The organism is Micromonospora sp. DT63, from assembly GCF_049841615.1.
Taxonomy (GTDB): Bacteria; Actinomycetota; Actinomycetes; order Mycobacteriales; family Micromonosporaceae; genus Micromonospora.
In genome coordinates, this window is the sequence record NZ_JBNCKQ010000007.1 from 275,442 (window position 1) to 330,848 (window position 55,407).

Here is a 55,407-nt window from a genome sequence, read left to right on the forward strand (position 1 = left end):
CGACGTCAGCGCGTACCCGGTGATCCGCTTGGGTGCGGCCAGCTGGTACGCCACCCACGCGGTCGGGGTCCGGACCAGCCACTTGGTGTTGGCGTCGCCGTCGGTCAGCTTCTCCTTGGTCTCGCTCGGCGGGTTGTCACCGCTGGCGGTCACCCCGGCCACCGGCTCGGCGACCGGGATGGCGCCCGCCGGGCGGGCGCCGATCAGGCCGGTGAACCAGGTGGAGTCGACCTGCGCGCGGGCGGCGTCGGCGATGCCGACGAAGCCGCCGCCGGCCTTCATGTAGCTCTGGAGCGCCGCCTCCTGGTCGCGGTTGAGCGCGGCGCCCGTCGCGGAGAGAAAGACCACGCTGCGGTACGCCGACAGCCCCGTCGCGGTGAAGACCGCCGGGTCCGTGGTGGCCGTGACATCGATGTCATGACTGGCCGCAAGCTGTCGGATGGTGTCCACCGCGCGCGACACCGGGTCCTGTTGTTCGGCCACCGGCCCGTGGAACACGAGCACTGCCGTCCCGGGCGACTGTGCCGCCTGGGCGGCGGCCGCGGGTCGCGGCGCGGCGTTGGCCGCCGTGGCCGTGGCGGTGGCCGGAATGAGTGTGGCGAAGGCCGCTACCGCGGCGAGGGTTCGTCGTACGTCTCTGGTCATCCCCGTCCCCACTTTCGTCAGCTTCCGTGCGTGTGGGTGTGGCCCTGGAACCGGTGGATCGCCTCTTCGGCGCCGGGGGGCATGCTGCCGTCGGCGTTGCGCACCAGGAAGATCCCGGCCATGCCGCCGTCGGAGTGGTTCTGCACGTGGCAGTGGTACATCCACGCACCGGGTCCGACGCCCTCGCCGGCCAGCACCTGGAACCCGAACGAGCTGCCCGGGTTGAGGTCCTTGTTGTCGATGACCAGGCTCGGGTCGGCCGGCCCCTCCAGCATTCCGGTGCGGTTGTCCGCCCAGCGGTGCGCGTGCAGGTGGAAGGTGTGGAACAGGTTGCCGTGCCCGATGGCGAGCCACTCCACCCGCTGGCCCAGGTTCGCCTCGAACATCGGCGTGTCCGGGGCCATCCGGTTGTTGATCGTCATGTCGTGGAACACGACGGTGAACTGCTTGTCCGGCAGGATGTCGCCCCGGCGCCTGACGATCAGGGCGCCGTACAGGCCCTTCGCGACTCCGGCGGTGCCGTGGTCGGTGCCCATGGCGTGATCGTGGTAGTGCCAGTAGCCGGCGCTGCCCGGCATGTACCGGCGACCCGACGCGGCCACCATCTCGTGGGAGCGCCAGACGTACGTCCGGGTTTCGCCGGGGTTGTTGAACGAGGCGTTGAGCGGACTGCCGTCCGAGTCGGTGCTGTAGTCCACGCCGTGCGGGTGGATGGAGAGCCGCTGGTCGGTGGTGTTGACCAGGGTGATCTCCAGGGTGTCACCCTCGTAGATCTCCAGCACGGGCCCCGGCACGGTGGCCTGTCCGGGTGCGAGACCGTACCCGAACAGTCCGCCGGGCAACTGCTCGGCGTAGATGGTGACCTTCTTGGTCACTCCGGCGGCGGCCCGGGCCGGGCTGCCTCCGAACGCGTCGCCGAGCGTGGGCGCGGACGCGCCCAGCGCCCCGGCGGCGAGGGCCCCGGTGGCGATCAGTGATCGGCGGGACAGGTGGCGATGGGAGCCAACGGCGTGATCGTCCATGGGTCTCCGTTCCCGACCGGGCGAAGACGCGACGAGGGCAGGGTGCATCGACCGCCGAGCACAAGGCGGCAGCACGACTGAGGTGAGGATCGTCGCGGACTTCGCTCGGAAGACTCAGAACTTTCGATGGATGAACACAACTTATGTAATCCATCGACGAAAGTACAGGTCTGATTGCAGGAAGATTACCGCGAGATCACAACGTACGTCGATTGACCAGGCGATGTGGCGCGGTCAGACGGTGTGCCGGCCGTCCGTCGGCAGGCCGGGAACCTCCGGCGGCTCGGGCGACTCGGCGGGCTGACCGAGCCGCTCCACCCGGGTCGGGTCGAGGACCCGGGCGAGGAACGCGCGGGTCCGCTCGTGCTTCGGCGCCCCCAGCACCTCCTGCGGCGGCCCCTGCTCGACAACGACGCCGCCGTCCATGAACACGACCCGGTCCGCCACGTCCCGGGCGAACGCCATCTCGTGGGTGACCACCATCATCGTCATGCCGTCCTCGGCGAGCCCCCGCATGACGGTGAGCACGTCGCCGACCAGCTCCGGGTCGAGCGCCGACGTCGGCTCGTCGAAGAGCATCAGCTTCGGCTCCATCGACAACGACCGGGCGATCGCGGCCCGCTGCTGCTGCCCGCCCGAGAGCTGCGCCGGGAACGCGTCGGCCTTGTCGGTCAGACCGACCCGCTCCAGGTTGGCCCGTGCGATCCGCTCGGCCTCGGCACGACCACGCCGCAGCACCCGCCGCTGGGCGATGGTGAGGTTGTTCAGCACGGTCAGGTGCGGGAACAGGTTGAACGACTGGAACACCATCCCGATGCCCCGACGCACCGCGTCGATCTCGACGTCCGGGTCGGTCATCTCGACGCCGTTCACCCAGATCGTGCCGGCGGTCGGCTCCTCCAGCAGGTCGACGCAGCGCAGCAACGTCGACTTACCGGAGCCGGACGGCCCGATGACGCAGACCACCTCGCCCTGGCCGACCTCGAAGTCGATGCCCTTGAGCACCTCGAGCGAACCGAAGGACTTGTGCAGGTCGCGGATCTCGACGGCGGGACGGGACGGGGTGGTCGTCATGCGGGTCACCGGGCCTTGGCGTAGCGGAGTTCGAGGCGGCGCACCACCTGGGACAGGGGCAGGGTGATGACGAGGTAGGCGAGGCCGGCCACCAGCAGCGGCGTGGCGTTCACCCGGTCGTTGAGCATGTCCCGGCCGAACTTGGTGACCTCGATGGTCTGCGCCGTCACGCCCAGCACGTAGGCCAGCGACGAGTCCTTGGTGAGCAGGATGAGCTCGTTCGTCAGCGGCGGGATGACGATCCGGAACGCCTGCGGGATGACGATGGTGCGCATGGCGGTGAAGTGCGACATGCCGAGGGTGCGGGCCGCCTCCATCTGCCCCTTCGGCACGGCCTGGATGCCGGCCCGGATGGTCTCGGCCATGTACGCGGCGGCGGTCAGGCCGAGACCGATCGCGATCGAGCCGAACACCCCGCCGGGAATCTCCCGCTCCGGGAAGGCGATCGGGATGCCGTACCCGACGAGGAAGAGCACCAGCAGCGCCGGCAGACCCCGGAACAACTCGATGTACGCGGTCGCCAGCCAGCGGTACGGCGCCACCCGGGACAGCCGCATCAGCGCGAGGACGGTGCCGAACACGAGGCCGAAGGCGAACGCGCCAAGCGTGTAGAGGATCGTGTTGCGCAGCGCCACGGTGATGATCGTCGGGAACATCGACTCGATGATGTCGACGCGGAAGAACGCGTCCTTGAGCCTGCCCCAGTCCGCGGCGAAGAGCACCACGGCGATGATCGCGACGAAGACCAGGTACTGGATGCCGAGGGACAGTCGTTCCCGCTGGCGGCGTCGCAGCTTCACGTCGGCTCGTTGCCTTCCCGGAGTGTGTCGACGGGAAGGGCGCGCGAGACGCGCGCCCTTCCCCACTGAGCGTCGATCAGGCGCTGGGCCGCTTGCCGATCCACTTTTCGTAGATCGAGTCGTACGAGCCGTCCTGCTTGGCCTTGGCCAGCGTCTCGTTGATCTTCTTGAGCAGTTCCGGGTTGCCGTCCTTCTTCACCGAGAACCCGTACTGCTCGCCGGTGTCGAACTCGGCGGTCACCTCGAACCCACCCGGGTTCTTGCGGAGGTACTCGGTCCAGACCGGCAGGTCGTTGACGGCGGCCTCGACCTGGCCGTTGGCGACGGCCTGCTGCAGGGCGGCGAGATCCTCGAACTCGACCAGCTGCAGGCCCTTCTCCTTCTCGAACTTGCGGGCGTAGTCACGGCCGGTGGTGGCCGCTTGGACGCCGAGCTTCTTGCCCCGCAGGTCGTCGAGCGACTTGTACGGCTTGCCGGTCTTGACCAGCATCGCCTGCGTCGCGTCGAAGTACGGGTCGGAGAAGTTCATCACCTTCTGCCGTTCGGCGGTGATGGTCATGCCGGCGGCCGCCGCGTCGCACTTGCCGGTGTTCAGGTCCTGACCGGACTTGATCCCCTCGAACGGCGTGTCGATGATCGTCTGCTCGACGCCCAGCTCCTTGGCCACGAGGTCCATCACGTCGACGTCGAACCCGGTGACCTTGCCGCTGGCGTCCTTCGACTGGAACGGCGGGTACGGCAGGTGGGTGCAGACGGTCAGCTTGCCGGCCTCGACCAGCTTGACCCCGCTGGCCTGGACCTCGCTGTCATCCTTCTTGGCGCATCCCGCGCTCAACGCCAGAGCGGCGACCGCCGCGACGAGGCCAGCCTGACGGACTGCGCTACGGACTCTCACGAGTGTCCCTCCGGTTCGGCTCCCCTGTGACAGGAAGCCAGGTTGGTGCGAAGACGGTGTGACAGGGGACGGTACCTGATTCGACGAACGGTACCCAGATCACACGATGCAGCGGTCGTGCTGCGGTGACCGTCACAACCCGTGAACGGGACGGGCGGTCCCGAACGGGACGACCGGTCGCAGCGACCAGCGGCATTTGAGTATCCGACCCACCTCGAACGAGTAAGCAGCTGAGCCGGCCACCGCTGCGCCACCGCAGAAGCTGATAGACGATCAGTGCCACCGCCGCGTTGACCGATGAAAAAAACTGACCGTCGAGCCCGGCACACCCGAGGCGATCCCGGATGGGAGGGCACGGCTGAGGATGGACACCTATCCCACGACACCCCAGATGGCCTTCGCGCAGTTCGTGCGCCAGGCCGTCGACGACGCCCGCGAGGAGCACGGTTGGACCGTCGGCGACATCGCGCACCACACCGGTGTCAGCCGCTCGACGCTGTTCCGCTGGCTCGCCGGTGACTGGCAGCGCTACCCGGAGCTGGCGAAGGTCCGCAGCCTCTGCGCCACCCTCGGCCTCTCCATCGCCGCCGCGATCCGGCCGCTCGCGATGCCGAACGCCGTCGTGACGCCGCACGTGCTGGCGGAGGTCGAGGCGGACATGGGCACCATCCGGCGGCGGCTGCTCGACGACACGGTCTCCGCCGCCGACAAGCGCCGGATCCGGGAACTTCTGCGCCGCCTCGCCGGCCGCGATCTCCCGGTCGAGGGAGCGCCGCCGTCCACGACCGGCTCCGGGGCCGTCCCGCCCTCCCCCTCGCGGACGAGCGCGTCGCGGCGGTGACCCGACCGGCCGGGCAACCCCGGGCGGGCCTCAGCGGGCGGCGCGACCCGGTCGACCCGGGCCGGTGCCGGAGCGCCGGGAACCGATGCGGGGAGCCCGTACCACCGGGGTGCTGGCGGCTCCGGGCCGGAAGTCCCGCGCGGCGGCGGCCACCATGTCGTCGGTGTCGCCTTCGAGCCGCTGGCGGACGTCAGCCGGGATGATCTCGGACGTGGCCATCGCCAGCCGGACCTGCACCGAACGGTCGTCGACCAGGGCCTCCAGATCCGCCTCGTCCAGCTCCAGCGCGCGGACCAGCGCAACCCGCACGTCGACCGCCGGGTCCCTGGCCAGAGCGCCGCGTTGGGCGGCGGTGGTCCGCGGGTTGCGGGCGAGCCCCTTGCGGACGCGGACGGTGCGGTCGGCCAGCAGGGCGACGATGACATCCGGGTCCTGAGTGTGCGTCGCGAGCCGCTCCCGCACCTCGGGTGAGACATCGTCGACCAGCCGGGCGGCCAGCTCGGGCTCCAACTCGCGGGACTCGGCGAGCAGGCCCCGAAGCTCCTTGTCGGGCGCGGCGGCCATCACCCGGCGGACCGACTCGTCGCAGGCCGGGTTGCCGGCGACGGCCCAGCGGACCCACCGGTCCGCGTCCTTGACCAGGCGCAGGAGATTGCCGGCCGACGTCGCGGGATTGCGCGCCACGGCCTCCCGGACATGACGATCATGGTCGCGGGTCAGCGACCGTAGGGCCTGCGCGGGCGCGTCCGGCCGGGCCGCGACCGCCTTGCGGACCGCTGTCGACGCATCGGATGCCAGGTCGATGAGGGTCATCTGTGGCGTTGCGGGGTCGTTTGCGACGGCGAGCCGCGCGTCCGCCCCATCACCGGTTGGACGGTCGGCCGTGGCACCCGACCCGCTGTCCCGGTCGGCCCCGCCGACGTGCTGCTGCTTGCCCATGGGCGCAATCATGGCACGCGCAGGACCGGACCCCGCGCGGCAAGGCTGCGCGCAGCCGCTGGTACGCGGCGAGCCGCCGAGGGTCAGTCGTGGCGCGGGGCCACCAGACCTGACTCGTACGCGATGACCACGAGTTGGGCGCGGTCGCGGGCGTGCAGCTTGGCCATGGCCCGGTTGATGTGGGTCTTGGCGGTCAGGGGGCTGATCACCATGCGCGCGGCGATCTCGTCGTTCGACAGGCCCTGGGCGACCAGGACGACTGCTTCACGTTCGCGGCTGGTCAGCTCCCGCAGACCGGTCGGGGCTCGCAGGTGACGCGGCTCGGCGACGTACCTGTCGATGAGTCGGCGGGTGATCGAGGGCGCGAGCAGCGCGTCACCCCGCGCGGCGACGCGTACGGCGTGCAGGAAGTCCTCCGGCTCGATGTCCTTGACGAGGAAGCCGGCGGCGCCGGCGCGCAGCGCGTGGAAGACGTGTTCGTCGAGGCCGTAGTTGGTCAGGATCACGACGTGCACCCCGGTCAGGGCCGGGTCCGCGGCGATGAGCCGGGTCGCCTCGATGCCGTCCAGCACCGGCATCTGGATGTCGATGAGCGCGATGTCGGGCAGGTGACGCCGGGCGAGAGCGACCCCCTCGCGGCCGTCGGCGGCCTCGGCCACCACCTCGATGTCGTCCTCGATGTCCAGGAGGGCGCGGAAGCCACTGCGCAGCAGCGCCTGGTCGTCGACCAGCAGGACGCGGATCATCCGGGCGGGCCGACGGGGAGTTCGGCGTGGACGGTGAAGCCACCCTCGTCCCGGGGCGCCGCGTGGAGGCGACCGCCCAGGGCGGTGACCCGTTCGCGCATCCCGAGCAGCCCGACTCCGGGCGTCGGCACGGCGGCCAGCGTGGCATCGCCGTCGTCGTCGACGCGGATCGCGAGGGCGTCCGGACGGTAGTCGACCCGGACCGACGCCGTGGCCGCGGCGGCGTGCCGGGCGACGTTGGTGAGGGACTCCTGCACGATCCGGTAGGCCGTCCGGTCCACCGCCGCCGGCACGGCGTGTCGTTCGCCCTCGACAGTCAACGTCGCGTCCAGCCCGGCCATCCGGGCCCGCTGCACCAACTCCGGCAGGTGGTCCAGGCCGCGCGGCGGGTTCCTGCCGTCGTCCCGCAGGGCCTCCAGGGTCGCGCGCAACTCCCGGCTCGCCTCACGGCCGGCCTCCCGGATCGCCAGCAGCGCCTCCGGCACCGCCTCGCCGCGCCGGCGGGCCAGGTGCACGGCCACCTCGGCCTGCACCTTGATGATCGAGATCTGGTGGGTGAGGGAATCGTGCAGCTCCCGCGCGATGTGCAGGCGCTCCTCGTCGGCGCGGCGTCGCGCCGTCTCCTCCCGGGTGCGCTCGGCCTCGTCCGCCCGCCGCTCGGCCTGCCGCAACGCCTCACCCGCGGCGCCGGCGGCGATCAGCCACGCCAGTTCGAGCGCGCCCCGGGCCCGGGCGAAGGCCTCCCCCGGGGGCAGGTGCAGCGGCGGGGCTAGGGCGGTGAGGGGAAGAGCGACGAGCATCACCACGGCGGCGACGACCGTGACGACCCGGTGGCCCGCCCGCACGCCGGTGTAGACCGCGAAGAGGAAGGCGACCGCCGGCACGTCGAGACCGACCGCCTGGTAACCCACGGCACACAGCCCGGTGACGGCGAGGACGGCGACGGGCGCCCGACCACGCGCCGCAAGCGCCAGACCGCTGGCCACCAGCAGCGAGTAACCCAGCAGGTCGCTGTCGACTGTGGAGCGGTCCGCGGACCGCCCGGCGACCAGCAGCACCGCCGCCACACCGACGGCGATCGCCGAGTCCCGGAGAGCTGCACGCCCTGTGCTCATGCGCGCACCCTAGCCCGACCTGCGGCGTCAGCGACTCCTGCGCACGACCGAGAGGCGTCTACCGCGCCTGCGGTAGTCGGGCCGCAGGTGCGCCGTGCGCGGCAGCCGCCTGCGCCGGTGGCGGCAGCGCGGAATGCCTCCGGCTGCCGGACGACCCGCGGCCCAACCGGCGACAGGATCGAACGACAACCAACGAAACGTACGACGAAGGAGAAGCACATGCTCCCCTCAGGAAACCCGAAGCGGGCCCGACTGGTGTTCACCGCTGCCGCGTCCACGGTGGCCGGAGGGCTGGCCGCGCCGGCCGCCGCGTACGCCTCGTCCGTGCCGTTGGCGGCCAGCATCACCACCATGAGCGCCGGGCGACTCGGGGCGAGCGTGGGCGGTCTGCTGGGCCTGACCGGGGTGATCGTCGGTGCGTGGGCCCTGGCCCGGCCGACCAGTCGCGTCGGCACCGGCAGCGGGCTGCTCGGCGCGACGGTGGCCCTGGCGACCGGGCTGGTCGGCGTCGCCCTCGGCGCGCTGGTGGTGGCGACCTCCGACGGCGGCATCGGCACGGGCAACGGGCGCGGCGGGGCGTACGTGGCCCTCGTGGTGGGGTTGGCCGCGCTCGGCCTCGGTGGACTGGCGCTGAGCCGCACCCGCAGCTGAGGGCGGGTCAGCGGCCGAACGCGAGGTAGAGCCCCAAGCCGAAGTTGACGACCAGGATGACGGCCCCGACGACGGCGCCCCAGCGCTGCCACCTGGTCCACCGGCCCGTCCTGCGGGAATCGACGAGACCCGCCTCCTCTATCCGGACGGCCGCGATCTTGTCCCGCTCCACGGCGTCCCGACGCCCCGAGGCCACGTTGGCGCTCAGGAGGGCGGCGTTGGCGCGAAGCTCCTCGGTGAGAGCCTGCAACGCCCGGGTCATCGAGTCGATCGAACCGTTGATCCGGCGCAGATGCTCGTCGTGCCCCTGCAGGCGCTGCTCGATGCGCCCTGCCCCCACCCCGCGTTCGTAGGCGGCCGCGTTCTCGCTGCTCTCGGTCACGGTCGTCCCGCCGCTGGTGGTGGCGGGACGGCCGTCATCCGAGTTGACCGATACGGGGTTGTGGTGCCTGCGAGCTGCACGATCGGTACCTCCTGCTGGCCACCGCAGCGCCGACCGGATCGCCTGCCCCACCGGTCGGCGGTGGTGCGACGTCCCACCCCGCTGAGGCCCCTCGGGCCTCGAAACATCGCCTCCGTGCATCAGTCGTACCACCGGCGGGCCGAGAAATCACCTGCTGAGATCCGACAAAGCCGCAGGTCAGAGGCATCAACTAGACCCGCGGCAGACCGCTCGTCGTCAGACGCGTCGCGCACCTCTGCGGAAACCCAGGATGACGACAACACCCACCGCCAGGTGCATCAGCACGAGGGCGACCCTGGTGCCGGCCGAGGCGTCGACAAGCGATGCCGGCACGAGCGACAGCACGAGCACGGCGACGGCGATCGCGGTCCAGATCGTGGTGGCGCGACCCGAGAGGCGCTCGAGCACCGCCAGCAGGCCCCAGCCGAGCAGGGCGGCGAGTGCGGACGTCAGGAGCACGGCGAGCACTGTGACGTCCTTCGGGCCGGCGCCCTGGTCGACGGTGAGCTCAGCGCCGCCGACGGTGGCGATCAGCCACACGACCACGGCGGCGAGCACTGCGGCAAGGAGGGCGATGGACCGGTTGCGCACGCGCGACGCGCCGTCGGCGGCGCGGGGCATGGAGGCTTCCGCAGACATGACATGACTCCTTTGTGGAGGGGATCGACAGTCGGGATCGAACCGTATCAGAATGTTCTGTTCTTTACTATCTTGTTCTTAACTTCCTCGCGAACGAAGAGATGCTCCGCTCTGAGATAGTTCGAATCACGAACTAGTTGTTAGGCTGCCGTCATGACGACCGGCACCTCCGGGCCCGATGCCGCGGCGCCCGACCTGATGTTCCTGATGTCCTGGGCCACCCACGCGCTGGCTCAGGAGCACGCCGCCGCCCTCTCCGGCCTGGGCATCTCGACGCGGGCCTACTGCGTGCTCGATCGCGGCCGCACCGGCGAGTTCACCCAGAGCCAGCTCGGCGACATGTGCGGCATCGACAAGACGACGATGGTCGTCACCCTCGACGAGCTCGAACACGCCGGCCTGGTCGAACGCCGCACATCGACGACCGACCGACGTGCCCGCATCGTCACCGTCACGCCCGACGGCGAGCGACTGGTCGCCGAGGCGCGGCAGATCGTCGCGCGGCTACAGGGCGACATCCTTGACACGCTCCCGTCGCACGACCGGGGGATCTTCCTGGACGTGCTCGGTCGACTCGTCGACGGCCGGCTGTCGACGTTCGTGCAGACCGACCGTCCGGTCCGCCGACGGTCCTCCCGGGCAGCCTGACCACCGCTGCGCCGACCGCCCGGCGATCAACTGTGGCCGGTCGCAGACCAGCCGGTTCGGCACGCCGGCGCGACTAGACTCGCAACCGGCGTCGAACGGGGGAGCATGTCCAGGTGAGTTCGGACCAGCTCCTCGTCACGCTGGACCGCGACAGCTCCGTTCCGTTGCAGCAGCAACTCTGCGACCAGATCAGCGGATCCGTACGGGCCGGCCGGCTGCGCCCGGGCGACACGGTGCCGCCCAGCCGCGAGCTGGCACACCAGCTCGGCGTCTCCCGGACGGTGGTGACCCGGGCGTACGAGCTGCTGCGGGCCAACGGGGTGCTCACCGCACGCCGGGGCTCCGGCACCCGGGTCAGCACGGCCCTGACCGACGCGCTGCCACCCGCCCCCCGCGCCGCCCGCGCGCACCTGCGACCCGAGCCCCCACTGCCCACCGACGCCGGCAGCGCGCTGTGGAAGCCGTGGGAACCGGCGCCGATGCACCGGCCGGACGGGACGTACGACTTCCGGCACGGCACCCCGGCGCTGGCCAGCTTCCCGGTGACCCGGTGGCGGCAGTCGCTCGCCGACGCGGTGAGCCGGGCCGACGCGGTGGCCCTGGGCTACGGCCCGGCCGAGGGCGCGTTGTCGTTGCGCGCCCAGATCACCGCCCTGCTGCGGCGCAGCCGCGCGCTGGACGCCACCCGCGAGAACACGGTGGTGACCAGCGGCGCCACCCAGGCCATGGACATCCTGGTCCGACTGCTCGTCGGCCCCGACGACGTGGTGATCATCGAGGACCCGAGCCACACCGTGCTCCGACAGATCTTCGGCTACTCACGGGCCGCTGTGGTGCCGGTCGGTGTCGACGAGGAGGGCCTGCGGGTCGACGAGATCGACTGCCAGGTCCGCGCGCACGGCCTCGACCCGGCCCGCGTACGCCTGGTCTACGTCACCCCGTCGCACCAGTTCCCCACCGGGTTCATCATGTCCGAGCGGCGGCGGCGGGCGCTGCTGCGCTGGGCTCGCGAACACGGGGCCACGGTGCTGGAGGACGACTACCACAACGAGTTCACCTTCGCGCAGGAGCGGTTGCCGTCGCTGGCCGCCGACCCGCAGGACGCCGACGTGGTCTACGTCGGCAGCTTCAGCAAGACCCTCTTCCCCTCGCTGCGCATCGGGTACGCAGTGCTGCCGCCCCATCTCGTCCGGTCGTTCCTGGGCGTCAAGTGGATCACCGACCGGCTGACCCCGACGCTGACCCAGGAGGCGCTGGCGGAGTTCATCGCCTCCGGCGCGTACGCCCGGCACATCGGCCGGATGGACCGCCTCTACCGGCAGCGGCGTGCCCGGCTGCTGGAGGCGCTGTACGAACACTTCGGCGCGGGAGTGCGGATCTCCGGCACGGCCGCCGGGCTGCACGTGCTGGTGACCCTGGGCGGCGCGCGCGACGTCGGCGAGGCCGAGATCGTGCGCGCCGCCGCCGCGCGCGGCGTCCGGGTCTACCCGGCCTCGGGCTACTTCGTCACCCGACCGCCGAGCGAGCCGACCTTCCTGATCGGGTACGCGGCGCTGCCCACCGCGAAGATCACCGAGGGAGTGGCGCTGCTGGCCGCCGCGGTACGGGACGTGACGGCTCGGTGAAGCGGGGCCGGTGAAAGCGCGCGCTCTGGGCGTACGGGACGGTGCAGTCGAAGACCGCCTTCGCCGTGCGCCCGTCCGCCGACAGCGACGGGGAGTAGCCGGTGTGCTGACTCGGGTCGAGCGGAAAACCCTCCCGGTCCGGCAGCACGAGCAGGTCCTGGTCGGCCTGGAAGCGGGTGACCATCGCCCACCACAGGTCCTGATCGGACTCGATGTCGACGTCCTCGTCCACGCACAGCACCAGCTTGGCCATCCGGAACTGCTCCAGCACCGCCTCGGCGGCGGCGCGTACCGCGAGGTCGTCGGCCGGGCCGCGCTTGGCCGGCCACTGCAGCACCACCATGAGCTGACCGCCGCCCGCGGTGTGGCAGTGCGCCGCCCGGGCCGGTGTCCCCCGGCGGCGCAGCAGGTCCAGCACCGCGGCCTCCATCCCGAAGCCGAGCAGCACCGACTGCTCGTGGCCGGGCCCGGAGACCGCCTGCAGGATCGGGCTCTCCCGGGCGGTGATCGCGGTGATGCGGATCAGCGGCAACGAGGGATGCGCCCGACCCTGGTAGCCGAGGAACTCCGGCGTCGCCACCGTGCCGTGCGCGCTCTCCGGCACCCGGTCGGCCAGCAACTCGCCCTCGACGACGTACTCGGCGTGCGCGATGAACTCGGCGTCCACGGTGGCGCAGGGCAGCAGCTCCACCGGTTGACCGGCGAGCGCGCCGGCCACCGCCAGCTCGTCGAGGTCGGGCGGGACCAGCGAGGTCGGGCAGCAGGACGACAGCAGCACCGCCGGGCTCAGGCCGAGGTGGATCGCGACCGGCAACGGACGCCCCCGGCGCAGAGCGGCCTGGTGCGCGAGCTCCAGGTCCCGGCCCGGCACCATCCAGATGGTCAACGTGTCGGGCCCCTGCACGCACATCCGGTGCACGGACAGGTTGCGGACCCCGGTGTCCGGGTCGGTGGCGAGCACCGCGCCGAGGGTCAGGTACGGGCCGGCGTCCTCGTCGGTGAGGACCGGCACCGGCAGCGCGGTCAGATCCACCGGCAGCGTCTCGCGCGGCCAGCGGGACGCGTCGGGGGCGGCCACCGGCGGACGGGGTGCGGCCACCGCGGCGAGCAGCCGGTGCGGCAGCTCGGCCGGCGTGCAGCCGAGCAGACCGGAGGCACGCCGGCGGGTGCCGTAGAGGCCCATCAGCACCGCCCGGGTCGGGCCGTGGTCGGGGCGTACCCGGTCGAAGAGCACCGCCGGGCCGGCGCCGGTGGGCGGGGCGGCGGGAGCGCCCGCCCAGCGGGCGTAGTGGGCGGAGACACCGTAGCGGGCGGGCAGCTCCGTGGGGACGCGGACCAGCTCGCCCGGGAGCGGATCGAGGCTGGCCAGGGCGTGCCGCAGGTCGACGGGCGGGCGGTGACTCATCGCTCTTCCGCCCGTGGCACGGCGGCCCGACGCTCTGCCAGCATGTCGAGCTGCATCCGGGTCAGCTCGTCGATGAGCGCCCGGTAGGCGCCGACCGCCACCTCGGGCGGCATGCCGTGCTGGGCGGCCAGGTCGTGCACCCGGTCGAGCACCTGTCGTACCCGGTCGGGTGATCGGACTGTCGCCTCGTCCGTCTTGTGCGCGGTGAGCTCCTGCACCACCCGGGTGCGCTCCGCCAGCAGGGCGATGATCCGCTGGTCGAGCGCGTCGATGGCGACCCGCAGCTCGGCGATCCGGGCCGGGCCGTCGGCGCCGCCGGCCGGCGGGGAGCCGGCCGGCGGCGCGATCGGGTGCTTATCGCTCACGGCTGCGGGACCTGGTCGATCACGAAGACGACTGTGGGCTCCGCGTCGCTGCCCTGGGACCGGTGCTCCTCGTCATCGGGGATGACGAAGCCCATGCCGGGGCGGCACGGCACCGACCGGTCCCGGAAGTGGATGGTGAACTCGCCCTGCAGGACGTAGCCGGTGTGCCCACGCAGGCACCAGTGGTGCTCGTCGAAACCCGGCGGCAGCTCCAGCAGGCGGAGACGCTGACCTCCGACGTACGAGATCTTGACGCGCCCCTCGGCTCCCGGCTTGTCCCACCTCTCCCACTCGGTGGCCGGGAAGTCGATGCCGACCGGCGCGGCGACCTGCTCAGTGGACATTCTCGATATCTCCTCTGGTGTGGACGGTTTCGGTGCGGCGGGGCCGCGGAACACGCTCGTTGCGGTCGCGGCGCGGGAGGACCGGACCGCCCTCGACCCCCTGGTGCCGCTTGAGCAGCTGCACCATGTCGAGCATCCGGTGCACCATCCGCTCCAGCGCGTCGACGCCCTCGACGTCGGTCAGGCCGGGAGCGCCGGTGGTGTTGCGCAGCAGGACGGGGAAGCCGCTGCCCACCAGGATCATCCGGTTGAGCAGCAGGTTGTTGACGATCTGGTTGTGCACCGAGGAGTCGCTGTACCGACGCCCGGTGACGATGATGCCGCCGACCTTGTCGGCCAGCGGCCGGGTGAAACGCAGGTAGCCGACGCCCGCCCGCTCGATGAAGACCTGCATGAGGTGGGCGAGGCCGAAGCCGTGCACCGGAGCCGCGTAGATCAGCCCGTCGGCGCTGGCCATCTGCTCCACCAGGGCGGGGACGTCGTCGTCCACCTGGCAGGGCAGGGTACGGCTGTTGCAGTCGCCGCACGGGCTGCACGGCGAGATGCGGTGCTCGCGGAGCGCGATGGTGCGCAGGATCGCGCCCCGCTCGGCGATCAGCTTGCCCGCGTACGCGATGGCGTGGTCGGTGTTGCCACCGGGCCGTTCCGATCCGTTGATGGCGAGGATGGTCGCTGCTTCGCTGTGCAATGGCACCCCCGGTGCTCGTCGCGGAGGGTGGACGCCACGATGGCGCCCACCCCCTCGCGAGGTCAGTCCGTCAGTTTTCCGGCGAAGTAGTCGATGTAGGCCTGCATGTCGAAGTGGCCGTGCCCGGAGAGGGAGAAGACGATGGCCTTCGACTCGCCCGTCTCCCGGCAGCGCAGCGCCTCGTCCACCGCCACCCGCACGGCGTGGGTGGACTCCGGCGCCGGCACGATGCCCTCGCTGCGGGCGAACAGCACGCCCGCCTCGAAGCAGGCGGTCTGCGGGACCGCCCGCGCCTCGATCAGGTCGATGTCCCGCAGCGCGCTGACGATCGGCGCCATGCCGTGGTAGCGCAGCCCACCGGCGTGGATCGCCGGCGGGTGGAAGTCGTGGCCCAGGGTGTGCATCTTGGCCAGCGGGGTGAGCCCGGCGGTGTCGCCAAAGTCGTAGTCGTAGCTGCCCTGCGTCAACGACGGGCAGGAGGCCGGCTCCGCGGCGACGAACCGCACCGTCGGGCCGCCGCCCAACTGCCGGCGCAGGAACGGCAGGGCCAGCCCGGCGAAGTTGGAGCCGCCGCCGGCCGCGCCGACCACGATGTCCGGGTAGTCGTCGGCCATCGCGAGCTGGAGCAGCGCCTCCTGCCCGATGATCGTCTGGTGCATCAGCACCAGATTGAGCACCGAGCCGAGGGCGTACTTGGCGGCGCCGCCGCTGGACATCGCCGCCTCCACCGCCTCGGAGATGGCCAGGCCGAGGCTGCCGGTGGAGTCCGGGTCGGCGGCGAGGGCCGCCCGGCCCGCCTCGGTACGGTCGCTCGGGCTCGGGGTGACCGACGCGCCGAACGTCTCCATCAATCCTCGCCGGTACGGCTTCTGGTCGTAGCTGATCCGCACCATGAAGACCTCGCAGTCGAGGCCGAAGTACGCGCAGGCCATCGAGAGCGAACTGCCCCACTGGCCGGCGCCGGTCTCGGTGGTCAGCCGCTGCACGCCGTCGAGCTTGCTGTAGTACGCCTGCGGCACGGCGGTGTTCGGCTTGTGGCTGCCGGCCGGGCTGACCCCCTCGTACTTGAAGTAGATCCGGGCCGGCGTGTCGAGGGCCTGCTCCAGGCGGCGGGCGCGCACGAGCGGGCTCGGCCGCCACTGCCGGTAGATGTCGAGCACCGGCCCCGGGATGTCCACGTCCCGCTCGGTGGTGAACTCCTGCTCGATCATGCCGGTGGCGAAGAGGGGTTCGAGATCCGCCGCGGTGATGGGCTCCCGGGTGCCGGGGTGCAGCATCGGGGGCAGTCCCTTGGGCAGGTCGGGAACCACGTTGTACCAGGTCGTCGGAATGTCACTCTCGGGCAGCACGAACTTCGTCGCGGTCATGGCCTCTTCCGATGCGGGGTGGGGTGTCAGGGACTGGCGGTGGCCGGTTCGGCGAGTGCCGGCACGGGCCGGACGGCCGGTCGGATCCGCAGCACTGCGAACGCGACCATGCCGACCACCGGGGTCAGCAGGAGCAGCAGGAGAACGGGATGGTGGCCCTGGGTCTGCCAGATGAAGCCGAGACCCATCGGCACGACCAGCCGGGCGGAGCTGAGCACGAAGGCGTTCAGGGCCATGAAGCCGCTGACCCGGTGCTCCGCCACGTGGTCGGCGATGTAGGTGGGCACCACCACCGACGCGATGATCTCGCCGAGGGTCCAGACCACTGTGGAGAGCAGCACGGCGGGCAGCGAGAACGCGAACACCAGGACGGCCATCCCGGTGGACCAGAGCAGCCCCGCCACGATCAGCAGGACCCGGGTCGAGTACGCCTTGATCCGCTTCTCGATCAGCAGGCTGGCGCTGACCACGACGACGCTGTTGATGGTGTAGACCGCCCCGACCAGCGCCACCGACGAGTGCAGCACCGTGGTGACCGCGAGGGGCAGCGTGTATTCCAGGCCGATCAGCGGCGCGACGTAGCAGAACGAGACGAGCACCAGCACCGCCACGTCGATGTCGCGCAACAGCCCGGCCCGGCCGGTGCTCGCGGCCGACGACGACGTAGCGGCACGTCGGGTGTCCGCCGGTACGAAGAGCCAGATGGTGGTCGCCGCGAGCAGCCCGAGCAGGATGTTGCCGGCGAACATCAGCTGGTAGGAGAAGGCCGCCGCGAACCCGCCGAGCAGCGGGCCGACCCCCATGCCGAGGTTGTTGGCGAGGTAGCTGACCGTGTACGCGAAGGGCCGCTCACCGGGCTCGGTCAGGTCGGCAATAAGCGTGTTCGCCGCCGGCGAGAACATGCCCATCCCGACCAGCGCGACGAAGAGCAGCACCGCGTACGTCCAGGTGGGACCGTCGACCAGGGCGAGACCCAGGTAACCGGCCGCGTTGAGCAGCAGGCTCGACACCAGCGCGGCGCGTCGGCCGGCCCGGGCGCAGACCGGGCCGCTGAGCAGGCTGCCGGCGAGCAGGCCGGTGCTGCCGACGGAGATCAGCACGCCCGCCTCGCCGGTGCTCAGGTGCCGGCTCTGCACGAGGTAGACCGCGAGCAGCGGGAACACGAACATGCCGGCCCGGTTGATGAAGGAGGCGTAGACAAGCATCCGCAGCGGGCGCGGCAGGGCCCGGAACCGGGTCAGCCACATGACGGCTCCCCCACCGGCTCGGTGCGCACCTCGAAGGAGTCCCGGATGACCTTGAACCGGGCGCGGACGTCGTCGAAGTCACGCCCCTCGCAGACGTACCAGCCGAGCACGTCGTTGGAGGCGGTCGGCTCGGCGAGCACGTCCCCGACCGCCTTCCACACGTCCGCGTCGCGCACGGCGTCCAGCGCCCGCAGCTCGTCGGCAGTGGTGATCGCCGTGATCCGGCCGTACCTGTCGGAGCACAGGTATTCGGTGCCGATCTCCGGGCCGAGGGTCGCCGCCGGCACGTGCTCCGGGTCCAGTTCCAGGCGGCACCACTCCCCCGCCAGGTTGATCCCCCGACCGGCCTGGATGGCGGGGACGATCGAGCCGCCGCCGGCCCGGGCGGCCGCCTCACCGAAGACGACCTCGCCGTCGTCGCGGAGGAAGAACTCCACGTGCGCCACGCCGGTACGCATCCCGAAGCCGCGCAGCACTGTGGCGCTGGCGGCCAGGATGCGCCGCTCCGCCGGGGTCAGACCGTGCTTGCGGGAGACCGTGCCGCCGGGCTCGTCGCGGAACTCCAGGACCGAGTACGTGTAGCGGGAGAGCTGCTCGAAGACCACCTCGCCGTCGCGCAGCAGCGAGTCGACGTGGTACTCGGCGCCCCGGACGTACTCCTCCACCCGGTAGTCGTGCCGGTCGTCGGCGACCAGCGGCCACACCCGGGCCAGGTCCTCGGTGGAGTCCACCCGGTGGGTGTCGCCGCAGGCCCAGCCGGCGTACGGCTTGATCACCACCGGCCAGCCCACCTCGGCGGCGAACTCGGCGACCGCCCCCACCGTCTCGGGGCGGCACGAGCGGGCCACCGGCACGCCCAGCTCGGTGGCCCGGCGGTGCATCACGTTCTTGTCCCGGAAGGTCAGGGCCTCCTCCGGGTCGAGGCCGTCGATGCCGTTGTCGCGCCTGCAGTACGCGGCGGTCAGCACGTCACCCTCGAAGAGCGGGAAGATGCGTCGCACCTGATGCGTGGCGACGATCGTCGCGACCACCGAGCGGACGGCAGCGGTGTCGTCGAGGTCGGCGTGGTAGCAGGGCAGGCCGGCGGCTTCCGGGGCGGGCTGCCCGGTCGGCAGCAGCACCACTGTGGTCACGCCCAGCTCGGCGGCGGCGGCGACAACGCTGCGGAACTGGGCCGCGTACCGGCCGGCCGCCGGCCGGTAGATCACCAGGATCGCGCGGTTCACGGACGGCTCCCCCGGTGGTTGCCGGCGGGGCTGAGCGGCCCGGCGGTACGCAGGACGGCGCTTGTCGTCCCCACGTCGAGCACCGCCTCCTGTCGCGGGGCGTCGGACTCCTCGTCGAGGGCGGCGGCCAGCCGGGCCAGCGCGTCCACCACCTCCGCCCGGCCGCCGGGGTGGGCCGACTCGACGGTGAGCAGCAGCCGGTGCCGGCCCAGGTCGGTGCGGACCAGGTGTCCCTGCCGCCAGTTCCAGCGCCGGGAGTGGGCCCGCCCGTCGGCGTCGGCGTAGATCACCTCCCCCGGTTCGGGGCGCTCCGGCGCGTCGGGCACACCGAGGGGCAGGAACGTCTCGGTGCCGTCGGCCGGTCGGACGACGATGTCGGTGATGCCGTCGACAGCGCACGAGGCCACCGGCAGCGCCGCGCCGAGCGAGACGGCGTTGCAGAGGTCGACAAGGGCGTTGATCCGGGGCAGCCGGTCGCCCTTGGCGACGCGTCGGGCGATCGACTCGGCGGCGCACGGGAACCGGTTCGGGTTCACCCCCACCGTCCGGTACGCCTCCCGCCACGCGGCGATGCCCGGCAACTCGGCAACCCCCGCCTTGTCCAGGCCGGCGGCGTGCAGCGCGTCCTCGGCGGCGGTCAGCAGCGCCGACACGCTGGGAGGCGCCGGGGCGACCTCGATCGTCGGCACGGCGAGCACGCCGAGGACGTAGTCCGGCACTGCGGTCAGCACCCGGTCGTCGATGCGGACGGTGAGGGTGTCCGCACCGTCGCTGAGCTGGGTCATCGTGATCCTCGTGAGGTTCGGGTCCGATTGTCGGTCCGACCGTACGCAGCGGCACGACCACCGGGTGTGGCCAATCCGGGGTGATCCGGTGTGGCCAATCCGCCGGTCGACGGCCTGTCGTCGCGACGGCCGAGACGGACCCGCGCGCCGAGCAGCGTGGTGCCCACCGCCAGGACGCACAGCGCGGCGCCGACCGGCCCGAGCAGGTCGAGGGCGTCCGCGCCGCCGTGACGCAACAGCCTGTTGCCGAGGAAGCCGCCGAGGGCGATGCCCAGGAACGTGGCCGAGGAGTTGAGGGACAGCAGCAGCGGCCCCGAGGTCGGGGCGATCGTGAAGAGCCGGTGCTGCTGAGCCGGCTGCGTGGCCATCGCGGTGACGCCCCAGGCCGCCATGGCCAGCGCGGCCGGAAGCAGCGCCTGCCGGGTCAGCGGCAGCGTGACCAGCACCAGGGCGAGCCCGGTGATCGAGACCACCAGCACCGGCAGGCCACCGAAGCGGTCGGTGGCCCGCCCACCGAGCACCGTCCCGGCGACCGCCGGCACACCGAAGACGAGCAGCAGCACCGCGAGCAGCGTCCCGTCGCCGTCGGTGGCCGGCGCGAGCAGCGCCCCGACGTACGTCAGGGCCAGGTAACCGCCGGTCATGAAGAGCGCGGTGGTGAGCACCGCCAACCCGACGCGGCTCTCGCGGGCCGGGGCGAGCCGGGCCGCCAGCGACGGGCCGGGCGGCAGCGCCAGCTGAGGCAGGCCGACCAGCACCGCCACCGCGCAGGCGGCGCCGAGGGCGGCGAGCAGCCAGAAGGTGGCCCGCCACTGCAGGTCGGCGGCGAGCCAGGTGCCGAACGGCACCCCGACCACGGTGGCCGCGGAGAGGCCGCCGAGGACCACGGCCATGGCCCGGCCGCGCCGCTCGGGCGGGGCCAGCGCGGCCGCCGAGGCGGTGGCGGCGGGGACGTAGAGCGCGGCGCTGACCGCCGTGAGGACCCGGGCCAGCAGCAGCAACGGCAGGTCGGGGGCGAGCGCCGAGGCGACGTTGCCCACTGTGAACCCGACCAGCGAGATCACCAGCACGGTACGCCGTTCCAGCCGGCCGGCCAGCGCGCCGAGCACCGGGGCGGCGACGGCGTACGCGAGGGCGAAGACCGTGCTCACCCACCCGGCCGAGGCGACGCTCACCCGCAGCGTGCGGGCCACCTCGGGGAGCACCCCGGCGACGACGAAGGTGTCGGTGCCGATGGCGAACGCCCCGACGGCGAGCAGCGGGACGACCGGCACGGACCGCCGCATCACGCGACTCCCGCCGGCTGCCCGGCGCGGTAGCGGGTGGCGTCCCCGGCGACCACCCGGCCGCCCAGCAGCACCAGCTCGATCGCCTCCGGCCGGCCCAGCACCGTGATGTCCTCGGCCGGGTCGCCGTCGGTGACCACCAGGTCGGCCAGCCGACCCGGCTGCACCGTGCCCGCCTCGTCGCCCCGACCGGCCAGCCGCGCGCCGTTGGCCGTGGCCCAGGTCAGCACCACCGGCGCGGGAATGCCGGCCATGCTCACGTAGGTCTCCAGCTCCTCGGCGTACCGGCCGTGCGGGGTCCAGGCGAAGCCGAAGTCGTCGCCGGCCACGATCGGGATCCCCATCTGCACCATCAGCGGCAGGATGCGCAGGGTGTTCTCCACCTCGGCCTGGAATTCCAGGGTCTCCAGGTACTCCGGGGTCTTGCCGTGCCGGGTGCCGTCGGTGAGCAGCCGGTACGGCTGGTGCAGGCTCGGCACCACGAAGATGCCCCGCTCGGCGATCGCCTCCAGGGCCGCGTCGTCGGCGTAGGTGGCGTGGTCGATCACGTCGACCCCGGCGGCGATGGCGTTGCGGATGCCGCCCAGCCCGCGCGAGTGCGCCCGGATGCGGACCCCCCGCTCGTGCGCCGCCCGCGCCGCGATCACCAGCTCCTCGGCGGTGAACAGCAGCTCGTGGGAGCGGCCGTTGGGGAACGTGTCGTCGCCGGTGGAGAAGACCTTGATGATCTCCGCGCCCTGCTTGACCTCGGTGTCGACGTACTCGATCAGCTCTTGCGGGGTGTCGGCCAGCCGCATGAGGTCGCTCGGGATGCGTTGCTTGACCGCCGGGTTGCGGCGCTCCGGCGGACCGGACACCATCAGGTCCCGGCTGCACGGGGTGATGCGCGGACCGGGCAGCCGGCCGGCGTCGATCGCCCGGCGCAGCGCCATGTCGATGCCGGCCACCGAGCCGGCGCCGACGAAGGCGGTGTAGCCGAGGCGCAGCATCGCCGCCGCGTTGGCGGCGGCCCCGAGGGTCACCTCCGGGATGCTGTACTTGAACAGCATCTCCCGACCGTCGAGCACGTTCAGGTACGCGATGTGGGTGTGGCCGAGCGTCATGCCCGGCATGACCGTCCGGCCGTCGAGGTCCAGGACGTCGACGCCCGGGTCGTGCAGGGGCGCCTGCGCCTCGGGTAGCACGGCCACGATGCGCTCGCCGTCGAGCAGCACGCTGTGGCGCGGCCGGGAGGGCACCCCCAGTCCCTCCTGGACTGTGGCGCGGTGCAGCAGCATTCGTCGGGACACGAGGCGTCTCTCCGGTTCTCTCGGTGTCTGGTCTCAGCGGCGGCCGAACAGGGTCCACACGATCTCGGCGCCCGGGCGGCGGGCCACCCACCGCAGGCCGTGGCGCTCGACCCCGGGCGCGTTGGTCACCGCGAGGTCGGCGCCGCCGGCGGCGAGGATCTCGGCGGCGTGCTGGGTGGAGTCGGCGTCGACCCACCGCACCGACCGGTCCCGCAGGGCCGGTGGCGCGAGGTCGGTGAAGATCCGCCGGACCTCCCAGAGGGCGGCCACGGCGAGCTGACCCCCGGAGGCGTCCGGGTCGCGGTCCGGCTGGGCCGCGATGCCGTACTCCGGGGTGGCCTGGGCGAAATAGGCCTCCAGCCGCAGGTCCCGGTGCCAGTGAAAGCGGGTGAGCCCCTGATAGGCGCTCGGCACGAGGGCCTGGTCGACGCGCCGGTCCACCAGCGCCGCGAGCACCGCGTCGAAGGTGTCGGACAGCTCGACGCGCAGGCCGTGCCGCTCGGCGAGGAACACCGCGGTCAGGTGGCTGGACGTCCCGGGCGGGCCGAGGGTGGCCAGCGTGGTGCCGGGCCGGCTCGCCCAGCCGTCCACCACGCTGCGCCAGCGCCGCCCGTACGCCTCGGCGAGCGGCCCGGGCAGCGCCGGCACCCGCTCGTCGGCGACTGTCTCAGGTGGTGTAGCCACGGTTGCCCGCCATCCGCTGCGCCACCTGGGTCTCGTGGTCGGCCTCGACTCGCCGGTCGACGATCCGGGCGGCCTTCCAGCTCACGAAGGCGCCGGTGCTGACGATGGGGTCGAGCCCGTCGGTCAGCTCCACCTCGACGGGTACGCCGAGCGCGGCGGTGGCCCGCTCCCGGACGCCGTCGGCCACCCCGGCGGGGTCGTCGACGAGTTCCTTGAGCAGTTCCAGGCGGACGGTCAGCCGGTCGCCCCCGGCCGCCGGGTCGTGGTCGATCACCACCTGGTAGCCGCCGGAGCCGGTGACCCCGGTCAACACGGCCGTCTCGACCTGGCCGGCGGTGAAGCGTCGACCGCCCAGCTCGATGCGGTCCAGCGTCCGCCCGACGATCTGCACGAGGTCGCCGGCCATCTCGCAGTCACAGTCGGACGCCTCGACGATCACCGCGTCGCCGGTGCGGTAGCGGACCAGCGGCTTCACCCCGTCGATCAGCATGGTGACGGTGAGTTCCCCGCTGCCGCGCGGGCCGTGCGACGCGCCCGTCTCCGGGTCCACCACCTCGATGAGGTAGTTGGTCTGGGAGAGGTGCATCCGCTTGTTGCGGCAGGCGGTGGCGATGACGAACGCCTCCTGCGAGCCGTACAGGATGTTGTAGACGTCCGCGCCCCAGACGGATTCCAGGTTTCGGGCCAGCGCCGGGGTGCACATCTCGCCGGTGACGAAGAGCAGCTTGACGGCGAAGTCCTCGCGCAGCCGGTAGCCGTAGTGCTCGGCCGCCTTGGCGAGCATCATGGCCACACCCGGCGTGCAGCAGACGACCTCCAGCTCCAGGTCCTTCATGAGCTGCAACGCCTTGGCGAACCCGATCACCGGCGAGTACGGCCAGATCTTCGCGTTGAGCGAGCCGACGTTGCGGGCGATGTCACCGAGGGTGTCGCCGAAGGAGTGCACCTCGGTCGGGCCCATCAGCCCGATCCGCGGCGGATGGTCGCCGAAGTGGTGGCGGAAGATCGACGCCCAGGACTCGGTGACGTGGGCGTTGCTGGCCACCACCTCCCGACCGTCGCGGGGGCACGGTGTCGCGCGGCCCGTCGTGCCTGTCGTCTCGTAGAAGAAGACCCCGTCGGCCAGCGGTCGGCTGAGCACGTCGAGCATCTCCTCGCGCAGGTGCGTCTTCGTCGTGAAGGGCAGCCGGTCGAGGGTCGCCGGGGTGATCGTGGCGAGGTCCACGTCGGCCAGGTGCCGGGCGTAGAACGGCGACCCGGTCGTCACCTGGTCCAGGACCGTGCGCAGTTGGCGTTCCCGCCACGCGTCCAGGTCGGCCGGGTCGAGGGTGCGGTCGTAGAAGGCCTTGTGCAGGGCCAGGTAGTCGACGGCGAAGTCGGCCGCCGGTCCAGTGGTCGGAAGCCACATGGTCGGGATCCTCTCCAGGGGTGCGCCGGCTGCGGTGCGATCGGCGCTCGGGCGGTGACGCGACTCAGTGCAGGCCGCCGTTGACGTCCACCACCGTGGCGGTGACGTAGCTGCTGGCCGGGTCGGCGAGCCAGGCGACGGCCGCGGCGATCTCGGCCGGTGTGCCGAACCGGCCGACGGGGATCCGGGCCCGGTAGTCGTCCCGACGCTGCGCCGGAATCCGGGCGGCCATCGGGGTCTCGACCAGGCCGGGAGCCACCGCGTTGACCCGGATGCGGTGCTCGGCGAGCGACCGGCCGAGGCTGTGGGTGAGCGCGATGCAGGCGCCCTTCGACGCCCCGTACGCGGCGTCCGGGCTGCCGGACTGCCCGCTGATCGAGGCGACGTTGACCACCGTGCCCGGCCGACCCGCGCTGATCAGGGCGCGGGCGAACGCCTGCGTGCAGAAGAACGCGGCACCCACGTTGACGTCGAACACCTGCGCGTACGTCTTCGGGTCGTAGTCGAGAAAGTCGCGGGCGTGGTAGACCCCGGCGTTGTTCACCAGCACCTCGGGCAGGCCGTACCGCTCGCGGATGTCCGCGAAGAGCCGCTCGACCTGTTCGGGCACTGCCACGTCGGCGACCAGCGAGGCGTACGCCGCCGGGTCGCCGCCCGGGTCGACGTCGACGCCGAGCACGCGGTGCCCGGATGCGGTCAGGGCCGCCGTCACGGCCCGGCCGATGCCGCCGGCCGCCCCGGTGACCACGGCGAGGGGTGCCGACCGGTCGGTCATGACGGTCCCGCCGTCAGCGCCGGCGACGCGCTGCGCAGGAAGTTGTCGAACAGGCGCAGCCCGTCCTCGGTGAGCACGCTCTCCGGGTGGAACTGCACCCCCTCGACCGCCAGGGCCCGGTGTCGTACCCCCATCACGTAGCCGTCGTCGGACGACCGCGCGGTGACGTGCAGGGCCAGTGGCGCCGGGTCCGCGACGATGAGCGAGTGGTAGCGGGTCACGGTGAGCGGGGCGGGTGCGCCGTCGAAGACCCCTCGACCGTCGTGCGTGACGACGCTGGTCTTGCCGTGCATCAGGTGCCGGGCGACCGCGACGGTCCCCCCGTACGCGAGGCCGATCGCCTGATGTCCGAGGCAGACGCCGAGCAACGGGACCTGGCCGGCGAAGGCGTGCACCAGCTCCACGTGCCCGGACTCGGCGGGATGACCCGGGCCGGGGCCGAGCACCACCGCGTCCGGTCGCAGGGCCGCGAGCTGGTCGCTGGTCCGCGTCCGGGAGCGGACCACGACGGTCCGCGCGCCGAGCGTCCGCAGGTACTGGTCGATGATGTGGGTGAAACTGTCGTACGCGTCGACGAGCAGGACCTTCACGACAGCAGCTCCGCACCGGTCAGGGCCCAGAAGGTGGCGTTCATCTTGGCCAGCGTCTCCCGCCACTCGTCGCCGGGCGTGGAGTCGGCCACCACTCCTGCGGACGCCTGGGTGCGGTAGCGCCGGCCGTCGTGCACTGCGGTGCGGATGCAGAGCGCGAGCACGGCGTACCCGCGGACGTCCACCAGGCCGACGGCGCCCGCGTAGACGCCCCGGGGCTCGTCCTCCAGGCCGTCGATGATCTCCATCGCCCGCAGCTTCGGCGCACCGGTCATGGTGCCCGCCGGAAAGGTGGCGCAGATCGCCGCCCACACGTCGGCGTCGTCGGCGAGCTGGCCGGAGACGGTGGAGACCAGGTGGTGCACGTACGCGAACGGCTCGACGTCGAACATGGAGTCGACGCTGAGCGTGCCGGGCACACAGACCCGGCCGATGTCGTTGCGGCACAGGTCGACAAGCATGACGTGCTCGGCCCGTTCCTTCTCGCTGGCCGCCAGTTCGGCCACCCGTCGGCGGTCGGCCTGGGGGTCGGTGGCCCGGGGCGCGGTGCCGGCGATCGGGCGCATCGACAGCCGGCCCTGTTCGATGCGCAGGAACAGCTCCGGGCTCGCGCCGATGACGGTCTGGCCGGCCCACGGGGTCAGGTACATGTACGGCGACGGGTTGCGGTGGCGCAGCCGTCGGTAGACCTCCAGCGGCGTGAGCGTGGTCTCCACGTCGATGCGGTGGCCGATCTGGATCTGGTAGCTGTCCCCCACCTCGATGTGGCGCAGGCACTGCTTCACCCGGGCGGCGAACGTCTCCTCGTCGACGGTGTCCCGCACCAGGCTCGGCGGCGGGGCGGCCGGCACGTCCAGGTGGCCGTCGGCCGGGCCGGGAAGGTCCGGCAGCCGGGCGGCGGCGTCGTCCCGCGGCAGGTGCGGGCCGGAGGCGGAGAGCTGGCGCACCGTGCCGGCGCGCAGGTCCCACCAGACGGTGTGCCGGAACAGCGCGAGTGTGCAGCGTGGGATGTCGTCGACGACCCGGTCGACGGAGAGCTCGTCCATGTCCCGCGCGGCCTCGTACGCCAGGGTGGTGAGGAAACCGAAGGCGAAGCTGTCGGCGGGGACTGTGGTGCGGACCGCGAACGCCCGCTGCACGGCCCGGACGGCGGCCCACACCTCGCTCGGCCCGGCGACCGGCCAGATCCGCTGGGCGGCGCGGCGCCGGACCGGCTCGCCCAGCACGGCGGTCAGCACGGCGGCCAGGGCGTCGCCGAGCGCACCCTCGGCGGTCACCTCCAGCCGGTCGGCGATGAACCGCACCTCGGCGAGAAGGCCCCAGCCGACGGCCGCCGCACACCGGTCCTGCGCCGGACCGTCCAGGCTTTCGAAGAGATACAGATCGTTGTCAGCGCAACTTTCCGCGAGTGCCGTATAGAGCGACAATGGATCGATCGACGGCAGTGTGACAGATGTCACCTCTACGGGAATTGAGTTGGTCAATGGTGTATGCGCCACCGCCATCGAATGCGACCGGATGGGCCACGTGGCGAGTTCGGTTGACAATAGGGACACTTGCGGAACCCCCTCTGAACAGCCCGATTTCCGCGCCACCGTTGGCGCTGACCCCGCCGATGACACGGCAGGTCGGACCCTTCCCCCCAGACGAAAGGACTCGCACGACCACTCCGACACCGGCGACGAAGGCGTCCGCATTGGACATTCTCGGAACGTACGCCCTGATTCGCCGGTCAGTGAGCGGTTGCGCGCCCGGCCAACACTTTCCACAGGCACGGATCACGCTGTCCATACCACTTCGGCGATCTCGGAGCGGACCACTTGTCACTGAATCTAAGCCTGTCAATAGACGCCCAATCACGTGAAACGCTGGCGGTGCAGCTCCGTAACGCATTTCGTACGCAGATCGAGGAGGGCACACTGCGTCCCGGCACGCGCGTGCCGTCGAGCCGGCAACTCGCCGCCGATCTCGGGGTGTCCCGCAGTGTGGTCGTCGAGGCGTACGAACAGCTCTGCGCCGAGGGGTACCTCGTCTCCCAGCACGGCTCGGGCACGTCCGTGGCGGCGGCACGTGCCGACGTCGGCTCGGCGCTCACCCCGGACGACCGCGCGCCCGCGGCTGCGGTCCACGACCTGCGCACCGGCGGGCTGCACGACTCCACCTTCCCCCGCCAGGACTGGATCCGGGCGGTCAGCGCGGTTATCACCTCGGCCGGCCGCCGCGAGCTGGGGTACGCCCCACCGTCCGGCCTGCCCGTCGTCCGGCACACCCTCGCCGGCTACCTGGGCCGGGTACGCGGCGTCCGCACCCGACCGGAACACCTCATGATCACCTCAGGCTTCGCGCAGGGCCTCGCGCTGCTCTGCCGCGAGCTGCGCGACCGGGGCCACGACACCATCGGGGTGGAGGATCCCGGGCACCCGGGCGAGTGGGAGTTCATCGCCGAGGCCGGACTGTGTCCGGTGGGCATCCCGGTGGACGGCGACGGCATCCGGGTCGACGCGCTGGCCGCGAGCGGGGTCCGCGCCGCGCTCGTCACCCCGGCCAGCCAGTTCCCGACCGGGGCCACGCTCAGCGCGCAACGCCGGGCGCACCTGGTCGCCTGGGCGCAGGAGGTGGACGGCTACCTCATCGAGGACGACTTCGACGCCGCCCTGGTCGCCCCGGCGCAGCGGATGCCGGCGCTGCAGAGCCTGGCACCGGACCGGGTGATCTACGCCGGCAGCGCCAGCAAGGTCCTCGCCCCGGCACTGCGCCTCGGCTGGCTGGCCACCCCGCCCGACCTGACCACACGCGTCGAGCGGATCCGCGCCGGCTGGGACATCGGCTGCTCCGGGCTGGAGCAACTCGCCCTCGCCCGGCTGATCGACACCGGCGCGTTCGACAGGCATCTGCGCCGACTCGGCGCCGACGTGCGGAAACGCCGTCAGACGGTCCAGCAGTTCGTCTCCCGCCACCTGCCCGACGTCACGGTCCTCGGTCCGAACGGCGGGCTCCAGGCGTACCTCGTGCTGCCGGCGCGGTGCGCCGAGGAGGCGTTGGTGCAGGCGGCCCGCCGTCGGTCGGTGCTGGTGCGCGGCGGCCGCTTCTACGCCCTCCGCACGGACGACCGGCCACCGGCGCTGGTCGTCGGCTACGCCGGCGTACGCGGCCCCGAGCTGGGCCGCGGCCTGGCCGGGATCGCCGCGGCGTACCGGGAGACGATCGGCGGCAGCGGTTCGTGAAGCGGTAATGCGCTTGGTTCAGGCGGCCGGCTCCGGCAGAGTGCTCCGGTGACCGCACGGGGCCTGGACATCGACGGAACCATCGCGCGCGAGGGCTCGCTGGGGCAGGTCCCGGCGGCGTTCGTCGACGTCGTCGCTGCGGCACGCGCGCGGATCGTCGACTCCTTCGGCGACGGTCGACTGCACAGCGCCTACCTCTACGGCAGCATCCCGCGCGGCACCGCCAGACCCGGGATCTCCGATCTCGACCTGCTGCTCGCGCTGCACGCGGAGCCGACCGACGCGGACCGACGGCATGCGGAGCGGATCGAGCAGGCCCTCGACGAGTCCTTCGCCCAGATCGACGGCGCGGGCATCCTGCTGTTCAGCACACGCACCCTGCTCAGCGAACTGGAACGCCACGACCTCGGCTTCTTCGTCGCCTGCCTGTGCACTCCCCTGCTGGGCGACGACCTCGCCGACCAACTCCCCCGTTACCGGCCCACCCCGTTGCTCGCCCGCGAGACCAACGGCGACCTGTCACTCGCGCTGGCGCCCTGGCGCCGCCAGGCCGCCGAGGCGGAGACCGACGACCAACGCAAGGTCCTGAGCCGGCTCGTCGCCCGTCGCGTCGTCCGGACCGGATTCACGCTGGTCATGCCTCGCTGGGGCGGCTGGACCAGTGACCTCACGGAATCCGCCGCCGCGTTCGGGTCCTACTATCCCCAACGTGCCGGGCAGATGCGCAGGGCTGCGTTCTTGGGTCGCGCACCGTCGCCGGACCCTGCCGTCCTGCACGAGCTCATCGACGACCTCGGGCCGTGGCTCGCGACCGAGTACGCGGCCGTGCACGGCGAGAAGACCGACCACCCCGGACATCATGCGGCGCCGGCGCCTGGTTCAACCGCCGCCGAGTCCTGAGGCCGGTGCCCGGTACCGCGGGGTCAGCGTGGCGATGCCGTGACCGATCGCGGCCGATCCGACACCGTGTCGGCCCTGCCGCGCCACCAGCGGCGCGACGCCAGCGCGGCCAGCCCAGCGCCGGCGGCGTTGAGCAGGACGTCATCCACGGACGTCACCCGGTCCAACCGCAGGACGTACTGCGCGGCCTCGACCAGGACCGAGCAGCCCGCGGCGAGCACCAGGATCCGTGGTACGGACGCCAGTGCCGCGAACCGCAGCGGCGCGAAGAATCCCAACGCCGCGAACACCAGCAGGTTGCCGACGACCTGACCCGTCAGCGTCAGCAGCCCTCCGTCGGAGAAGATGGTGAACAGGTCACGGAGCGGCACCAGGCTCAGCCGCCCGGGAACAGCACCCGCCCGGGAGCCCGGCAACATGATCATCCAGACCCACGGCAGCGTCCCGTACACGATGCCGACCTCGGCCAACGACGTCCGCCACGCCCGCGGGGCGCCGTTCGCACGTCGACGGCGGGCCAGCGCCCACACCGCCAGCGCGGCCAACGGCAGTGCGGCCACCGTGAGGAGCACCACGCCGGTGAACGAGCCGACCCAGCCGTGCCACCCCTCGATCACCACCCGGGCACCATAGCCGCCTGGCCACCGCGACGCCGCCAGGCGTCCGCGGCCTACCGGGAGACGACCGGTTGTTCAGTCGGCACGCCCGGCCGGGGTCGGCTCGCGCACCATGAACACGTCCACCGGGTCCTCGGTCTCGACGGTGAATCCGTGCCGCTCGTACAGCCGCCGGGCCGGGCTGCCCCGCAGCACGTTCAACCGGACCCGGACGCCGTCACGGTCACACCGTTCGAGCAGTCCGCGCAGCACGGCCGCGCCGATGCCGCCGCCCTGCACGTGGGGAGCCAGGTAGAAGTGCTCCAGCCAACGCACGTCGTCGGCCGGGCGCAGCGACACGCAACCGGCGAAGGCGCCGCCCACCTCGATCATCCAGGTGTGCGCGGGCGCGAAGCCGTCCCGCAGGCGTTGCCGCACCCGCTGCTCGTCGTAGCGCCCGAGCCGTTCCAGATCCGCCCGCAGCACCACGGACCGCAGCTCGGCCACGGCCTCGACGTCCGCCGCCGACGCCTGCCGCATCGCCCAGTCCCCCATGATCGCCAGGCTACGACGTGACCCGTCGCGTCGTACCGGCCCCTCAGGTGGCCCGGACCGCCTCGATGATCGACTCGGCGACCTCACTCGGCCGGGCCACCGCCATCGCGTGCGAGCCACCGACGATCTCGCGCTGGCCGCGCGGGGCGGCCCGCTCGGCCATGAACCGGTGCACGGCGGCCGGGATGTTCATGTCGGCGTCGCCGAACACGAACCAGCTGGGCAGGGACCGCCAGGCGGGCTCGCCGGTGAGTCCGTCGCTCAGGGCCTGCTCGGTGATCGGGCGCTGGGTACGGGCCATCAGCGCGGCGACGTCGTCCGACGAGTCCGCGGCGAACTGCGCGTGATAGGCGTCCTGGCCGATCGCCACCTCGTTGCCGCCGGTCGACAGCGGGTACTGCACCAGGGTGTCGGCGAGCGTGCTGCCGGGGAACTTCCCGGACAGCGCCAGCGCCGATTCGCCGGTGTCCGGGGCGAAGGCGTTGACGTACACGAGGGCCCGCACCGAGGTGTCGCCCGCCGCGGCCTGCGTGATCACCATGCCGCCGTACGAGTGGCCGACGAGGACTACCGGGCCGCCGATCCCGTGTGCCACGTCCCGCACGTACGCGGCGTCGCCCGCGACGCTGCGCAGCGGGTTCGCGGCGGACACCACGTTGTACGCGGCGCCCAGCCGCTCGATCACACCGTTCCAGCTCGCCGACTCGGCGAACGCGCCGTGCACGAGGACGATGGTGGGCTCCGGATCGGGCATGACACGCGCTCCCTTGCTCCGTGACAGTGGTCATCCGCCGGCCGCGCCGGCACGCCTGATTACCCGTTCGGCGACCGCGAAACGTGCCATCTGAGCGCAGGCTCCCATGCTGTGCCGACCGGCTGCTCCGGCGCCGTAACCGGCTTGTGCCCGGTGCGGAGGGCTCCTTCCCTGTTGCCCGTGACCGAACTGCGAACGCCGCGACTGTGGCGCGCAACCTGGGCGAACGGTGGTCCGTCCTGGCTCGGGCCCGCGGGGGCCGCCAGCGCTGCGGACTATCGCTAGAGTGGGACGCCGGCCAGTGCTGTCAACAATGGCTGTCAGGAGAGCGTGTGGCCGTACGGGTTGTTAGTTCGATGCCGGGCGATCCCTCGTATCCGGTCGAGGTGCTGTACGACGGGTGGAGGATATGCGCCTCCAACGCGGAGGAAGCCCTTGGCCTGATCGTTGAGGGATACCGGGACATCACGCCTGGACCCGCGCGGATGCAGGCGCGACTCGCGCTGGCGCTCCGGGCCCGGACTATGGTGCAGACGCTGCTCAATGCCGGTGAACTCTTCGACCAGAGCACGGACGAGCAGCGGCAAGTTCTGCTGGCGCGGCAGGACGCGCCGGCGCCGCGCGTTGAGGTGTGGGGCGGCGTCGTACCCCTGGTGTTGGTGACCTCGTTCTACCGGCCGCTCGGGGACCGAGACCAGCCACGCGTGGCCGGGCCTGGTCAGGTCTGGTGGATCGATCCGCACACTTCCGGGTCTCTTCTGCGGACGCTTCACCAGGCGCGATGGCTTGACCTCACGCGGATGGAGGCGAGCTCGGATGATCAGGACGGCGCCTACCGCAATCTTGGCTCGAACGGCGCTGCTGGCTACTGGTGGCGCCCCTGTGATGCAGGTGTGGGCGCGTGACGGTCGATCACGCACTGGTGGTGCCGACAGACCAGCAGATCCGGGCACTGCACGAGCGGTACGCGCCGAACGAGGAAGCCTTCGATCTGGTCTACACGCACTGCCAGATCATTTGCGCCGTGGCTGAGCAACTCCTCGAAAGGCACCCCTCGCCCCTGAACGTCGATCTGGTGCGGGCGGGAAGTCTGCTGCACGACATCGGTGTCTACCGCCTCTACGATGCGACGGGGCAGCTCGATCACGAGAACTACATCCGTCATGGGGTGCTGGGGCATGCGCTCCTGCGCGATGCCGGACTTCCCGAACTGATCGGCAGGTTCTGCTCTCACCACACCGGCGTCGGGCTCACCCGTGAGGACGTGCTGCAGCAGCGCCTGCCGCTACCGGTGGGTGACTACCTGGCCGATACGGCGGAAGAGCAGTTGGTGACGTACGCCGACAAGTTTCACAGCAAGACGACGCCGCCCACGTTCGTGACCAGCTCCTCCTACGTTGCTGGTCTGCGGCGGTTCGGTGAGGACAAGGTGGCCCGGTTCGCGGCGTTGGTGAAGAAGTTCGGTGAGCCGGACCTGCTGTCACTGTCCCGTAGCTATCAGCAGCCGCTGATCTGAGTCATCGGCCAATGGCTGCTGATGTCGGGTCTCTACCGGCGCCTGCCGAGGTTAGGGTCCGGACCTTGGGTGTGCCCCGGCCTGGACGATCGGATATCACCGCCCCGCCCTGATGTGGCCTGTGGCGTGGATCGCTGGGGCGGAAATGCGAGGGCAGCCAATCTTGCCGGCGTGTTGGTCCGCTGCGTCTCGCTGCGGGGCTGAAAGGTGATGATGCTGGAGATGGGCCGGCCGCTGTCGGGCACCCAGACAAAGTCGCTCTCGGCGGCCTTCGGCCAGCGAAGGTAGTGCCGGTTGCCAAAACTGGTGAGCTCCCCGTCCACGGCTGCCCACATCTTGGCCGTTTGGCCCCCGTCGATGAAGCAGCCCCAGCGGAAGCCCGGTGCAGCCGCGATGGAGTCTCGTGCTTCCTGCGGGGTAGCGCCCTGGAAGACAGGGGAGCCCGGACGGCCGTCGAACAGCCGTAGGTGGGTTCGGCCCACGCGGTCCTCGAAGACCGCCATCCGGGCCCTCCGGCTGGGCGCGAACGGCGGTACGACATCGAGCGATCGGTCCGTGTTGATGGGATGCGCTGCGAAGTCGGCGACGTCCAATGATGGCCCCACGGTTGCGGCGGAGTCAGGAAACGTCTCGGCGTGCAGCTCGCCGATGCTGCGAACTTCCAGCAGGTTGTCACCGCGAAGGTCGATGTGCCGAGTCGGACACCTCATCACGAGGTCGTAGGCGAAGATGTCCAAGGCGCCGGACGCGGCCACGCCCGTGGACCGAAATCCGCGTCCACCGGTCGAGATGAATCCGACATCGACCCAGTCGGCGGCACGGCCCAGGGCGGGCGTTAGGCGTGACGCCTCATCCAAGACTCGCACGCTGCCCTTCGTCGGGTCGTTTCGGCGCGTGATCACCATGTTGCCGTTGCCGAAGGCATAGCACTCGGCCTGTCGCCCGGTGAGGCTGCCGGTCCACGTCAGCTCGGCCCCATTGATCATGACCGTGCCGGCGGCGGCGAGATTGCACGTTGACAGCACCCCAGCCCGAGAAATGAGGGCCTCGCGATCGACCACCGGCATGCTGAGGATTCGACCCTGCTCGACGGCGAGGTTCAGGCTTGTTTGTACGGGCAGGCCGGACGCCTCGTCGAGCAGGGTGAAGAAGGCGGCGGTGGAGGTTGCCGGGGCGTGCCGCGCCGCGTCGACGGCGGTGGTGGGGCGAGGCGTGAAACGCACCGCTGCCGTCGTAGCACTCGGTGTCCAACTCAGGTCGTAGACGTTGGCAAAGCCACCGTCAGCGAAGCTCAACGGGCTGGTGCGCAACATGAGGCCGCTGCCGAGGTCGGTTTCCCGCACCGCCACTGGTCGGTCGATCTCGGTTTCCATGAATCGGGCCGCGTCCTGCAGCGACCGGAACCGACGCTCATCAGCCATCGGACGCAGCCAACCAGGTTTGATCGCCAGCCTCGGACCGCATCGCGGCGCGCTCCCTCCCCCGGGGTCACACCACTCTCTGGTGCGGCGGCGTGAGAGTCCATAGTGGCAGGACCAACTCGTCAGCGTGGTCCGCCTCCTGGAGGTCGTCCTGTTGTCGACGCCCCCGCGGGACCGGCCACCCTCGGCGTCCGGAACAACTTGACACTCGTCGATGTTAGCGCCAACACTTAGGGCCGTTACGCGGGCGCAACGCCCTCGTCATGTTCCCGACCCGCGGGCGCTGCTTCCCAGCGGGGGCGTGGGTCGATCGCCGCTGTCGCGGCCGTCCGGCTCTCGCGCACAGACGTCACGGAGGTCAGATGCCGCTGCCACTGCACCGAGCCGAGGCCGCCGCCCGCCGAGTCACCGGCCCGGGGCGTACCGGTCGCGGTGGCGCCCGACGCCCCCGAGCGGTCCTGGCCGCCCTGCTGGTGGTGCTCGCCCTGTCGGCCGGCCTGCCGATGGCCGGGCCGGCGCACGCCGCACCCGACGTGAACTACACCAACCCACTGGTCAACCAGCGGGCCGACCCGCACATCTTCCGGCACACCGACGGCTACTACTACCTGACCGCCACCGTGCCCCAGTACGACCGGATCGTGCTGCGGCGCGCGACCACCCTGCAGGGTTTGGCGACGGCCGCGGAGACGACGATCTGGACCCGGCACACCAGCGGAGAGATGGGCGCCCACATCTGGGCGCCGGAGATCCACTTCATCAACAACAGGTGGTACGTCTACTTCGCCGCCGGCCGGACCGACGACGTGTGGCGCATCCGGATGTACGTGCTGGAGAACGCCAACGCCAACCCGCTGACCGGTTCGTGGACCGAGCGCGGCCGGATCACGACACCCTGGGACACCTTCAGCCTGGACGCCTCGACCTTCGTTGCCAACGGCGTGCGGTACCTGACCTGGGCGCAGCAGGAGCCGGGCATCTCCACCAACTCGAACGTCTACCTCGCCCGGATGGGCGCCAACCCGTGGCAGATCACCGGCACCGTGACCCGACTCGTCGTGCCGACGTACGACTGGGAGACCCGCGGCTACCGGGTCGCCGAGGGGCCCGCCGTGATCCAGCGCAACGGCCGCCTCTTCCTGACCTACTCCGCCAGCGCCACGGACGCCAACTACTGCCTCGGGATGCTGAGCGCCTCCGCCAGCGCGAACCTGCTCGACGCCGCCGCCTGGAGCAAGAGCCCGAACCCGGTGTTCACCAGCAGCGCGGCCACCGGCCAGTACGGCCCCGGCCACAACTCGTTCACCGTCTCCGAGGACGGGCAGAGCGACATCCTGGTCTATCACGACCGCAACTACCGGGACATCAGCGGCGATCCGCTCAACGACCCGAACCGACGGACCAGGGTGCAGAAGGTGTACTGGAACGCCGACGGCACCCCGAACTTCGGCATCCCGGTGCCCGACGGGGCCACCCCGGTCCGGCTGCGGTCGCACGATCTGACCACCAGCTACATCCGGCACTACGACTACCGGGCCCGGGTCGAGCCGAACGTCACGAACCTCGCCGACAGCCAGTTCCGCATCGTCAACGGCCTCGCCGGCGGCGGATCGGTGTCGCTGGAGTCGACCAACTTCCCGGGCTACTACCTGCGTCACTACGGCTTCGCCCTGTCCATCGCGCGCAACGACGGCTCGTCGGTCTTCGCCAACGACGCGAGCTTCCAACGCCGAGCGGGCCTCGCCGACAGTGCCGGGCTCTCGTTGGAGTCACAGAACTACCCGGGCCGCTACGTCCGCCACCGCGACGGCCTGCTCTACCTGGAAGCGGTCGGTACGAGCGCCGAGCGCGCCTCGGCCACCTTCCACCTGGAATAGCTGCCCATCGGCGGGCCGGCGGGCTGCCGGTCCGCCCGCGACCTCGACACCGTCGGCGGCCGGTCACCGCGACCCCGCCGACGCCGATTGGAGCATCCGATGATCCGGCGTCCCACCATCGCCGTACTGGCCGGTCTCTGCCTCGCGGCAAGCGCCGCGCCGCTGCCCGCCGCCGCCGTTCCTGTGAGCGCTCACACCACGGCCGCCGCCGCGCTCGCCGGCCCGCCCGGCACACCGCCCGGCGCGTGCCCGACGGGGGCCAGCTACGGCTCGCCGCTGCCGTCCAACTCCCTGACGGCGACGAAGATCAGGAGTGGCTTCAACTTCCTCGAAGGGCCCGTCTGGGTCGCCGACGGCGGCTACCTCCTCTTCTCCGACATGGCCCCCGGCACCGGGCCGTACAACGTCCAGCCGTCCACGATCCGCCGGTTCACGCCGCCGTCGACCTTCGACACGTTCATCGCCAACTCCGGCAGCAACGGACTGGCGCTCAGCGCCGACGGCCAGCAGATCATCGCGGCCACCCACGACCAGCGCAGCGTGTCCGCGTACCGGTTGAGCGACCGGAGCCGCAGCATCGTCGCGGCGAACTACCAGGGCCGGGCGTTCAACTCGCCCAACGACGTCGCGGTCCGGTCCGACGGCGTCACCTACTTCACCGACCCCAACTTCCAGCGTGGCAACCGCCCGGACCAGATGTACGGCCGCACCAGCGTCTTCCGCGTCTCGGGCGGCCAGGTGTCGCTGGTGGACGACCAGTTGCGCCAGCCCAACGGCATCGCGCTCGCGCCGGACGGATCCACGCTGTACGTGGGCGCCTACTCCGAGAACAAGATCTACAAGTACGCCGTCCAGCCCGACGGCACCACCGGCGCGCGCAGCGTGTTCGTGAACTACATCGGCGGTCCGGACGGCGTCACGATCGACTGCGCCGGCAACGTGTACTGGGCCTCGGGCGGGGACTCCCTGGTCCACGTCTACTCCCCCACGGGTGCCCAGCTCGGCACGATCCGCCCCGGCTTCTCCGGTACGACAAACGTGGCCTTCGGTGGGCCCGACCGGCAGACCCTCTACATCACCTCGGGTCCGTGGGGCGACTCCGGCCTCTACAGCGTGCGGCTCAACGTCCCGGGCTACCCGTACTGAGGGACGACCGCGCCCGTCCGGCGACGCCGGACGGGCGTGCTTCTGAAACGGCTCAGGTCGCCGGGCCAGCCGCGCCCGGCGCACCCCGAGCAGCCGAGTTCCCCGCGCGCCGGTCCGGACCCGTCTCCCAGACCGGCCGCCGGGGGTCGTCGTTGCGCACGATGATGTCGACGTGTTCCGTCGGGCGGACCGTGGCGTTGTAGAACTGCTGGGAGGGGATGTAGCGCTCACGCCAGCGCCGTTCGATGTCGGCCCGGGACGACCGTCGACGCTCGCGGGTCACGGCACGCTCCACTGTCGCCTCGAGCGCGATCGACACGAAGACGCGCAGGTCCCACCGATCGATCAACTCCGGGCGCATGAGAAAGACGCCGTCGAAGAGCAGCACCGCGTCGGTCGGAGCGGTAGTGACCGGCGGGGACAGCACGGTGTCCGTGGTGGGGTCGTAGACCGCGTGTCGGAAGCGTCGGTCTCCGTCCGGGCCGAGCGGATCCAGCAGAACCCGGATCAGCGACCTGTGGTCGTGGGTGTCGTGGTAGCAGCCCTCGGCCGAGTACTCGCCGCGCGGATAGCGCTGTGCCCGGGGGAAGAGGAAATCGTCGATCGTCGCGCGGATGACGGCACGGCCCTGTGCGCGCAGGACGACGGCCAGCTCGTCGGCGAGGGTGGTCTTGCCGGCCGCGGGCGGCCCGTCGATGGCCACGCGCGCCGGGTGTGCGACGGCGACCGACCCGACTGCCTCGGCCAGGCGGCCGAGCACCTCGTCGCGGGCACCGTGCGCCATGCCTGCCCCGTCCTCGGTGAGCGGATCGGATCCGCGCTCAACGACTGCTCCGAACTGGAGCGAGCGTACACTCACGTTCCGTGCCGATGTCTCAAGGCGCCCGCCGATGAGGGGCCGCCACGACAACCTCACACGGATCCGCATGCTGGACCCGCAGCGCGACTACCTGGACATCTACCAGAGCATGCTGCGCCGCGAGTTCCCCTGGGACATGAAGCTCGGGCTCAACCTCGCCTTCAACAGGTCCTTCTCCATCCCCGCCATCGCCGCCGTGCACACCGCCACCGGCGAACTGACCAACCGCACCCAGAAGCGCATCGACGACACCGGCCTGCTCATGTACGAGATGGTCCTCAACGGCTTCGACGAGCCCCGCGGCCGCGACGCGCTGCGGCGCGTCAACCAGATCCACCGCCCGTACGACATCGGCAACGACGACTTCCGCTACGTCCTCGGCTGCCTGGTCGTGATCCCCACCCGGTGGTTGCAGGAGTACGGCTGGCGCCAGCCCTGCTGCCACGAGCGGCAGGCGACGTACCTGTTCTACCGGGAGCTGGGCCGGCGGATGGGCATCACGGACATCCCCGGGTCGTACGCCGAGTTCGAGACCTGGTTCGACGCGCACGACGCGGCGCACCTGCAACCCAACGACGAGGCTGCGGCCATCGAGCGGGCCACCCGCATGTTGATGCTCACCCGGCTGCCCCGGCTGCTCGCGCCGCTGGGAAACGCGCTGGTCACCGCCATGTACGACGCGCCGCTACGACGCGCGACGCGGGTCGACACGCCGCCGTGGCCGGTCCGGGCCGGCCTGCACGCGGCGCTGAAGACGCGCGCGCGGCTGCAACTGTGGTGCGGATCGCCACGGACGACCCCGCTGTTCGCCGAGGGGATCAGCGCCAGGAGCTACCCCGACGGGTACGAGATCAGCCAGCTCGGCCCGCACCACGACCAAGCCCCCGAGTAGTGGGCGACGGCGGACCGATGATGGCGCCCTCCGACGACACCGTCATCTTCGATCTCGACGGCGTGCTGCTGCGCGGGGACGCCTTCGGGCTCTTCATGCGGCGCGTGGGCTTCGCGGGCGCTCGACTGCCGCTCGCCGTCGTCCTGCTCCTCCTCCTCGCGCCCGTCGTCGCCGTCCCCTCCTTGCGCCCACGCGCGGCGCGCTGGATGAGCCGGATCGGCCTGGCGGGCCGAGACGCCGACCGCCTGCAGGCGCAGCTCGGGCGTTTCGGCGCGGATCTCGGTACGGAGCCGGGGCGCGTCATCGCGCCCGGTGTCCGGATGATCCGTGCCCACCTCGCCGCCGGTGACCGGGTCATCGTGGTCACCGCCTGCGAGCACACCCTGGCGCGTGCCCTGCTCGACGCGATCGGCCTCGCCGAGGTCGAGCTCGTGGCCTCACACATCCGCGGCCCGAAGCTGATCGTGCACAACCACGGGGCGACCAAGGTGGCCCGGCTCGCCGCCGCAGGGGTCACGCCGCCCTGGCGGGTCGCCTACAGCGACTCCCTGTCGGATCTGCCCCTTCTCGGCGGCGCGGAGCAGGCCGTGCTGGTCAACGCGACAGCGCGGCAGGCCGCCCGGGCGCGGCGGCTGCTCGGCGCCCGGCTGCGCACCGTCACCTGGACGGCCGGCTGACCGCAGGCGCGGCCCGGGCCGCATGTCATCGGCAGCCTCGGATCCCCCGCGATCGTCCCAGGGTCTGAAACCCTATTTACCCAGTAGGAATAGTTGGTTAGCGTGGAAGCCGTGATCAGCCAGCTGAATCCCCTCGACGGCACCGCGGTCGCGGTGTCCCGGGGATGTTGCCGTGGCTGGACCACCGCGCGCGGCTGCTGCCGCTGACCACGCGTTCCTGACTTCTCCCTGTCGCCACGCCGTCGACTCGACGACGAGCCGCAGCGTGTCCGCGACCCCATCAACGGCCGCTCGACGCCGCGCCGTGTCCCCGCCTGCCCCGGGACGGCGCGCGCCCTGGTCGTTCTCGCCCAGGAGGACTGTCATGACCGTCATCGCCGAACCGGTCGCCCCCATCGATCCGGACACCTTCCGTGCCCTGCTGCGCCGGCAGGCCGCATCCGTCACGGTGATCACCGCCGCCGGGGATCCGCCGGTCGGGTTCACCGCCACCTCCTTCACGTCGGTGTCCCTGCGCCCGCCACTTGTGTCGTTCTGCCTGGCCCGGTCGTCGTCGAGTTGGCCGACCGTCGCGGGCGCCGAACACGTCGCGGTGCACCTGCTCGGCACCGACCAGCGGGAGGTCGCACGGACGTTCGCCACCAGCGGCATCGACCGCTTCGCCGCGCACCCCGGCTGGCGGCCCGGCCCGTACGGCGTACCACTGCTGGACGAGCCGGTCGCCTGGCTGCTGTGTCGGGTGACCGAACGGGTGCTCGCCGGCGACCACGCGATCGTGCTGGCCGAGCCGGTGACCAGTCGCCACGGCGACGGCGCTCCGCTGATCTACCACATGGGGCGATACGCCGCCCTGCAACCGTCCACGAAGGAGTCCTAAGTGAAGTCGTCACGTCATGTCGATCGCCGTGTGTTCCTGTCGGCCACCCTCGGCGCGGTCGCGCTGGGCCTGACCGCCTGCGCCGGCGACGAGACGCCGACTGCCGCGCTGGCCGCCGGCGTGCCGCTGCCGGAGTCCGTGCCCAAGGGCACGAAGCTCGTCGTGGGCGACAAGGAGCACCAGAAGGCACTCGAATTCTCCGGCGAGGTGGAGAAGTTCACGTTCCGGGTGGAGTTCGCCAACATCAGCGGCGGCCCGCAAACCCTGGAGGCGTTCCGGGCGAAGGCCCTGGACGTCGGGGCCGTCGCCGACATCCCTCCGATCCACTCCCACTGGACCGGCATCCCCACGAAGATCGTCGCGTCCAAGTTCCGCAAGGATCCGCTGAACCACGCCATCTACCAGCTCGGCGTCGCCCCCGGGGTCCCCGTCACCACGCTCGCCGGCATCCGCGGCAGGAAGATCGCGTACAGCCCGGGGCAGGCGCAGGGCGCGCTGGTGCTGCGGGTCCTGCACCAGGCCGGGCTGAGCAAGCGGGACGTCAAGCTCGTCGAGCTGCCGAGCACCGGTGACGTGTACGCGACGGCGCTCGCCAGCCGCCAGGTCGAGATCGCACCGCTCGGAGGTGTGCAGATCCGGCGCTACGCGTCGAAGTACGCCCGCGACGGCGCCACCACGATCCCGCACGGCCTGCGCGACGACCCCGGCCACCTGTACGCGCCGGTCAGCGTGCTCGGCGACCCGGCCAAGGCGGCCGCGATCCGGGAGTACGTAAAGGCGTGGGCGCGGGCCTGGCGGTGGCGGGAGGCCAACCCGGACGAGTGGATCGAGCGGTACTACGTCAAGGACCAGGGCCTCACCGCCGAGGACGGCAGGTGGTTGGTGGAGAACGGCGGCGTGGCCGACATTCCGACGAACTGGACCGAGGCGATCGCCCGGCACCAGGAGACCATCGACCTGCTGGCGAAGGAGACCGGCAACAAGCCGCTGCGGGCCGAGGACCTGTACGACAGGCGCTACGAGTCCGTCGCCGCGGACGCGCTCGCCGCGGGGGTCGCCCGATGACCGCCTCGCTCCTCACCCGCCCCCGCGCCACCGCGCCCGCGCCCGCGGGCAGGCCGAGGCGCCGGCTCGCGCCGGGTCGGCCCATCCCGTTCGGGCTGGCCCTCGGCCCGCTGCTGCTGCTGGCGGCGTGGGCGGCCGGCTCGGCGACCGGTTGGCTCGACCCTCGTACCGTCTCGGCCCCCTGGACCGTGCTGACGACGGCCGGCGACCTCATCGCGGACGGCCGCCTTCAGGACAACCTCGCCGTCTCGGCCCAGCGGGCCGGCCTGGGCCTGGCCTTCGGCACCGTGATCGGCACGCTGCTGGCCCTCGTCGCGGGCCTGAGCCGGTGGGGTGAGGCGATCCTCGACGGGCCGATCCAGATCAAGCGGGCCATTCCGGCCCTCGCGCTGATCCCGCTGCTCATCCTCTGGCTCGGCATCGGTGAGCAGATGAAGGTCACGACCATCACGCTGGGCGTGCTGGTGCCCGTCTACATCCACACGCACAACGGGCTGCGCAGCATCGACAGCCGGTACGTCGAACTGGGCGACTCGCTGCGGCTGTCGCGGGCCGTCTTCCTGCGCCGCATCGTGCTGCCCGGCGCTTTCCCCGGCTTCCTGCTCGGCATGCGATTCGCGGTCGTGGGCGCCTGGCTGGCCCTCGTGGTCGTCGAGCAGATCAACTCGACGAGCGGCATCGGCTACATGATGGACCTGGCTCGCCAGTACGGCCAGACCGACGTGATCATCGTCGGGCTCGTCCTGTACGGGCTGCTCGGGCTCCTGTCCGACGGCCTCGTCCGACTCGTGCAGAGGAGGACGCTGTCATGGCGACGCACGCTGGCGGGCTGACCGGGACCCGACCCGTACGGGTCCGGGGGCTCTCGCGTGGCTTCGGCGACCGGACCGTGCTGGACGACCTCGACGTCCAGATCGGCGCCGGGGAGTTCGTGGCGCTGCTGGGGCGCAGCGGCTCGGGCAAGAGCACCCTGCTGCGGGCGCTCGCCGGCCTCGACGGCGACCAGAGGGGAGCCGGCGTCGTCGACGTACCGGAGAACTCCTCGGTCGTCTTCCAGGACGCCCGGCTGCTGCCGTGGCAGCGCGTCCTGGACAACGTCGTCCTCGGCCTGCGCGGGCCGGACGCACCCGGACGCGGCCGCGCGGCCCTCGCCGAGGTCGGCCTCGCCGGCCGCGAGCGGGCCTGGCCCAACGAGCTCTCCGGCGGCGAGCAGCAGCGGGTGGCGCTGGCCCGGGCCCTGGTGTCCGAGCCGGAGCTGCTGCTGGCCGACGAACCGTTCGGCGCGCTGGACGCGCTGACCCGGCTGCGCATGCACGGCCTGCTGCGGGAGCTGTGCACCCGGCACCGGCCGGCGGTGCTGCTCGTCACGCACGACGTCGACGAGGCCGTCACGCTCGCCGACCGGGTGCTGCTGCTCGACGCGGGCCGCATCGCGATCGACCTCGCCATCGACCTGCCGACGCCGCGCTCGCACCGGCAGCCGCAGTTCCTCGCCTACCGGGAGTCCCTGTTGCGGGCGCTCGGCGTCGATCCGACGGAAGGATGACCATGCTGCACCTCAACGCGTTCCTGATGGGTGTCGGCCACCACGAGGCCGCCTGGCGGCTGCCGCAGAGCGACCCGTTCGCGCAGACCGACGTCGCGCACTTCACGCGTCTGGCCCGCATCGCCGAGCGCGGCAAACTCGACTCGCTCTTCCTCGCCGACAGCCCGGTGCTGTGGAACAGCATCGGCCGGCGGCCGGGCGGCACCCTCGAACCGACGGTGCTGCTCACCGCCCTGGCCGGCGCGACAAGCCACATCGGGCTGATCGCGACCGCCTCGACGACGTACAACGAGCCGTTCAACCTGGCCCGCCGGTTCGCGTCACTGGACCACATCAGCGGCGGCCGGGCCGGCTGGAACATCGTCACGACGGCCGGGGAGCAGGCGGCCCGCAACTTCAACCTGGACCGGCTGCCCGCCCACCGCGAACGGTACGAGCGGGCCGCCGAGTTCATCGAGGTGTCGCGCAAGCTCTGGGACAGCTGGGACGACCGCGCCCCGCTCGGTGACAAGGAGGCCGGGCGGTGGGGCGACGACGACCTGCTCTATCCGCCGGACCACGTGGGGCGGCACTTCCGGGTGGCCGGCGCGCTCAACGTCCCCCGCTCCCCGCAGGGCTACCCGCTGCTGGTGCAGGCCGGGTCGTCCGAGGACGGCAAGGAGTTGGCTGCCCGGTACGCCGAGGCCGTCTTCACCGCCCAGCAGACCCTCGCCGAGGCGCAGACCTTCTACCGCGACCTCAAGCAGCGCGCCGCCCAGGCGGGCCGTGACCCGCAGACCGTCAAGATCCTGCCCGGCATCGTGCCGGCGATCGGGGCCACCGAGGCGCAGGCCCGCGCGCTGGAGGACGAGCTGGACCGGCTGATCAAACCCGAGTACGCCCGGCAGCAGCTGGCCACCACCCTGCGGGTCGCGCCGGAGGACCTCGACCTGGACAAGGAGCTCCCCGCCGACCTGCCCAGCGAGGACGAGATCGAGGGCGCCAAGAGCCGGTACACGCTCATCGTCACGCTGGCCCGGCGGGAACGGCTGACCGTACGCCAGTTGATCGGCCGGCTCGGCGGCGGGCGCGGTCACCGCACCTTCGCCGGCACTCCCGAGCAGGTCGCCGACGCCATCGAGCAGTGGTACCGCGCCGGCGCGGCGGACGGCTTCAACATCATGCCGCCGGTGCTGCCGGCCGGGCTGGAGGCCTTCGTCGATCACGTCGTGCCTCTTCTGCAACGCCGAGGGCTGTTCCGGACCGAGTACACCGGCACGACCCTGCGGGACCACTACGGCCTGCCCCGCCCGGCCAACCAGTCCGCGCGGCAACTCGCCGCCACCGCCCGCTGAATTCCTGGGAAGGACAATCGATGGTGGACCACCGGCCCTTCGGGCACACCGGCGTACGGGTCAGCGCGCTCACGCTGGGCGCGATGAACTTCGGTCGACGGGGCAACCCGGACCACGAGGACAGCATCCGGATCATCCACCGGGCGCTCGACGAGGGCATCACCTCGATCGACACCGCGGACGTCTACTCCGACGGCGAGTCGGAGGAGATCGTGGGCAAGGCGCTCGCCGGTGGACGGCGCGACGACGTCTTCCTCGCCACCAAGTTCCACGGCCAGGTCGGCGACAACCCGCGGCACCGGGGCAACTCCCGCCGCTGGATCATCCGCGCCGTGGACAACAGCCTGCGCCGGCTCCGCACCGACTGGATCGACCTGTACCAGGCGCACCGGCCGGAGCCGGGCACGGACTTCGACGAGACCCTGGGCGCCCTCACCGATCTCGTGCGCCAGGGCAAGGTCCGCTACCTCGGCACCTCGACGTTCGAGCCCTCGGCCATCGTGGAGGGCCAGTGGATCGCGCAGCGGCGCGGCCGGGAGCGGGTGGTCAGCGAACAGCCCCCGTACTCCATCCTGGCTCGCGGCGTGGAACGCGAGGTCCTGCCCGTGGCCCAGCGTTACGGCCTGGCGGTGATCCCGTGGAGCCCGCTGGCCGGTGGCTGGCTCTCCGGTCGCTACCACGCCGGGCTCGACGCCCCGATCTCCCGCCGGGCCGACCGGCTCCCGGCCCGCTTCGATCCGCGACTGCCGGCCAACGCCGCCAAGCTGGCCGCCGTCGACAAGCTGTCCGCCCTCGCCGACGAGGCCGGACTGTCGCTGATCCACCTGGCGATCGCGTTCGTCCTGGAGCACCCGGCGGTCACCTCGGCGATCATCGGGCCGCGCACCCTGGCGCACCTGGAATCCCAGCTCGGCGCCACCAAGGTGACGCTGTCCGCGGACGTGCTGGACCGCATCGACGACATCGTCGCACCCGGCACCACGCTCAACCCGGCCGACGCCGGCTACCAGCCGCCCGCGCTGACCGACCCGGCCCACCGCCGTCGCGGCGGGCCGTCGACGCCACCGGCCGCCGTGACCCGGTGATCGGCGGACAGATGCCGACCAGGCGACCGCCCCTTCCGACCCCGCCCCGCACCCCCGAACGGAGAACCCTCACCATGGCCTTGCTCACCCGTCGTGGCTGGCGCCCCGGCGCGGCCGGGATCGCCGCCGCCGCGCTGACCGCCGGCATCTCCCTCGCCGCGCCGGCGACCGCCGCCACCGCCAGAATCGACACCGCCCTGCAGTGGTACGACGTCACCGCGACAGCCGTCGCGACCGGCACCCGACCGCAGGTGACCAACAACCGCGCCTGGGCGATCAGTTGGCTCGCCGCGGCCCGCGCGGTCCGGACCGGGCCCACCTCGCCTGCCTACCAGGACGCCGCGCTCGCGTCCGCCGTGCACACCGCCCTGAGCGCCCTGATCCCGGACGGCGTGCCCGCGCTCGACGCGGCGTTGCGCGCCACGCTCGACCGGATCCCCGACGGCCGCGCCAAGGACCGCGGCCGCGCCGCCGGCCAGCGGGAAGCCCGCTCGTTGGTCGCCGACCGTACCGGCGACGGGCTCGATCCCGCATCCGTCAACCCGCCGTACGCCGCTCCCGCGGCCGGGCCGGGAGTCTGGCAGCCCACCCCACCGAGCTTCACCGCCGCCCAGCAGGCCGGTACCCGGTTCGCCACGCCGTTCCTGCTCGACCGCGCGGACCGGTACCGGCTCGCGCCGCCGCCGGAGGTGGGATCGGCGCGCTACCGCGCCGACCTCGGCGAGGTCCGGGCGTACGGCGCGGCCGGCAGCACGGTACGCACAGCGCAGCAGACCGACACGGCGACGTTCTGGCTCGGCTCCTCGCTGACCCTCTACACCGGCATCCTGCGCGCCGCGCTCGCCCAGTCCAACGCATCGACAGCCGGGCGGGCGAGCCTGGTGGCCGTCTTCCACGTCGCCCTCGTCGACACCCAGATCGCGACCTCCGACACCAAGTACGCCTACCTGCGCTGGCGGCCGGTCACCGCGATCCGGGCCGACGGTGACCCCGCCTGGACGCCGCTGCACGACACCCCCGCGCACCCGGACTACCCGAGCGGGCACAACACCTACGCCGGCGCCGCCGAAGGGGTGCTCACCGCCCTGACCGGGGCACGAGCGCGGGAGGCGTACACCATCTCCAGCCCCACCCAACCGGGCGTCACCCGCACCTACACCGACTGGCGGCGGCCCACCCAGGAGAACGTCGACGCCCGCGTGTGGTCGGGCATCCACACCCGTACGGCCGACCAGGCCGGCGTCCGGCTCGGTCGGGACGTCGCCGCGTACACCGTCCGCAACGCGGCCCGACTGTTCGCCTGACCCTGCCCACCGGCGGGGCGGCACGTCGCCGCCCCGCCGGCCACGCCCGACTCCACGACTTCAGAAAGGCCGTCGCAGATGAGCCCTCGATTCCTCTGGTACATCCCGAATCAGGTCGAGCCCGGTCATCGGGGCGACGACGTCGTCGAGCACCACAACAGTCTGCAGACCCTCACCAGCCACGCCCGCACCCTCGAGGACCACGGGTGGGACGGCGCGCTCGTCGGGACCGGCTGGGGACGACCCGACACGTTCACCGTCGCCACCGCGCTGGCCGCCCGGACGACGACGTTCCAGCCGTTGATCGCCATCCGGCCCGGCTACTGGCGGCCCGCCAACTTCGCCTCCGCCGCCGCGACGCTCGACCACCTCACCGGGGGCCGCGTTCTGATCAACATCGTCTCCGGCAAGGACAACCTGGCGGCGTACGGCGACGGCGAGGGCGACCAGACCCACCGCTACGCCCGCACGCGGGAGTTCATCCAGCTCGTCCGCCGGCTCTGGACCGAGGAGAACGTCACCTATCAGGGTGAGCACTTCCGCGTCACCAACTCCACCCTGGCGCTGCGGCCGGTCGTGCGCGGCGATCGCCGGCACCCCCGGCTCTACTTCGGCGGCGCCTCCCCCGCCGCCGAGGAGGTCGCCGCCACCGAGGCCGACGTCCAACTCTTCTGGGGCGAGCCGCTCGACGGCGTGGCCGAGCGGATCGAACGCCTCCGACTGCTCGGCGAGAAGCTGGGACGCGAGCACGCCCCGCTGGAGTTCGGGCTGCGGATCACCACAGTGGTGCGGGACACGACCGAACAGGCCTGGGCCGACGCCGAAGCCAAGGTGGCGCGGATGGCAGCGGGCGACGGCTTCGCCGCGCGGGACTTCAACAGGCAGACCGCCGTCGGTCAGCAGCGGCTGCTCGACCTCGCCGCCCGCGGTGACGTGCTCGACGAGAACCTCTACACCGCTCCCGGCAGGTACGGCGGCGGCGGAGCGGGCACCACCTGGCTGGTCGGCTCCGCCGAGGACGTGGCGAGGTCGCTGCGTCGGTACCAGGCGCTGGGCGTCACCCACTTCGTGCTCTCCGACACGCCCTACCTATCGGAGATCAGGCGGCAGGGCGAGGAACTGCTGCCGCTGCTGCGCGACGGCTGAGAACGAGCGTTCCCCGCGCGGCATTCGACAGGGTGGCTGAACGTGAATCTCACCTGAGCCGACCGGTTCTGCCCCTAGGTTCGAAGCGCAGGACGCAGCCGAACCGGGGAGAGACGTGGACAGCTATCCGGCGATCGAGGATCACGGACTCATCGGCGACCTGCAGACCGCCGCGCTGGTGACGTGTGACGGCACTGTCGACTGGTTCTGCGCGCCGCGCTTCGACTCGCCGAGCATCTTCGCCGCCCTGCTGGACAAGGACAAGGGCGGCTACTTCCGCATCGCGCCGCACGACGTCCGGTACGTCACCAAACAGCTCTACCTCCCCGGCACGCCTATCCTGATCACCCGGTTCATCAGCGCGGACGGCGTGGCCGAGGTGATGGACTTCATGCCGGTGACCGGCGAGCGGGCCACCGACGCGCACCGCCTGGTCCGCATCGTCACCATGGTCCGCGGCAGCATGCGCTTCCGGGTGGAGTGCCGGCCGCGGTTCGACTACGCCCGGGAAGCGCATCAGCTGGAGCGTCACCGCAACGGCTACGTCTTTCGCAGCCGGTCGGCGTCGCTGACGTTCAACCCGGTGGACCCCACGGGCCGGTTGATCTCGGAACGCGGCGAGATCCACCTCGAGGGCGACGACTTCGTCGGGTTCGGCACCCTGAACGAGGGCGACACCGGCGGGGTGGTCCTGGAGACCGCCGGCACCGAGCCGCGCGTCATCCCGGCGGAAGAGATCCAGGGCATGTTCGAGTGGACCCGGGACTACTGGCGGCGCTGGGTCGAACGTTCCCGTTACACCGGCCGATGGCGGGAGATGGTCGAGCGCTCCGCGATCACGCTGAAACTCATGACGTACGCCCCGACCGGCGCGATGATCGCCGCGCCCACTGCGGCGCTGCCCGAACTGGTCGGCGGAACCCGCAACTGGGACTACCGCTACACCTGGGTACGCGACACGTCGTTCTCGGTGCACGCGCTGCTCGGGCTCGGCTTCACCGAGGAGGTCAGCCGGTACATGAACTGGCTGGACGAACGGATCCGGGAAGCCGGCGACCACCAGGATCCCCTGAAGATCATGTACCGGGTGGACGGCTCCTCCGACCTGCACGAGGAGGTTCTCGATCACCTGGAGGGCTACTGCGGCTCGCGGCCGGTGCGGATCGGCAACGGCGCCGCCGACCAGCTGCAGCTCGACATCCACGGCGAAGCGCTCTACGCCATGCACCTCGCCGACGAACAGGGCATCCGCGTCTCGCACCAGGTGTGGAAGAGCACCGTCCGGCTCGTCGACTGGCTCTGCCACAACTGGGACAAGCGCGACGCCGGCATCTGGGAGAGCCGCCACCACCCCCGCAACTACACCTTCGGGCGGGTGATGTCGTGGGTGGCGCTGGACCGGGCCATCCGGCTGGCCACGCGGACCGGCCGGCCCGGGGACATGACCTGCTGGACCGAGCAGCGCAACCGGATCTACGACCAGGTCATGGCCCGCGGATACAACCGCGAACGCGGCACCTTCGTGCAGGCGTACGACGAGAGCGTGCTGGACGCGGCGCTGCTCGCCATGCCCTCGGTCGGTTTCGTCACGCCGAGCGACCCGCTGTGGCAGTCCACCCTGCACGCGATCGAACGCGAACTGGTCTCCGACAGCCTGGTCCACAGGTACGACCCGGTCCACTCCCCCGACGGTCTCCCCGGCCATGAGGGCACGTTCAACATGTGCACCTTCTGGTACGTCGAGGCGCTGGCCCGCTCCGGCCGCCTCGACGACGCCCGACTCACGTTCGAGAAGATGTTCACCTTCAGCAACCACCTGGGTCTCTACGCCGAGGAGATCGCCGCGACCGGGGAGCAGATCGGCAACTATCCCCAGGCGTTCAGCCACCTGTCGCTGATCAACTCCGCGCTGACACTGAACGACCTGCTCGACGCCGAGGCCGAGTCCCGCAACCGCCGGTAGCACCGGCACCGTCTGGTCGACCACGTCGCGCGGGGCCTGTCACGCGACGGCGAGGGCCATGCGGCGTACCGCCTCGGTGATCAGCTCCGGCGCGGTGGCCAGATTCAGCCGGACGTGACCGCCGCCCCCGGTGCCGAAGGTCGTACCGGAGTTGAGCGCGACCCGGCCTTGGTCGAGGAACACGGCCGAGGGGTCGTCACCCAGGCCCAGGGCGCGGCAGTCGAGCCAGGCGAGATAGGTGGCCTGACCGGGCTCGTACCGGATGGCCGGCAGATGCTCGGCGAGCAGCGCGGCGAGGAGCCGACGGTTGTCGTCCAGGCCCCTCAGCAGGGCGTCGAGCCACTCGCCGCCGTCACGCAAGGCGGCGGTGTGGGCGATCACGCCGAGGTGGCTGGTGCTGACGCTGACCTCGAACGGAACGCGGGCGAGGTCGCCCGCCGCGGCCGGGCCGGCGATCAGCAGCCCGCCGCGCAGGCCGGCCAGGTTCCACCCCTTGGAGGCGGACATCAGCGACAGGCCGTTCTCGGCGCCCGGCACCGAGAGGTACGGCACGAAGCGCGCTCCCCCGAGCACCACCGGAGCGTGGATCTCGTCGGCGATCACCCGCACCCCGTGCCGCTCGGCCAGGTGGGCGACGGCGGCCAACTCGTCAGCGGTGTGCAGGACACCCGTCGGGTTGTGCGGACTGCACAGCAGGTACGCCGCCGGCCGCCCACCGGACCGCGCCTGCCGGAACGCGTCCTGCAGCGTGTCGAGATCGATCCGCAGGTCCCCGCCGAGCGGCGCCTCCACGATCCGGCGGCCGGCGTGCGCCACGAACTCGTAGAACGGCGGATAGACCGGGCAGTTGACGACCACCGCGTCTCCCGGCCCGGTGACCAGCCGCAGGGCCTCGACGACGCCGTGCATCACGTCGGGCACCAGCGCGGTGCGCTCCACGGCCAGCCCGTCCCAACCCCACCGCCGCCGGGCGAACTCCGCAAGCGCCTGCGGGTACGCCGTGCCGGCGGTGTAACCGGTGTCGCCGCGCGCGACGGCGTGGGTGATCGCGTTGGCGACCGGCTCGGCCAGCGGCACGTCCATCTCGGCCACCCAGAGCGGCAGTACGTCGTCGGGGTACTCCCGCCACTTCAGGCTCGTCCGTTGGCGCAGTTGGCCGATCGTGAGCTGGCGAAGGGGATTCACGGCGTCGCGCGGACCGTTCAGCAGGCCACCCATCGCCGAAGCCTATGCGGCGAGCCCGCAGCGCGCCCTTGACGGTACGACGAACTACGCGCTGTCACGGGTCGACCTCGTTCGCGCCTCCAGAGCGGTGATCACGCCGATCATGTCGATCGCGCCCTGGCCGTTGTCGACCGCCTCCTGGTACAGCTCCCGGCTCGCCCGGATGAGGGGATGCGCCGTCCCCGTGGCGACCGCGGCGTCCTCGATGAGGCGGGCGTTCTTGAGGACGTCGGCGATCGCCGCCTGCGGGGCGAGGTCGCCCTCGGTGAGCTTGCGCGCCTTACCCGGGAGACGACCGATGCCATCGGCCCGGATTCGAGTACGGCCCGCAGCACCTCCGTGTCCGCGCCGGTCTGCGCCGCGAAGTGGAACGTCTCGGCCAGCCCCGTCACCATGGTGATCAGGAACGTGTTGACGGCGAGCTTCATCGACAGTGCCGCCGGCACCGCGCCACACCGGAACCGCTGCGCGCACATCGCGTCGATGAGCGGCTCGACATGCCCGATCGCCTCGTCGTCGCCGGCGAGCATGGCCACGAGCGTGCCCTCCGTGGCGGGTCCGCGAGACCCCGACACCGGGGCCTCGACGTACCGTCCGCCGGATTCGCTGACCTGGACGGCGAGCGTCCGCGAGTACGCGGTCGTGAAGGTGCCCATCTGGACGACCGTGTGTCCGCGTACACGGCGGACGAACTCGTCGGTCCCCCGCCCGAGAACGGCGTCGACGGCCGCCTCGTCGCGCAGCATCAGGATGATCGTCTCGGCGGCGTCGAACACCCCCGGGAGGTCGTCGGCCGCGCGCGCTCCGGCGGCGACGAGTTCCGCGACGGGCCCGGGCGTACGTGCCCAGACGACCACGTCGACGCCCGCGTTGACGAGGTTCGTCGCCATGGGCACGCCCATGATGCCGAGCCCGATGAATCCCACCGTGCGAGCACTCATCCTGCCTCCCGCCTCCCGCTTTCCGTCGTCCGATCTGGTGTGTCGAGCATGACGGCGAGGTCTTCGCCGGCCGCCAGCACCGGCCCGTCGAACTCCCGCTGCGCGGCCGCCACGGCGGCGGCCCGGTCGTTGCCGGGCCAGAAGTGGGTGAGCATCAGCCGGCGGGCACCCGCCCGTCGAGCCCACTGGCCGGCCTCGGTCGAGGTCATCAGATTGCGGGTGGGTCCGTCGGTCTCCCCGCCGCGGTCGGTGGCCTCGACGATGAACAGATCGGCGTCGCGGCCGAGTTCGGCCAGCAGAGGCGTCGGGCCGGTGTCCCCGGAGTAGGCCACGACCATCCCGTCGGCCTCGATGCGGATGCCCGCGTTGGGCACGTGATGCACAAGGGCCAACCCGGTCAGGTCGAAGGGCCCCACCCGGTAGGCGCCGGGCAGCGGATGCAGGTCGAAGACCGCCCGCAGGTCGACGTCCGGCTCCAGGCCGCCGAGCCGGTCGAGCACACCCGGCGGGCAGTACAACGCCAGCCGTGGCGCACCGGGGGCGCCGTAGAGCCGCCTCCGGAACAGCCCGTGCAGGTCGACGCAGTGATCGGGGTGCTCATGGGTGACGACGACAGCGTCAACCGCGCCATCCGGCCAGTGCTTGAGCAGCCGCGGCAGCGTGGCGTAGCCCAGGTCGAGCACCAGGCGGTAGCCGTCCCAGTCCACGGCGAACCCGCTACAGGCACGGCCCGGCTCGGGGAAGCCGCCAGAACTGCCCAGCACGGTGACCCGTCGCATCCGCACAGAATGCCAGGCCGCCAGCCGCCTGTCCGGCCCGCGCGTTCGCGCGTCGAGGGCGTAGCTCACGTCCCTGAGCAGTCATTGGCCCGGTGTTAAGGTTCGAAACCGTGTCGATTGACTGGGCCGCTTTCGGGGTTGACCTGCACCTGGAGTTCGATCCGGCGTCCGGTCGACGAGCGGGCCTCGAGCGGGCGTTGCGCGAAGCCATCCGGGCCGGGCGGCTGACGCCGGAGACCCGACTGCCGTCCACCCGCACGCTCGCGCTGGAACTCGGCCTGGCACGCGGGACGGTGAGCGCCGCGTACGACCAACTGGTCGCCGAGGGCTACCTCAACGCCCGGACCGGCTCGGGCACCATCGTCGCCGATCTGGCCGGCAGCCGGGCGCCGGCCGCGCAGCCGGCGGCCGACGTGCCCGCGCTGCGCTACGACCTCCGGCCCGGCAGCCCCGACGTTTCCACCTTCCCGACGGCCGCCTGGCTGCGTGCCACCCGACGGGCTCTGGCCACCGCCCCGGTGACCGCCTACGACTACGGCGACCCGCGCGGCCGGATCGAACTGCGTACCGCGCTGGCGGACTATCTGGGGCGCGCTCGGGGCGTTCTGGCCCACCCGGACCAGATCGTGATCACGTCCGGGTACGTGCAGGCCCTCGCCCTGCTCGCCGGCGTACTCGACGGTGCGGCGCTCGCGATGGAGGACCCCGGCCTCAGCTTCCACCGCGACGTGGTCAGGCACGCCCGCGCCGAGGTCGTCGCACTGCCGGTCGACGAACGCGGCGCCCGCACGGACCTGCTCGGCACGCCCGCGTTCGCGGCGGTGCGGTCGGTAGTGGTGACCCCGGCGCACCATTACCCCACCGGAGTGACACTGCACCCGCACCGCCGGCACGCCGCCACCACCTGGGCAAGGGAGCGCGCGGGCCTGATCATCGAGGACGACTACGACGGCGAGTTCCGGTACGACCGCCAGCCCGTCGGCGCGCTCCAGGGGATGGCGCCGGAGCACGTCGTCTACGTGGGTACGGCCGCGAAGACCCTCGGGCCCGCCCTGCGGCTGGCCTGGATGGTGCTGCCCGGACGCCTTGTCGAACCGGTGGTACGCGACAAGCGGCACACCGATCTGCACACCGAGGCGATCGGCCAGCTCGCCCTCGCCGATCTGATCACCAGCCACGCGTACGACCGGCACATCCGCGCGTGCCGGCTTCGCTACCGGCGTCGACGCGACCTCCTCGTCAGCCGGCTCGGACGCCACGTCGCCCTGCACGGGATAGCCGCCGGTCTGCACGCGATGGTCAGCCTGCCCACCACCGGCCCCAGTGAGCAGGAGGTCCTCGACCGAGCGGCGGCGCACGGTCTGGCGCTGGGCGGTCTGGGCGACCACTGGCACACTCCCGGCGATCACCCACCCGGTCTCATCATCGGCTACGGCACGCCCAACGAGGGCGGCTATCCAGCCGCGCTCGACACCCTGGCCCGAGTGCTCGGCAGCGGTCCACGAGGCTGAATTGGCCCAATTTTCCCGTACCCGATCGGCTCTCCTTCCTGGCCCGACCGCTTCGTAGCGTCGCGGTATGACAATCGTTGACCTGTGGTTCGACCCGCGATGCCCATGGGCGTGGATCGCCTCGCGCTGGCTGCTGGAGACCGAGCGCGTCCGTGATGTTCGGGTCCGGTTCCGCGTGATGAGCCTGACGGTGCTCAACGAGGGCCGGGACGACCTGGACGACTGGTACGCGGAGTGGCTCCGACCGGGCATGGGCCCCGTGCGGGTGCTGACCGCCGCCGAGCAGACGTACGGCCGCGAGGTCCTGCGGGACCTGTACACCGCGCTGGGGAACCGTATCCACCTGGACTCCGCACCCGTCGGACGTCAGCTGTACGTCGACGCGCTCACCGAACTCGGTCTCGACGGGCGACTCGCCGAGGCCGCCGAGAGCACCGAGTACGACAAGGCGCTGCGCGCGAGCCACGACGAGGGCATGGCTCCGATGGGCGACGCCCCCGGCACACCGTCGATCCACGTCGACGGGCACGTCTTCTTCGGGCCTGTCGTCAGCCCCGTGCCGCGTGGCGAGGCGGCTGGGCGGCTGTGGGACGGGGTGCTGCTCGTCGCCGGTACCGCCGGCTTCTACGAGCTGAAGCGGTCCCGGGACGGCC

At 71.8% G+C, this 55,407-nt stretch carries 55 protein-coding genes and 1 pseudogene (2 of these 56 running past the window's edge); 23 read left to right on the top strand and 33 right to left on the bottom strand.

All coding sequences use genetic code 11. The features are described from left to right. From ACLQ27_RS25170 to ACLQ27_RS25190, 5 genes are all read right to left on the bottom strand, one after another. On the bottom strand, window positions 1–645 hold the start of the coding sequence (locus tag ACLQ27_RS25170) for a ThuA domain-containing protein (RefSeq protein WP_425868948.1). Its footprint begins 3,303 nt before the window's first position; the window shows 645 of its 3,948 coding nt (coding positions 1–645); its start codon is at window positions 643–645; the stop codon falls past the left edge of the window. Window positions 646–662: 17 nt separating this feature from the next. After that, on the bottom strand, window positions 663–1,667 hold the full coding sequence (locus ACLQ27_RS25175; RefSeq protein WP_234581746.1) for a multicopper oxidase domain-containing protein: 1,005 nt from the start codon (window positions 1,665–1,667) through the stop codon (window positions 663–665). A 234-nt stretch (window positions 1,668–1,901) separates the two neighbouring features. Then, window positions 1,902–2,741 carry an amino acid ABC transporter ATP-binding protein gene (locus ACLQ27_RS25180; protein ID WP_425868950.1) on the bottom strand — a complete coding sequence of 280 codons (840 nt, stop codon included), beginning with the start codon at window positions 2,739–2,741 and terminating at the stop codon, window positions 1,902–1,904. Between the two features lie 5 nt (window positions 2,742–2,746). Then, on the bottom strand, window positions 2,747–3,541 hold the full coding sequence (locus tag ACLQ27_RS25185; protein WP_234581748.1) for an amino acid ABC transporter permease: 795 nt from the start codon (window positions 3,539–3,541) through the stop codon (window positions 2,747–2,749). Between the two features lie 76 nt (window positions 3,542–3,617). Continuing rightward, entirely contained in the window at window positions 3,618–4,436 is an 819-nt protein-coding gene (locus tag ACLQ27_RS25190; RefSeq protein ID WP_357489605.1) for a basic amino acid ABC transporter substrate-binding protein, read from the bottom strand. Between the two features lie 364 nt (window positions 4,437–4,800). Here ACLQ27_RS25190 and ACLQ27_RS25195 point away from each other — a divergent pair. Continuing rightward, window positions 4,801–5,193: pseudogene (locus tag ACLQ27_RS25195) on the top strand (helix-turn-helix domain-containing protein); the annotation flags it as partial. A 114-nt stretch (window positions 5,194–5,307) separates the two neighbouring features. Here ACLQ27_RS25195 and ACLQ27_RS25200 read toward each other — a convergent pair. The 3 genes from ACLQ27_RS25200 to ACLQ27_RS25210 all read right to left on the bottom strand — a co-directional run bounded on the left by ACLQ27_RS25200 (window position 5,308) and on the right by ACLQ27_RS25210 (window position 8,077). Then, window positions 5,308–6,216, bottom strand: a complete 909-nt coding sequence (locus ACLQ27_RS25200; protein WP_357489604.1) for a hypothetical protein — start codon at window positions 6,214–6,216, stop codon at window positions 5,308–5,310. An 83-nt stretch (window positions 6,217–6,299) separates the two neighbouring features. Continuing rightward, window positions 6,300–6,962: a response regulator gene (locus tag ACLQ27_RS25205; RefSeq protein ID WP_425868953.1), complete on the bottom strand. Its 663-nt coding sequence runs from the start codon at window positions 6,960–6,962 to the stop codon at window positions 6,300–6,302. Further along, window positions 6,959–8,077, bottom strand: a complete 1,119-nt coding sequence (locus ACLQ27_RS25210) for a sensor histidine kinase (protein WP_425868955.1) — start codon at window positions 8,075–8,077, stop codon at window positions 6,959–6,961. The genes ACLQ27_RS25205 and ACLQ27_RS25210 overlap by 4 nt, the downstream gene beginning before the upstream one ends. A 219-nt stretch (window positions 8,078–8,296) precedes the next feature. On the opposite strand from ACLQ27_RS25210, the gene ACLQ27_RS25215 reads away from it, so the two are divergent. Next, window positions 8,297–8,728 (top strand): DUF6223 family protein, encoded by a 432-nt coding sequence (locus ACLQ27_RS25215; protein WP_425868957.1) that lies wholly within the window; start codon window positions 8,297–8,299, stop codon window positions 8,726–8,728. Between the two features lie 7 nt (window positions 8,729–8,735). On the opposite strand, the gene ACLQ27_RS25220 is transcribed toward ACLQ27_RS25215, so the two are convergent. Together ACLQ27_RS25220 and ACLQ27_RS25225 are read right to left on the bottom strand one after the other, a co-directional pair. Continuing rightward, window positions 8,736–9,110: a hypothetical protein gene (locus ACLQ27_RS25220; RefSeq protein WP_357489598.1), complete on the bottom strand. Its 375-nt coding sequence runs from the start codon at window positions 9,108–9,110 to the stop codon at window positions 8,736–8,738. 297 nt (window positions 9,111–9,407) lie between these two features. Continuing rightward, window positions 9,408–9,830, bottom strand: coding sequence for a DUF6069 family protein (locus tag ACLQ27_RS25225; protein ID WP_425868959.1), 423 nt, complete (start codon window positions 9,828–9,830; stop codon window positions 9,408–9,410). A 153-nt stretch (window positions 9,831–9,983) separates the two neighbouring features. On the opposite strand from ACLQ27_RS25225, the gene ACLQ27_RS25230 reads away from it, so the two are divergent. Further along, window positions 9,984–10,478 (top strand): MarR family winged helix-turn-helix transcriptional regulator, encoded by a 495-nt coding sequence (locus ACLQ27_RS25230; protein ID WP_425868961.1) that lies wholly within the window; start codon window positions 9,984–9,986, stop codon window positions 10,476–10,478. Window positions 10,479–10,591: 113 nt separating this feature from the next. Then, window positions 10,592–12,103, top strand: a complete 1,512-nt coding sequence (locus tag ACLQ27_RS25235; protein ID WP_425868963.1) for a PLP-dependent aminotransferase family protein — start codon at window positions 10,592–10,594, stop codon at window positions 12,101–12,103. On the opposite strand, the gene ACLQ27_RS25240 is transcribed toward ACLQ27_RS25235, so the two are convergent. The 15 genes from ACLQ27_RS25240 to ACLQ27_RS25310 all read right to left on the bottom strand — a co-directional run bounded on the left by ACLQ27_RS25240 (window position 12,048) and on the right by ACLQ27_RS25310 (window position 27,022). After that, complete coding sequence (locus tag ACLQ27_RS25240) at window positions 12,048–13,508, bottom strand: UbiD family decarboxylase (RefSeq protein ID WP_425868965.1); 1,461 nt, start codon at window positions 13,506–13,508, stop codon at window positions 12,048–12,050. The two genes, ACLQ27_RS25235 and ACLQ27_RS25240, sit on opposite strands and share 56 nt — an antisense overlap. Then, window positions 13,505–13,873 (bottom strand): chorismate mutase, encoded by a 369-nt coding sequence (locus tag ACLQ27_RS25245; protein WP_357489591.1) that lies wholly within the window; start codon window positions 13,871–13,873, stop codon window positions 13,505–13,507. Before ACLQ27_RS25245 ends, ACLQ27_RS25240 begins: the two co-directional genes overlap by 4 nt. After that, entirely contained in the window at window positions 13,870–14,217 is a 348-nt protein-coding gene (locus ACLQ27_RS25250; RefSeq protein ID WP_234581760.1) for a cupin domain-containing protein, read from the bottom strand. Before ACLQ27_RS25250 ends, ACLQ27_RS25245 begins: the two co-directional genes overlap by 4 nt. After that, window positions 14,207–14,911 carry a flavodoxin family protein gene (locus tag ACLQ27_RS25255; RefSeq protein WP_425868967.1) on the bottom strand — a complete coding sequence of 235 codons (705 nt, stop codon included), beginning with the start codon at window positions 14,909–14,911 and terminating at the stop codon, window positions 14,207–14,209. Before ACLQ27_RS25255 ends, ACLQ27_RS25250 begins: the two co-directional genes overlap by 11 nt. A gap of 56 nt (window positions 14,912–14,967) precedes the next feature. Further along, the gene (locus ACLQ27_RS25260) at window positions 14,968–16,272 is read right to left on the bottom strand and encodes a TrpB-like pyridoxal phosphate-dependent enzyme (protein WP_234581762.1); all 1,305 of its coding nucleotides are present in this window, start codon (window positions 16,270–16,272) and stop codon (window positions 14,968–14,970) included. A gap of 26 nt (window positions 16,273–16,298) precedes the next feature. Further along, window positions 16,299–17,519 (bottom strand): MFS transporter, encoded by a 1,221-nt coding sequence (locus ACLQ27_RS25265; RefSeq protein WP_425868969.1) that lies wholly within the window; start codon window positions 17,517–17,519, stop codon window positions 16,299–16,301. Beyond that, complete coding sequence (locus ACLQ27_RS25270) at window positions 17,510–18,745, bottom strand: ATP-grasp domain-containing protein (RefSeq protein WP_357489586.1); 1,236 nt, start codon at window positions 18,743–18,745, stop codon at window positions 17,510–17,512. Before ACLQ27_RS25270 ends, ACLQ27_RS25265 begins: the two co-directional genes overlap by 10 nt. After that, complete coding sequence (locus ACLQ27_RS25275; RefSeq protein WP_357574842.1) at window positions 18,742–19,530, bottom strand: B3/B4 domain-containing protein; 789 nt, start codon at window positions 19,528–19,530, stop codon at window positions 18,742–18,744. The genes ACLQ27_RS25270 and ACLQ27_RS25275 overlap by 4 nt, the downstream gene beginning before the upstream one ends. Further along, window positions 19,527–20,816 carry an MFS transporter gene (locus ACLQ27_RS25280; protein WP_357574841.1) on the bottom strand — a complete coding sequence of 430 codons (1,290 nt, stop codon included), beginning with the start codon at window positions 20,814–20,816 and terminating at the stop codon, window positions 19,527–19,529. The genes ACLQ27_RS25275 and ACLQ27_RS25280 overlap by 4 nt, the downstream gene beginning before the upstream one ends. Next, window positions 20,816–22,105 carry an amidohydrolase family protein gene (locus ACLQ27_RS25285; protein WP_357574840.1) on the bottom strand — a complete coding sequence of 430 codons (1,290 nt, stop codon included), beginning with the start codon at window positions 22,103–22,105 and terminating at the stop codon, window positions 20,816–20,818. The genes ACLQ27_RS25280 and ACLQ27_RS25285 overlap by 1 nt, the downstream gene beginning before the upstream one ends. 33 nt (window positions 22,106–22,138) lie before the next feature. Beyond that, the gene (locus tag ACLQ27_RS25290; protein WP_234581768.1) at window positions 22,139–22,789 is read right to left on the bottom strand and encodes a prephenate dehydratase; all 651 of its coding nucleotides are present in this window, start codon (window positions 22,787–22,789) and stop codon (window positions 22,139–22,141) included. Continuing rightward, window positions 22,773–24,197: a phenylacetate--CoA ligase family protein gene (locus ACLQ27_RS25295; RefSeq protein ID WP_357574839.1), complete on the bottom strand. Its 1,425-nt coding sequence runs from the start codon at window positions 24,195–24,197 to the stop codon at window positions 22,773–22,775. The genes ACLQ27_RS25290 and ACLQ27_RS25295 overlap by 17 nt, the downstream gene beginning before the upstream one ends. A gap of 64 nt (window positions 24,198–24,261) precedes the next feature. Then, entirely contained in the window at window positions 24,262–24,972 is a 711-nt protein-coding gene (locus tag ACLQ27_RS25300) for an SDR family NAD(P)-dependent oxidoreductase (RefSeq protein ID WP_357574838.1), read from the bottom strand. Continuing rightward, window positions 24,969–25,562, bottom strand: coding sequence for an anthranilate synthase component II (locus ACLQ27_RS25305; protein ID WP_357574837.1), 594 nt, complete (start codon window positions 25,560–25,562; stop codon window positions 24,969–24,971). Before ACLQ27_RS25305 ends, ACLQ27_RS25300 begins: the two co-directional genes overlap by 4 nt. Next, the gene (locus ACLQ27_RS25310; protein ID WP_357574836.1) at window positions 25,559–27,022 is read right to left on the bottom strand and encodes an anthranilate synthase component I family protein; all 1,464 of its coding nucleotides are present in this window, start codon (window positions 27,020–27,022) and stop codon (window positions 25,559–25,561) included. Before ACLQ27_RS25310 ends, ACLQ27_RS25305 begins: the two co-directional genes overlap by 4 nt. A gap of 414 nt (window positions 27,023–27,436) precedes the next feature. Between ACLQ27_RS25310 and ACLQ27_RS25315 the strand changes: the two genes are divergently transcribed. Further along, window positions 27,437–28,786 (top strand): PLP-dependent aminotransferase family protein, encoded by a 1,350-nt coding sequence (locus ACLQ27_RS25315; RefSeq protein ID WP_425868973.1) that lies wholly within the window; start codon window positions 27,437–27,439, stop codon window positions 28,784–28,786. A 48-nt stretch (window positions 28,787–28,834) separates the two neighbouring features. Next, on the top strand, window positions 28,835–29,686 hold the full coding sequence (locus ACLQ27_RS25320) for a nucleotidyltransferase domain-containing protein (RefSeq protein ID WP_425868975.1): 852 nt from the start codon (window positions 28,835–28,837) through the stop codon (window positions 29,684–29,686). Window positions 29,687–29,709: 23 nt separating this feature from the next. Here ACLQ27_RS25320 and ACLQ27_RS25325 read toward each other — a convergent pair whose 3' ends face one another. The 3 genes from ACLQ27_RS25325 to ACLQ27_RS25335 all read right to left on the bottom strand — a co-directional run bounded on the left by ACLQ27_RS25325 (window position 29,710) and on the right by ACLQ27_RS25335 (window position 31,591). Further along, window positions 29,710–30,306 carry a VanZ family protein gene (locus tag ACLQ27_RS25325; RefSeq protein WP_357489566.1) on the bottom strand — a complete coding sequence of 199 codons (597 nt, stop codon included), beginning with the start codon at window positions 30,304–30,306 and terminating at the stop codon, window positions 29,710–29,712. Between the two features lie 72 nt (window positions 30,307–30,378). Beyond that, the gene (locus ACLQ27_RS25330) at window positions 30,379–30,837 is read right to left on the bottom strand and encodes a GNAT family N-acetyltransferase (RefSeq protein WP_425868977.1); all 459 of its coding nucleotides are present in this window, start codon (window positions 30,835–30,837) and stop codon (window positions 30,379–30,381) included. A 43-nt stretch (window positions 30,838–30,880) separates the two neighbouring features. Further along, window positions 30,881–31,591: an alpha/beta fold hydrolase gene (locus ACLQ27_RS25335; protein WP_425868978.1), complete on the bottom strand. Its 711-nt coding sequence runs from the start codon at window positions 31,589–31,591 to the stop codon at window positions 30,881–30,883. Window positions 31,592–31,923: 332 nt separating this feature from the next. Here ACLQ27_RS25335 and ACLQ27_RS25340 point away from each other — a divergent pair, with 332 nt between their 5' ends. Both ACLQ27_RS25340 and ACLQ27_RS25345 read left to right on the top strand, forming a co-directional pair. Continuing rightward, entirely contained in the window at window positions 31,924–32,496 is a 573-nt protein-coding gene (locus tag ACLQ27_RS25340) for a hypothetical protein (protein ID WP_357489562.1), read from the top strand. Continuing rightward, complete coding sequence (locus tag ACLQ27_RS25345) at window positions 32,493–33,107, top strand: HD domain-containing protein (RefSeq protein ID WP_425868980.1); 615 nt, start codon at window positions 32,493–32,495, stop codon at window positions 33,105–33,107. Before ACLQ27_RS25340 ends, ACLQ27_RS25345 begins: the two co-directional genes overlap by 4 nt. Before the next feature lie 32 nt (window positions 33,108–33,139). Here the strand turns inward: ACLQ27_RS25345 and ACLQ27_RS25350 are convergent, their stop codons facing one another. Continuing rightward, window positions 33,140–34,528: a hypothetical protein gene (locus ACLQ27_RS25350; protein WP_425868981.1), complete on the bottom strand. Its 1,389-nt coding sequence runs from the start codon at window positions 34,526–34,528 to the stop codon at window positions 33,140–33,142. A 362-nt stretch (window positions 34,529–34,890) separates the two neighbouring features. Here ACLQ27_RS25350 and ACLQ27_RS25355 point away from each other — a divergent pair, with 362 nt between their 5' ends. Both ACLQ27_RS25355 and ACLQ27_RS25360 read left to right on the top strand, forming a co-directional pair. Further along, complete coding sequence (locus ACLQ27_RS25355) at window positions 34,891–36,405, top strand: family 43 glycosylhydrolase (protein WP_425868983.1); 1,515 nt, start codon at window positions 34,891–34,893, stop codon at window positions 36,403–36,405. 99 nt (window positions 36,406–36,504) lie between these two features. Further along, a complete protein-coding gene (locus ACLQ27_RS25360) occupies window positions 36,505–37,551 on the top strand; it encodes an SMP-30/gluconolactonase/LRE family protein (protein WP_357489554.1) in 1,047 nt (348 codons plus the stop codon). A 52-nt stretch (window positions 37,552–37,603) separates the two neighbouring features. Here the strand turns inward: ACLQ27_RS25360 and ACLQ27_RS25365 are convergent, their stop codons facing one another. After that, complete coding sequence (locus tag ACLQ27_RS25365) at window positions 37,604–38,335, bottom strand: cytidylate kinase family protein (RefSeq protein ID WP_357489552.1); 732 nt, start codon at window positions 38,333–38,335, stop codon at window positions 37,604–37,606. A gap of 106 nt (window positions 38,336–38,441) precedes the next feature. Between ACLQ27_RS25365 and ACLQ27_RS25370 the strand changes: the two genes are divergently transcribed. The 11 genes from ACLQ27_RS25370 to ACLQ27_RS25420 all read left to right on the top strand — a co-directional run bounded on the left by ACLQ27_RS25370 (window position 38,442) and on the right by ACLQ27_RS25420 (window position 50,299). Beyond that, a complete protein-coding gene (locus ACLQ27_RS25370; RefSeq protein ID WP_425868984.1) occupies window positions 38,442–39,302 on the top strand; it encodes an oxygenase MpaB family protein in 861 nt (286 codons plus the stop codon). A 20-nt stretch (window positions 39,303–39,322) separates the two neighbouring features. Then, window positions 39,323–39,979 carry a haloacid dehalogenase-like hydrolase gene (locus ACLQ27_RS25375; protein ID WP_357574828.1) on the top strand — a complete coding sequence of 219 codons (657 nt, stop codon included), beginning with the start codon at window positions 39,323–39,325 and terminating at the stop codon, window positions 39,977–39,979. 364 nt (window positions 39,980–40,343) lie between these two features. Further along, window positions 40,344–40,856: a flavin reductase family protein gene (locus ACLQ27_RS25380; RefSeq protein ID WP_357489546.1), complete on the top strand. Its 513-nt coding sequence runs from the start codon at window positions 40,344–40,346 to the stop codon at window positions 40,854–40,856. After that, a complete protein-coding gene (locus tag ACLQ27_RS25385) occupies window positions 40,857–41,921 on the top strand; it encodes an ABC transporter substrate-binding protein (RefSeq protein ID WP_425868986.1) in 1,065 nt (354 codons plus the stop codon). Further along, window positions 41,918–42,754, top strand: coding sequence for an ABC transporter permease (locus ACLQ27_RS25390; RefSeq protein ID WP_425868988.1), 837 nt, complete (start codon window positions 41,918–41,920; stop codon window positions 42,752–42,754). Before ACLQ27_RS25385 ends, ACLQ27_RS25390 begins: the two co-directional genes overlap by 4 nt. Continuing rightward, on the top strand, window positions 42,730–43,467 hold the full coding sequence (locus ACLQ27_RS25395) for an ABC transporter ATP-binding protein (protein WP_357489540.1): 738 nt from the start codon (window positions 42,730–42,732) through the stop codon (window positions 43,465–43,467). Before ACLQ27_RS25390 ends, ACLQ27_RS25395 begins: the two co-directional genes overlap by 25 nt. Next, complete coding sequence (locus ACLQ27_RS25400; RefSeq protein ID WP_357574827.1) at window positions 43,464–44,801, top strand: LLM class flavin-dependent oxidoreductase; 1,338 nt, start codon at window positions 43,464–43,466, stop codon at window positions 44,799–44,801. Before ACLQ27_RS25395 ends, ACLQ27_RS25400 begins: the two co-directional genes overlap by 4 nt. Window positions 44,802–44,821: 20 nt before the next feature. Continuing rightward, complete coding sequence (locus tag ACLQ27_RS25405; RefSeq protein WP_425868990.1) at window positions 44,822–45,886, top strand: aldo/keto reductase; 1,065 nt, start codon at window positions 44,822–44,824, stop codon at window positions 45,884–45,886. Between the two features lie 74 nt (window positions 45,887–45,960). Further along, window positions 45,961–47,190, top strand: a complete 1,230-nt coding sequence (locus ACLQ27_RS25410) for a vanadium-dependent haloperoxidase (RefSeq protein WP_357574826.1) — start codon at window positions 45,961–45,963, stop codon at window positions 47,188–47,190. A gap of 78 nt (window positions 47,191–47,268) precedes the next feature. Continuing rightward, on the top strand, window positions 47,269–48,336 hold the full coding sequence (locus ACLQ27_RS25415; protein ID WP_357489534.1) for an LLM class flavin-dependent oxidoreductase: 1,068 nt from the start codon (window positions 47,269–47,271) through the stop codon (window positions 48,334–48,336). Window positions 48,337–48,451: 115 nt separating this feature from the next. Beyond that, window positions 48,452–50,299, top strand: a complete 1,848-nt coding sequence (locus ACLQ27_RS25420; RefSeq protein ID WP_357489532.1) for a glycoside hydrolase family 15 protein — start codon at window positions 48,452–48,454, stop codon at window positions 50,297–50,299. Window positions 50,300–50,338: 39 nt separating this feature from the next. Here the strand turns inward: ACLQ27_RS25420 and ACLQ27_RS25425 are convergent, their stop codons facing one another. The 3 genes from ACLQ27_RS25425 to ACLQ27_RS25435 all read right to left on the bottom strand — a co-directional run bounded on the left by ACLQ27_RS25425 (window position 50,339) and on the right by ACLQ27_RS25435 (window position 53,243). After that, window positions 50,339–51,517 carry a MalY/PatB family protein gene (locus tag ACLQ27_RS25425; protein ID WP_425868992.1) on the bottom strand — a complete coding sequence of 393 codons (1,179 nt, stop codon included), beginning with the start codon at window positions 51,515–51,517 and terminating at the stop codon, window positions 50,339–50,341. A 107-nt stretch (window positions 51,518–51,624) separates the two neighbouring features. Next, complete coding sequence (locus ACLQ27_RS25430; RefSeq protein WP_425868994.1) at window positions 51,625–52,464, bottom strand: NAD(P)-dependent oxidoreductase; 840 nt, start codon at window positions 52,462–52,464, stop codon at window positions 51,625–51,627. After that, a complete protein-coding gene (locus tag ACLQ27_RS25435; protein ID WP_425868995.1) occupies window positions 52,461–53,243 on the bottom strand; it encodes an MBL fold metallo-hydrolase in 783 nt (260 codons plus the stop codon). The genes ACLQ27_RS25430 and ACLQ27_RS25435 overlap by 4 nt, the downstream gene beginning before the upstream one ends. A 110-nt stretch (window positions 53,244–53,353) precedes the next feature. Here ACLQ27_RS25435 and ACLQ27_RS25440 point away from each other — a divergent pair, with 110 nt between their 5' ends. Next, window positions 53,354–54,754 carry a PLP-dependent aminotransferase family protein gene (locus ACLQ27_RS25440; protein ID WP_425868997.1) on the top strand — a complete coding sequence of 467 codons (1,401 nt, stop codon included), beginning with the start codon at window positions 53,354–53,356 and terminating at the stop codon, window positions 54,752–54,754. A 67-nt stretch (window positions 54,755–54,821) separates the two neighbouring features. Beyond that, window positions 54,822–55,407: the 5' portion of a disulfide bond formation protein DsbA gene (locus tag ACLQ27_RS25445; protein ID WP_357489522.1), read on the top strand. 20 nt of this gene lie beyond the right edge of the window; the window shows 586 of its 606 coding nt (coding positions 1–586); the start codon lies at window positions 54,822–54,824; the stop codon falls past the right edge of the window.

What these genes read in the sequence shown, in the direction of transcription:
- ACLQ27_RS25175 (WP_234581746.1), bottom strand. Translation starts at nt 1,667, where the DNA reads ATGGACGATCACGCCGTTGGCTCCCATCGCCACCTGTCCCGCCGATCA.
- ACLQ27_RS25180 (WP_425868950.1), bottom strand. Translation starts at nt 2,741, where the DNA reads ATGACGACCACCCCGTCCCGTCCCGCCGTCGAGATCCGCGACCTGCAC.
- ACLQ27_RS25200 (WP_357489604.1), bottom strand. Translation starts at nt 6,216, where the DNA reads ATGGGCAAGCAGCAGCACGTCGGCGGGGCCGACCGGGACAGCGGGTCG.
- ACLQ27_RS25205 (WP_425868953.1), bottom strand. Translation starts at nt 6,962, where the DNA reads ATGATCCGCGTCCTGCTGGTCGACGACCAGGCGCTGCTGCGCAGTGGC.
- ACLQ27_RS25210 (WP_425868955.1), bottom strand. Translation starts at nt 8,077, where the DNA reads ATGAGCACAGGGCGTGCAGCTCTCCGGGACTCGGCGATCGCCGTCGGT.
- ACLQ27_RS25215 (WP_425868957.1), top strand. Translation starts at nt 8,297, where the DNA reads ATGCTCCCCTCAGGAAACCCGAAGCGGGCCCGACTGGTGTTCACCGCT.
- ACLQ27_RS25225 (WP_425868959.1), bottom strand. Translation starts at nt 9,830, where the DNA reads ATGTCTGCGGAAGCCTCCATGCCCCGCGCCGCCGACGGCGCGTCGCGC.
- ACLQ27_RS25230 (WP_425868961.1), top strand. Translation starts at nt 9,984, where the DNA reads ATGACGACCGGCACCTCCGGGCCCGATGCCGCGGCGCCCGACCTGATG.
- ACLQ27_RS25240 (WP_425868965.1), bottom strand. Translation starts at nt 13,508, where the DNA reads ATGAGTCACCGCCCGCCCGTCGACCTGCGGCACGCCCTGGCCAGCCTC.
- ACLQ27_RS25250 (WP_234581760.1), bottom strand. Translation starts at nt 14,217, where the DNA reads ATGTCCACTGAGCAGGTCGCCGCGCCGGTCGGCATCGACTTCCCGGCC.
- ACLQ27_RS25260 (WP_234581762.1), bottom strand. Translation starts at nt 16,272, where the DNA reads ATGACCGCGACGAAGTTCGTGCTGCCCGAGAGTGACATTCCGACGACC.
- ACLQ27_RS25265 (WP_425868969.1), bottom strand. Translation starts at nt 17,519, where the DNA reads ATGTGGCTGACCCGGTTCCGGGCCCTGCCGCGCCCGCTGCGGATGCTT.
- ACLQ27_RS25275 (WP_357574842.1), bottom strand. Translation starts at nt 19,530, where the DNA reads ATGACCCAGCTCAGCGACGGTGCGGACACCCTCACCGTCCGCATCGAC.
- ACLQ27_RS25280 (WP_357574841.1), bottom strand. Translation starts at nt 20,816, where the DNA reads ATGCGGCGGTCCGTGCCGGTCGTCCCGCTGCTCGCCGTCGGGGCGTTC.
- ACLQ27_RS25295 (WP_357574839.1), bottom strand. Translation starts at nt 24,197, where the DNA reads ATGTGGCTTCCGACCACTGGACCGGCGGCCGACTTCGCCGTCGACTAC.
- ACLQ27_RS25300 (WP_357574838.1), bottom strand. Translation starts at nt 24,972, where the DNA reads ATGACCGACCGGTCGGCACCCCTCGCCGTGGTCACCGGGGCGGCCGGC.
- ACLQ27_RS25330 (WP_425868977.1), bottom strand. Translation starts at nt 30,837, where the DNA reads ATGGGGGACTGGGCGATGCGGCAGGCGTCGGCGGCGGACGTCGAGGCC.
- ACLQ27_RS25335 (WP_425868978.1), bottom strand. Translation starts at nt 31,591, where the DNA reads ATGCCCGATCCGGAGCCCACCATCGTCCTCGTGCACGGCGCGTTCGCC.
- ACLQ27_RS25350 (WP_425868981.1), bottom strand. Translation starts at nt 34,528, where the DNA reads ATGGCTGATGAGCGTCGGTTCCGGTCGCTGCAGGACGCGGCCCGATTC.
- ACLQ27_RS25355 (WP_425868983.1), top strand. Translation starts at nt 34,891, where the DNA reads ATGCCGCTGCCACTGCACCGAGCCGAGGCCGCCGCCCGCCGAGTCACC.
- ACLQ27_RS25360 (WP_357489554.1), top strand. Translation starts at nt 36,505, where the DNA reads ATGATCCGGCGTCCCACCATCGCCGTACTGGCCGGTCTCTGCCTCGCG.
- ACLQ27_RS25365 (WP_357489552.1), bottom strand. Translation starts at nt 38,335, where the DNA reads ATGGCGCACGGTGCCCGCGACGAGGTGCTCGGCCGCCTGGCCGAGGCA.
- ACLQ27_RS25370 (WP_425868984.1), top strand. Translation starts at nt 38,442, where the DNA reads ATGAGGGGCCGCCACGACAACCTCACACGGATCCGCATGCTGGACCCG.
- ACLQ27_RS25375 (WP_357574828.1), top strand. Translation starts at nt 39,323, where the DNA reads ATGGCGCCCTCCGACGACACCGTCATCTTCGATCTCGACGGCGTGCTG.
- ACLQ27_RS25380 (WP_357489546.1), top strand. Translation starts at nt 40,344, where the DNA reads ATGACCGTCATCGCCGAACCGGTCGCCCCCATCGATCCGGACACCTTC.
- ACLQ27_RS25390 (WP_425868988.1), top strand. Translation starts at nt 41,918, where the DNA reads ATGACCGCCTCGCTCCTCACCCGCCCCCGCGCCACCGCGCCCGCGCCC.
- ACLQ27_RS25395 (WP_357489540.1), top strand. Translation starts at nt 42,730, where the DNA reads ATGGCGACGCACGCTGGCGGGCTGACCGGGACCCGACCCGTACGGGTC.
- ACLQ27_RS25400 (WP_357574827.1), top strand. Translation starts at nt 43,464, where the DNA reads ATGACCATGCTGCACCTCAACGCGTTCCTGATGGGTGTCGGCCACCAC.
- ACLQ27_RS25405 (WP_425868990.1), top strand. Translation starts at nt 44,822, where the DNA reads ATGGTGGACCACCGGCCCTTCGGGCACACCGGCGTACGGGTCAGCGCG.
- ACLQ27_RS25410 (WP_357574826.1), top strand. Translation starts at nt 45,961, where the DNA reads ATGGCCTTGCTCACCCGTCGTGGCTGGCGCCCCGGCGCGGCCGGGATC.
- ACLQ27_RS25415 (WP_357489534.1), top strand. Translation starts at nt 47,269, where the DNA reads ATGAGCCCTCGATTCCTCTGGTACATCCCGAATCAGGTCGAGCCCGGT.
- ACLQ27_RS25425 (WP_425868992.1), bottom strand. Translation starts at nt 51,517, where the DNA reads ATGGGTGGCCTGCTGAACGGTCCGCGCGACGCCGTGAATCCCCTTCGC.
- ACLQ27_RS25430 (WP_425868994.1), bottom strand. Translation starts at nt 52,464, where the DNA reads ATGAGTGCTCGCACGGTGGGATTCATCGGGCTCGGCATCATGGGCGTG.
- ACLQ27_RS25435 (WP_425868995.1), bottom strand. Translation starts at nt 53,243, where the DNA reads ATGCGACGGGTCACCGTGCTGGGCAGTTCTGGCGGCTTCCCCGAGCCG.